The 56,434-nt window shown below is 31.7% G+C and carries 65 protein-coding genes and 2 other RNA genes; 43 read left to right on the forward strand and 24 right to left on the reverse strand.

Annotation, left to right across the window (positions count from 1 at the left end):
* Positions 1-220: 220 nt before the first annotated feature.
* A complete protein-coding gene (locus tag Q0J35_RS06295; RefSeq protein ID WP_297194241.1) occupies positions 221-598 on the forward strand; it encodes a hypothetical protein in 378 nt (125 codons plus the stop codon).
* 1 nt (position 599) lies between these two features.
* Here Q0J35_RS06295 and Q0J35_RS06300 read toward each other — a convergent pair whose 3' ends face one another.
* The 10 genes from Q0J35_RS06300 to ruvB all read right to left on the reverse strand — a co-directional run bounded on the left by Q0J35_RS06300 (position 600) and on the right by ruvB (position 11,694).
* The gene (locus Q0J35_RS06300; protein ID WP_297194243.1) at positions 600-1,157 is read right to left on the reverse strand and encodes a YigZ family protein; all 558 of its coding nucleotides are present in this window, start codon (positions 1,155-1,157) and stop codon (positions 600-602) included.
* Between the two features lie 18 nt (positions 1,158-1,175).
* Entirely contained in the window at positions 1,176-1,646 is a 471-nt protein-coding gene (locus tag Q0J35_RS06305) for an ankyrin repeat domain-containing protein (RefSeq protein WP_297194246.1), read from the reverse strand.
* A gap of 77 nt (positions 1,647-1,723) precedes the next feature.
* Complete coding sequence (locus Q0J35_RS06310; RefSeq protein WP_297194248.1) at positions 1,724-3,145, reverse strand: catalase; 1,422 nt, start codon at positions 3,143-3,145, stop codon at positions 1,724-1,726.
* A gap of 171 nt (positions 3,146-3,316) precedes the next feature.
* Positions 3,317-5,692: an endopeptidase La gene (gene lon / locus Q0J35_RS06315; RefSeq protein ID WP_297194250.1), complete on the reverse strand. Its 2,376-nt coding sequence runs from the start codon at positions 5,690-5,692 to the stop codon at positions 3,317-3,319.
* A gap of 9 nt (positions 5,693-5,701) precedes the next feature.
* Positions 5,702-6,337 (reverse strand): outer membrane protein assembly factor BamD, encoded by a 636-nt coding sequence (gene bamD, locus Q0J35_RS06320; protein WP_297194252.1) that lies wholly within the window; start codon positions 6,335-6,337, stop codon positions 5,702-5,704.
* A gap of 88 nt (positions 6,338-6,425) precedes the next feature.
* Complete coding sequence (locus Q0J35_RS06325; protein ID WP_297194254.1) at positions 6,426-7,625, reverse strand: serine/threonine protein phosphatase; 1,200 nt, start codon at positions 7,623-7,625, stop codon at positions 6,426-6,428.
* 51 nt (positions 7,626-7,676) lie between these two features.
* Positions 7,677-8,906 (reverse strand): glucose-6-phosphate isomerase, encoded by a 1,230-nt coding sequence (locus Q0J35_RS06330; RefSeq protein WP_297194255.1) that lies wholly within the window; start codon positions 8,904-8,906, stop codon positions 7,677-7,679.
* Positions 8,900-9,724, reverse strand: coding sequence for a UTP--glucose-1-phosphate uridylyltransferase GalU (galU, locus tag Q0J35_RS06335; RefSeq protein WP_297194257.1), 825 nt, complete (start codon positions 9,722-9,724; stop codon positions 8,900-8,902). The genes Q0J35_RS06330 and galU overlap by 7 nt, the downstream gene beginning before the upstream one ends.
* A gap of 45 nt (positions 9,725-9,769) precedes the next feature.
* Positions 9,770-10,672 (reverse strand): DMT family transporter, encoded by a 903-nt coding sequence (locus Q0J35_RS06340; RefSeq protein ID WP_297194260.1) that lies wholly within the window; start codon positions 10,670-10,672, stop codon positions 9,770-9,772.
* Positions 10,673-10,689: 17 nt separating this feature from the next.
* A complete protein-coding gene (gene ruvB / locus Q0J35_RS06345; protein ID WP_297194261.1) occupies positions 10,690-11,694 on the reverse strand; it encodes a Holliday junction branch migration DNA helicase RuvB in 1,005 nt (334 codons plus the stop codon).
* Positions 11,695-11,830: 136 nt separating this feature from the next.
* Here ruvB and Q0J35_RS06350 point away from each other — a divergent pair, with 136 nt between their 5' ends.
* Positions 11,831-12,235 (forward strand): histidine phosphotransferase, encoded by a 405-nt coding sequence (locus Q0J35_RS06350; RefSeq protein WP_297194262.1) that lies wholly within the window; start codon positions 11,831-11,833, stop codon positions 12,233-12,235.
* Positions 12,236-12,238: 3 nt separating this feature from the next.
* Positions 12,239-12,597, forward strand: a transfer-messenger RNA (tmRNA) gene (gene ssrA, locus Q0J35_RS06355).
* Here ssrA and Q0J35_RS06360 read toward each other — a convergent pair.
* On the reverse strand, positions 12,558-13,226 hold the full coding sequence (locus tag Q0J35_RS06360; protein ID WP_297194265.1) for a DNA methyltransferase: 669 nt from the start codon (positions 13,224-13,226) through the stop codon (positions 12,558-12,560). The genes ssrA and Q0J35_RS06360 overlap by 40 nt on opposite strands.
* Before the next feature lie 174 nt (positions 13,227-13,400).
* Between Q0J35_RS06360 and Q0J35_RS06365 the strand changes: the two genes are divergently transcribed.
* The gene (locus tag Q0J35_RS06365) at positions 13,401-13,676 is read left to right on the forward strand and encodes a hypothetical protein (protein ID WP_297194266.1); all 276 of its coding nucleotides are present in this window, start codon (positions 13,401-13,403) and stop codon (positions 13,674-13,676) included.
* Positions 13,677-13,782: 106 nt separating this feature from the next.
* Here Q0J35_RS06365 and msrP read toward each other — a convergent pair whose 3' ends face one another.
* Positions 13,783-14,676, reverse strand: coding sequence for a protein-methionine-sulfoxide reductase catalytic subunit MsrP (gene msrP, locus Q0J35_RS06370; RefSeq protein WP_297194268.1), 894 nt, complete (start codon positions 14,674-14,676; stop codon positions 13,783-13,785).
* Positions 14,677-14,779: 103 nt separating this feature from the next.
* On the opposite strand from msrP, the gene topA reads away from it, so the two are divergent.
* From topA to Q0J35_RS06435, 13 genes are all read left to right on the forward strand, one after another.
* Positions 14,780-16,867: a type I DNA topoisomerase gene (gene topA, locus Q0J35_RS06375; RefSeq protein WP_297194270.1), complete on the forward strand. Its 2,088-nt coding sequence runs from the start codon at positions 14,780-14,782 to the stop codon at positions 16,865-16,867.
* Between the two features lie 3 nt (positions 16,868-16,870).
* The gene (locus Q0J35_RS06380; protein WP_297194273.1) at positions 16,871-17,785 is read left to right on the forward strand and encodes a DMT family transporter; all 915 of its coding nucleotides are present in this window, start codon (positions 16,871-16,873) and stop codon (positions 17,783-17,785) included.
* Positions 17,782-18,588: a 3-deoxy-8-phosphooctulonate synthase gene (gene kdsA / locus Q0J35_RS06385; RefSeq protein WP_297194274.1), complete on the forward strand. Its 807-nt coding sequence runs from the start codon at positions 17,782-17,784 to the stop codon at positions 18,586-18,588. Before Q0J35_RS06380 ends, kdsA begins: the two co-directional genes overlap by 4 nt.
* Positions 18,589-18,599: 11 nt before the next feature.
* Positions 18,600-19,064, forward strand: a complete 465-nt coding sequence (gene ribE / locus Q0J35_RS06390) for a 6,7-dimethyl-8-ribityllumazine synthase (RefSeq protein ID WP_273404843.1) — start codon at positions 18,600-18,602, stop codon at positions 19,062-19,064.
* Positions 19,064-19,465 (forward strand): transcription antitermination factor NusB, encoded by a 402-nt coding sequence (gene nusB / locus Q0J35_RS06395; protein WP_297194277.1) that lies wholly within the window; start codon positions 19,064-19,066, stop codon positions 19,463-19,465. The genes ribE and nusB overlap by 1 nt, the downstream gene beginning before the upstream one ends.
* Positions 19,466-19,541: 76 nt before the next feature.
* Complete coding sequence (locus Q0J35_RS06400) at positions 19,542-19,760, forward strand: hypothetical protein (RefSeq protein ID WP_297194279.1); 219 nt, start codon at positions 19,542-19,544, stop codon at positions 19,758-19,760.
* A 2-nt stretch (positions 19,761-19,762) separates the two neighbouring features.
* On the forward strand, positions 19,763-20,914 hold the full coding sequence (locus Q0J35_RS06405; RefSeq protein WP_297194281.1) for a hypothetical protein: 1,152 nt from the start codon (positions 19,763-19,765) through the stop codon (positions 20,912-20,914).
* Position 20,915: 1 nt separating this feature from the next.
* Positions 20,916-22,058, forward strand: coding sequence for a hypothetical protein (locus Q0J35_RS06410; protein WP_297194283.1), 1,143 nt, complete (start codon positions 20,916-20,918; stop codon positions 22,056-22,058).
* 8 nt (positions 22,059-22,066) lie between these two features.
* Positions 22,067-22,747, forward strand: coding sequence for an orotidine-5'-phosphate decarboxylase (gene pyrF / locus Q0J35_RS06415; protein ID WP_363315710.1), 681 nt, complete (start codon positions 22,067-22,069; stop codon positions 22,745-22,747).
* A 298-nt stretch (positions 22,748-23,045) separates the two neighbouring features.
* Positions 23,046-24,719, forward strand: a complete 1,674-nt coding sequence (gene ilvB / locus Q0J35_RS06420; protein ID WP_297194285.1) for a biosynthetic-type acetolactate synthase large subunit — start codon at positions 23,046-23,048, stop codon at positions 24,717-24,719.
* Between the two features lie 9 nt (positions 24,720-24,728).
* The gene (gene ilvN / locus Q0J35_RS06425) at positions 24,729-25,229 is read left to right on the forward strand and encodes an acetolactate synthase small subunit (RefSeq protein ID WP_297194288.1); all 501 of its coding nucleotides are present in this window, start codon (positions 24,729-24,731) and stop codon (positions 25,227-25,229) included.
* A 47-nt stretch (positions 25,230-25,276) separates the two neighbouring features.
* Positions 25,277-26,275 carry a ketol-acid reductoisomerase gene (gene ilvC / locus Q0J35_RS06430; protein ID WP_297194371.1) on the forward strand — a complete coding sequence of 333 codons (999 nt, stop codon included), beginning with the start codon at positions 25,277-25,279 and terminating at the stop codon, positions 26,273-26,275.
* A gap of 61 nt (positions 26,276-26,336) precedes the next feature.
* Positions 26,337-27,479, forward strand: a complete 1,143-nt coding sequence (locus tag Q0J35_RS06435) for a Cj0814 family flagellar-dependent secreted protein (protein ID WP_297194290.1) — start codon at positions 26,337-26,339, stop codon at positions 27,477-27,479.
* Between the two features lie 11 nt (positions 27,480-27,490).
* Here the strand turns inward: Q0J35_RS06435 and Q0J35_RS06440 are convergent, their stop codons facing one another.
* On the reverse strand, positions 27,491-28,120 hold the full coding sequence (locus Q0J35_RS06440; protein WP_297194292.1) for a hypothetical protein: 630 nt from the start codon (positions 28,118-28,120) through the stop codon (positions 27,491-27,493).
* Between the two features lie 99 nt (positions 28,121-28,219).
* Here Q0J35_RS06440 and Q0J35_RS06445 point away from each other — a divergent pair, with 99 nt between their 5' ends.
* The 4 genes from Q0J35_RS06445 to rplT all read left to right on the forward strand — a co-directional run bounded on the left by Q0J35_RS06445 (position 28,220) and on the right by rplT (position 30,982).
* The gene (locus Q0J35_RS06445) at positions 28,220-28,831 is read left to right on the forward strand and encodes a DUF305 domain-containing protein (protein ID WP_297194295.1); all 612 of its coding nucleotides are present in this window, start codon (positions 28,220-28,222) and stop codon (positions 28,829-28,831) included.
* A gap of 11 nt (positions 28,832-28,842) precedes the next feature.
* The gene (locus tag Q0J35_RS06450) at positions 28,843-30,291 is read left to right on the forward strand and encodes a glutamate synthase subunit beta (RefSeq protein ID WP_297194297.1); all 1,449 of its coding nucleotides are present in this window, start codon (positions 28,843-28,845) and stop codon (positions 30,289-30,291) included.
* A gap of 53 nt (positions 30,292-30,344) precedes the next feature.
* Entirely contained in the window at positions 30,345-30,536 is a 192-nt protein-coding gene (rpmI, locus tag Q0J35_RS06455) for a 50S ribosomal protein L35 (RefSeq protein ID WP_297194299.1), read from the forward strand.
* A gap of 92 nt (positions 30,537-30,628) precedes the next feature.
* A complete protein-coding gene (gene rplT, locus Q0J35_RS06460) occupies positions 30,629-30,982 on the forward strand; it encodes a 50S ribosomal protein L20 (RefSeq protein WP_297194301.1) in 354 nt (117 codons plus the stop codon).
* Positions 30,983-31,231: 249 nt separating this feature from the next.
* On the opposite strand, the gene Q0J35_RS06465 is transcribed toward rplT, so the two are convergent.
* The gene (locus Q0J35_RS06465) at positions 31,232-31,669 is read right to left on the reverse strand and encodes a Dps family protein (protein WP_297194303.1); all 438 of its coding nucleotides are present in this window, start codon (positions 31,667-31,669) and stop codon (positions 31,232-31,234) included.
* A gap of 170 nt (positions 31,670-31,839) precedes the next feature.
* Here Q0J35_RS06465 and rpmE point away from each other — a divergent pair, with 170 nt between their 5' ends.
* From rpmE to Q0J35_RS06520, 11 genes are all read left to right on the forward strand, one after another.
* Positions 31,840-32,040 carry a 50S ribosomal protein L31 gene (gene rpmE, locus Q0J35_RS06470; protein WP_297194305.1) on the forward strand — a complete coding sequence of 67 codons (201 nt, stop codon included), beginning with the start codon at positions 31,840-31,842 and terminating at the stop codon, positions 32,038-32,040.
* Positions 32,041-32,043: 3 nt separating this feature from the next.
* Entirely contained in the window at positions 32,044-32,865 is an 822-nt protein-coding gene (rsmI, locus tag Q0J35_RS06475) for a 16S rRNA (cytidine(1402)-2'-O)-methyltransferase (protein WP_297194310.1), read from the forward strand.
* A gap of 9 nt (positions 32,866-32,874) precedes the next feature.
* Positions 32,875-33,552 carry an RNA methyltransferase gene (locus tag Q0J35_RS06480; RefSeq protein ID WP_297194312.1) on the forward strand — a complete coding sequence of 226 codons (678 nt, stop codon included), beginning with the start codon at positions 32,875-32,877 and terminating at the stop codon, positions 33,550-33,552.
* Positions 33,545-34,483 (forward strand): hypothetical protein, encoded by a 939-nt coding sequence (locus Q0J35_RS06485; RefSeq protein WP_297194314.1) that lies wholly within the window; start codon positions 33,545-33,547, stop codon positions 34,481-34,483. Before Q0J35_RS06480 ends, Q0J35_RS06485 begins: the two co-directional genes overlap by 8 nt.
* Positions 34,477-35,283, forward strand: a complete 807-nt coding sequence (locus Q0J35_RS06490) for a hypothetical protein (RefSeq protein ID WP_297194316.1) — start codon at positions 34,477-34,479, stop codon at positions 35,281-35,283. Before Q0J35_RS06485 ends, Q0J35_RS06490 begins: the two co-directional genes overlap by 7 nt.
* 3 nt (positions 35,284-35,286) lie before the next feature.
* Positions 35,287-36,489, forward strand: coding sequence for an LL-diaminopimelate aminotransferase (locus tag Q0J35_RS06495; protein ID WP_297194318.1), 1,203 nt, complete (start codon positions 35,287-35,289; stop codon positions 36,487-36,489).
* A gap of 2 nt (positions 36,490-36,491) precedes the next feature.
* Positions 36,492-37,742: a homoserine dehydrogenase gene (locus Q0J35_RS06500; RefSeq protein ID WP_297194320.1), complete on the forward strand. Its 1,251-nt coding sequence runs from the start codon at positions 36,492-36,494 to the stop codon at positions 37,740-37,742.
* Positions 37,743-38,081, forward strand: a complete 339-nt coding sequence (locus tag Q0J35_RS06505) for a YraN family protein (RefSeq protein ID WP_297194322.1) — start codon at positions 37,743-37,745, stop codon at positions 38,079-38,081.
* Between the two features lie 64 nt (positions 38,082-38,145).
* The gene (gene trxA / locus Q0J35_RS06510) at positions 38,146-38,460 is read left to right on the forward strand and encodes a thioredoxin (RefSeq protein ID WP_297194324.1); all 315 of its coding nucleotides are present in this window, start codon (positions 38,146-38,148) and stop codon (positions 38,458-38,460) included.
* A 136-nt stretch (positions 38,461-38,596) separates the two neighbouring features.
* Positions 38,597-39,535, forward strand: a complete 939-nt coding sequence (gene trxB / locus Q0J35_RS06515; RefSeq protein WP_297194326.1) for a thioredoxin-disulfide reductase — start codon at positions 38,597-38,599, stop codon at positions 39,533-39,535.
* A 135-nt stretch (positions 39,536-39,670) separates the two neighbouring features.
* Complete coding sequence (locus Q0J35_RS06520; protein ID WP_297194329.1) at positions 39,671-39,880, forward strand: hypothetical protein; 210 nt, start codon at positions 39,671-39,673, stop codon at positions 39,878-39,880.
* A 128-nt stretch (positions 39,881-40,008) separates the two neighbouring features.
* Here Q0J35_RS06520 and ffs read toward each other — a convergent pair.
* An RNA gene (ffs, locus tag Q0J35_RS06525) (signal recognition particle sRNA small type) lies at positions 40,009-40,105 on the reverse strand.
* 60 nt (positions 40,106-40,165) lie between these two features.
* Here ffs and Q0J35_RS06530 point away from each other — a divergent pair.
* Complete coding sequence (locus tag Q0J35_RS06530) at positions 40,166-41,923, forward strand: Na/Pi symporter (RefSeq protein WP_297194331.1); 1,758 nt, start codon at positions 40,166-40,168, stop codon at positions 41,921-41,923.
* Here the strand turns inward: Q0J35_RS06530 and Q0J35_RS06535 are convergent.
* Genes Q0J35_RS06535 through Q0J35_RS06545 form a run of 3 tightly spaced genes read right to left on the reverse strand, consistent with a single transcriptional unit; the run spans position 41,920 to position 43,862 of the window.
* Positions 41,920-42,696 carry a UDP-N-acetylmuramate dehydrogenase gene (locus Q0J35_RS06535; protein WP_297194333.1) on the reverse strand — a complete coding sequence of 259 codons (777 nt, stop codon included), beginning with the start codon at positions 42,694-42,696 and terminating at the stop codon, positions 41,920-41,922. The two genes, Q0J35_RS06530 and Q0J35_RS06535, sit on opposite strands and share 4 nt — an antisense overlap.
* Positions 42,693-42,962 (reverse strand): flagellar biosynthesis protein FliQ, encoded by a 270-nt coding sequence (gene fliQ, locus Q0J35_RS06540; RefSeq protein WP_297194373.1) that lies wholly within the window; start codon positions 42,960-42,962, stop codon positions 42,693-42,695. Before fliQ ends, Q0J35_RS06535 begins: the two co-directional genes overlap by 4 nt.
* A 36-nt stretch (positions 42,963-42,998) precedes the next feature.
* Complete coding sequence (locus tag Q0J35_RS06545) at positions 42,999-43,862, reverse strand: MqnA/MqnD/SBP family protein (RefSeq protein WP_297194335.1); 864 nt, start codon at positions 43,860-43,862, stop codon at positions 42,999-43,001.
* A gap of 108 nt (positions 43,863-43,970) precedes the next feature.
* On the opposite strand from Q0J35_RS06545, the gene recA reads away from it, so the two are divergent.
* From recA to Q0J35_RS06590, 9 genes are all read left to right on the forward strand, one after another.
* The gene (recA, locus tag Q0J35_RS06550) at positions 43,971-44,999 is read left to right on the forward strand and encodes a recombinase RecA (RefSeq protein ID WP_297194337.1); all 1,029 of its coding nucleotides are present in this window, start codon (positions 43,971-43,973) and stop codon (positions 44,997-44,999) included.
* A 1-nt stretch (position 45,000) separates the two neighbouring features.
* Positions 45,001-46,245: a phosphopyruvate hydratase gene (eno, locus tag Q0J35_RS06555; RefSeq protein ID WP_297194339.1), complete on the forward strand. Its 1,245-nt coding sequence runs from the start codon at positions 45,001-45,003 to the stop codon at positions 46,243-46,245.
* 116 nt (positions 46,246-46,361) lie between these two features.
* Complete coding sequence (locus Q0J35_RS06560; protein ID WP_297194341.1) at positions 46,362-46,517, forward strand: hypothetical protein; 156 nt, start codon at positions 46,362-46,364, stop codon at positions 46,515-46,517.
* Entirely contained in the window at positions 46,504-47,181 is a 678-nt protein-coding gene (locus Q0J35_RS06565; RefSeq protein WP_297194343.1) for an AMIN domain-containing protein, read from the forward strand. Before Q0J35_RS06560 ends, Q0J35_RS06565 begins: the two co-directional genes overlap by 14 nt.
* A gap of 56 nt (positions 47,182-47,237) precedes the next feature.
* Positions 47,238-48,155: a branched-chain-amino-acid transaminase gene (gene ilvE / locus Q0J35_RS06570; protein WP_297194345.1), complete on the forward strand. Its 918-nt coding sequence runs from the start codon at positions 47,238-47,240 to the stop codon at positions 48,153-48,155.
* 9 nt (positions 48,156-48,164) lie between these two features.
* Positions 48,165-49,220, forward strand: coding sequence for a prohibitin family protein (locus Q0J35_RS06575; protein ID WP_297194347.1), 1,056 nt, complete (start codon positions 48,165-48,167; stop codon positions 49,218-49,220).
* A 16-nt stretch (positions 49,221-49,236) separates the two neighbouring features.
* Positions 49,237-49,767, forward strand: coding sequence for a DUF2393 family protein (locus tag Q0J35_RS06580; protein WP_297194349.1), 531 nt, complete (start codon positions 49,237-49,239; stop codon positions 49,765-49,767).
* Complete coding sequence (locus tag Q0J35_RS06585; RefSeq protein WP_297194351.1) at positions 49,768-50,280, forward strand: DUF2393 family protein; 513 nt, start codon at positions 49,768-49,770, stop codon at positions 50,278-50,280.
* Between the two features lie 24 nt (positions 50,281-50,304).
* Positions 50,305-50,847: a ribonuclease HII gene (locus Q0J35_RS06590; protein ID WP_297194353.1), complete on the forward strand. Its 543-nt coding sequence runs from the start codon at positions 50,305-50,307 to the stop codon at positions 50,845-50,847.
* 4 nt (positions 50,848-50,851) lie between these two features.
* Here Q0J35_RS06590 and murI read toward each other — a convergent pair whose 3' ends face one another.
* From murI to Q0J35_RS06615, 5 genes are all read right to left on the reverse strand, one after another.
* Positions 50,852-51,595: a glutamate racemase gene (gene murI / locus Q0J35_RS06595; protein WP_297194355.1), complete on the reverse strand. Its 744-nt coding sequence runs from the start codon at positions 51,593-51,595 to the stop codon at positions 50,852-50,854.
* Positions 51,592-52,062 carry a C40 family peptidase gene (locus tag Q0J35_RS06600; RefSeq protein ID WP_297194358.1) on the reverse strand — a complete coding sequence of 157 codons (471 nt, stop codon included), beginning with the start codon at positions 52,060-52,062 and terminating at the stop codon, positions 51,592-51,594. Before Q0J35_RS06600 ends, murI begins: the two co-directional genes overlap by 4 nt.
* Positions 52,059-53,213 carry a Na+/H+ antiporter NhaA gene (gene nhaA, locus Q0J35_RS06605; protein WP_297194360.1) on the reverse strand — a complete coding sequence of 385 codons (1,155 nt, stop codon included), beginning with the start codon at positions 53,211-53,213 and terminating at the stop codon, positions 52,059-52,061. The genes Q0J35_RS06600 and nhaA (Q0J35_RS06605) overlap by 4 nt, the downstream gene beginning before the upstream one ends.
* Positions 53,210-54,382: a Na+/H+ antiporter NhaA gene (nhaA, locus tag Q0J35_RS06610; protein ID WP_297194362.1), complete on the reverse strand. Its 1,173-nt coding sequence runs from the start codon at positions 54,380-54,382 to the stop codon at positions 53,210-53,212. The genes nhaA (Q0J35_RS06605) and nhaA (Q0J35_RS06610) overlap by 4 nt, the downstream gene beginning before the upstream one ends.
* A gap of 89 nt (positions 54,383-54,471) precedes the next feature.
* Entirely contained in the window at positions 54,472-54,651 is a 180-nt protein-coding gene (locus tag Q0J35_RS06615; RefSeq protein WP_297194365.1) for a hypothetical protein, read from the reverse strand.
* A 136-nt stretch (positions 54,652-54,787) separates the two neighbouring features.
* On the opposite strand from Q0J35_RS06615, the gene Q0J35_RS06620 reads away from it, so the two are divergent.
* Positions 54,788-55,978 (forward strand): MFS transporter, encoded by a 1,191-nt coding sequence (locus Q0J35_RS06620; protein WP_297194367.1) that lies wholly within the window; start codon positions 54,788-54,790, stop codon positions 55,976-55,978.
* 52 nt (positions 55,979-56,030) lie between these two features.
* Here Q0J35_RS06620 and Q0J35_RS06625 read toward each other — a convergent pair whose 3' ends face one another.
* Positions 56,031-56,270 carry a ComEA family DNA-binding protein gene (locus tag Q0J35_RS06625; RefSeq protein WP_297194369.1) on the reverse strand — a complete coding sequence of 80 codons (240 nt, stop codon included), beginning with the start codon at positions 56,268-56,270 and terminating at the stop codon, positions 56,031-56,033.
* Positions 56,271-56,434 lie beyond the last annotated feature (164 nt).

Here is a 56,434-nt window from a genome sequence, read left to right on the forward strand (position 1 = left end):
ATAATTTAAATTATTTATATTATTTTACAACTAGCTTTTATTTTTAGTTTTATTGTGAGGGTTTAAGGTTGTTTTATTTTTGGTGGATATGAAACATAAATTTTTAAAATGTAATTTTTGATTTGTAAAAACTTATTGCTTAATAAACTTACATTTATTGCTCTTATTTAGGAATACTTTTTGCTTGTTTTATTTGCATATATTTTGAAAGGAGATAAGTATGCAGGTTAATTACAAAACCATAAGTTCTCTTGAATTTGATGTTTTGAGTGGAACTTATAAAAATGTAGAAAAACAAGTTGAGGACAGTTCTGGCTCTTTTTCCGGTCTGTTAGAGCTTGGCTCATCTAACAATACAGATGATCCTTCCTCTTTATCAGGCAAGAATTATGTAAGTGAGCTTAGCAGCAGTATGGCTTCTCTTGGATTTGGTGGAAGTAATTCTTCTCAAGTATCTTTTTCAAATGACTTTAGCACATCTTTACAAGCTTATAAATTTAGACAAGATGAGCAAAATATTTTGAACAAAAAAGAGCAAGAAAACCTTTCTAATTCACAAAAAAGTGCTTTAGATGAGATTTTATCTCAAGTTTCCTAAGCTAAAAGCTTAGGAATTCTTTTAAAAGGCTTTTTTCTTTATCGTTTATACTTAATCTTATAAAAACATCATCATTATTAAATTTAGAATCAAAACTTATGTTATTTTTTACGCACTTGTGTTTAAATTTATTAAAGAATTTTATATTTAATTTAAAAGAAAACTCATCTTTAAGCTCAAAATCTACGGTTTTAGCATTTTGTATAGCCAAATTTGTAGCTGCAAAATACGCCCTAATTAGCCCACCAACACCCAATTTTATGCCTCCAAAATACCTTACTACTATAACAGCACTATCTATGAGATCAGCCCCTCTTAATGCATTAAGACAAGGGAGTCCGGCAGAATTTTTAGGTTCAAAATCGTCGCTTTTGTCTTCAACGATTTGTTTATGCTCGTTTAAAAACCTATATGCATAAACAAAATGCACAGCCTTTGTGTGCTTTTCTTTTAGTTTGTTTAACAGTTCTTTGTATTCTTTAAAATTGCAAATATAAGCTATGAAGGTTGATTTTTTTATATCTAGTTTTGCTTGTGAGATGTTTTCTATTTTTTTCATAAAGAAATGATAGCAAAATTATCCCTTTTTAAAGATATTTAATATAAAAAAACTAAGTTTTTTTAGTATGCTCTTTTTTGAATTAAGTATCAAATATCTAGCCACATCTTTACGACCAAACATTACGGCAAAAGAAAAGGGTGTCATTCCTAAGCCATTATTTTCATCGATATTTGCACCATTTTGCACCAAAAGCTTACACATAGGTAAATACCCTTTAAAACAAACACCAGCTAAAGGGGTTTGCCCTCTATCGTTTTTTTCGTCTATTCTAGCACCCTTTGAAATAAGCATTTGTGCAGTTTCTAAAGAATTGTTATAAGCTGCTAACATAAGCAAGGTATCACCTTTATGAGTTTTTAAATTTACATTTAATCCAGCTTCTATCATAATCTTTAGGTTTTCGCTTTCATTATTTCTGGCGAAATTAAAAGCCATATTGCAAAGTCTGGCAAATTGTTTTTCTTCTTCTAGGCTTAATTCTTGCATTATATTTCCTTATATTCAATTCTTTCTGCCAACAAGGAGGGAGTATTGTTAGCAGAAAGAATTGAAGTAGGATACACCTACTTCAAAGCATTTTTTACCCCATCAGCATACTCTTTGCTTATTTTTTCAAAATGCACTAAGGCTTTATCTATGATGTTTTGATTAACTCCTTGCATAGATGCTGCTATATTTTTGAAAAGCTGCTCTTTTTGCGAGTTATTCATTATGTTAAAAAGGGCTCTTGGTTGAGTGTAAAAATCATTATCTAGCGGAGCGTATCTATTAGCACCACCGTCTATTTTTAATTCAGGTTCATTAAAATTTGTGCTTTCTTTAGCAGAATAATCATAGCTATTTGGTTCATAATAGGCTGCTTGATTTTTGTATTCATCAAAATTCATAGCACCAGCGACATTATAGGTATTTACCTCACTTCTTGCCTTATTTACAGGTAAAAGATGATAATTAGTGCCTATTCTATATCTTTGTGCGTCAGGATAGCTAAAAATTCTACCTTGTAGCATTTTATCAGGGCTAAAGCCAATACCTGGCACTATATTGCTAGGACTAAAGGCAGCTTGTTCTACTTCGTTAAAATAATTTTGTGGATTCTTGTTTAAAACCATTTCTCCAACCTCTATTAAAGGCACTATACTATGAGGCCAAACTTTTGTTAAATCAAAAGGATTGAAACCTAATTTATCTACCTCATTTTCTGCAAGGATTTGCACTTGAAATGTCCATTTAGGAAAATCCCCATTTTCTATGCTATTATATAGATCTCTTTGATGAGATTCTCTATCTTTAGCTATAAGAGCTTCAGCTTCTTCATTTGTTAAATTTTTAATGCCTTGCTTAGTTTTAAAGTGAAATTTAACCCAAAATCTTTCATTTTTATTATTTATAAGACTATAAGTATGAGAGCCAAAACCGTGCATATGTCTGTAAGTTGCTGGAATCCCCCTATCGCTCATCAGTATGGTAATCTGATGCAAAGCTTCAGGACAAAGCGTCCAAAAATCCCAAGCGGCATTAGCATTTCTTAAATGCGTTCTAGGGTCTCTTTTTTGAGTGTGTATGAAGTCAGGGAATTTATAAGGATCTCTTATAAAAAATGTCGGTGTATTGTTTCCAACTAGGTCCCAATTTCCTTCCTTTGTATAAAATTTGATAGCAAAGCCTCTTACATCTCTTTCAGCATCAGCAGCCCCAGCCTCACCAGCAACTGTTGAAAATCTTAAAAATAAAGGTGTAACTTCGCCTTTTTGCAAAACTTTAGCCTTGGTAAATTTTGAAATATCTGCAGTGATTTTAAGCTCCCCGTAAGCAGCACTACCTTTTGCATGAACCGTTCTTTCAGGGATTCTTTCTCTATTTTGATGAGCTAGTTTTTCAAGCAAGATATAATCTTGCAACAATAAAGGTCCCTTAGCACCAGCTGATAGCGAGTTTTGATTATCCGCTACTATATTTCCAAAATCGTTTGTAAGCTTTTTCATAATCTAGCCTTTCTAAACAATAAGATTTATTATTTAGAAAATTATATTATATAAAAAATAAAAATAATATTAAATGATAAAAATTATTATAAGAATTTAATTTTTTTTAATGAAATATTTTTTAAAGGATAATAATTAGGAGTAGTTTAAAGCTGTAAAGCTTTAAACTTTTTATATCAAGGCTTCTTTTAAGACATCATCAAAGGTGCTTACTGGTATTATTTTCATATTGTTTTTTACTTCATCTGGTATATCTTTTAAATCTCTTTCGTAATTCTTTTTAGGTATCAAAGCTGTTTTTATATTAGCCTTATACGCAGCTATTAATTTTTCTTTAAGCCCACCAATTGGCAAAACCTTGCCATGCAAATCTATTTCACCGGTCATAGCCACACAAGCTTTTACCTTCTTTCCGCTAAATATGGAAGCTAGAGCTGTGCTCATTGTTATACCTGCACTTGGACCGTCTTTTGGGGTAGCTCCATCTGGTACGTGAATGTGTATGTTGTATTGATCGTAAATGTTTTCTTTGTCTTTATAAAAGAATTTTTGAGGGATATGTATCTTTTTTTCATCTATAAGATTTTTTATCATGCTAAAGGCTATATGTGCTGATTCTTTCATAACATCCCCTAGACTACCAGTTAGCATAAGCTCTCCTTTGCCCTTTATCTTTATAGCTTCTATTTTAAGCACATCTCCACCAACTGCAGTCCAAGCAAGCCCATTTACTTCGCCTATCTTATCTTCTTTATCGCTCTTTTCTATTTCATAAACCTTTTTATCTATAAATTTAGACAGGTTTTTTGAGTTTATGCTCACTTTTTTATCGTTGCTTAGTAAAATTTGTTTAACTGCTTTTCTGCAAAGTGAGGCTATTTTTCGTCTTAAATTTCTAACCCCAGATTCTCTTGTGTATTCACTTATTAGCAGTTCTATAGCTTCTTTACTTATGGATAATTCGCTACTTTTTAAACCGTGTTTTTTTAGTTCATCTGGTATTAAATAACTCTTTGCTATATGAAATTTTTCATTTGGAGTGTAAGAGCTTAGTTCTATAAATTCCATCCTATCTCTAAGCGGTGTTGGTATATTTTCAATATCATTTGCTGTTGCTATAAAAATTACCTTGCTTAAATCTACATTGAAATTCAGATAGTAATCCCTAAATTTAGAGTTTTGTTCAGGGTCTAAAATTTCTAAAAGCACAGCAGAAGGGTCTCCTCTAAAGCTTCTGTTTAATTTATCTATCTCATCTAGCACTACAACTGGATTTATCTGTTTTGCTTCGATTAATCCCTGTATAATGCGTCCGGGCATTGCTCCTATGTATGTGCGACGATGTCCTCTTAGCTCATTTACATCTTCAAGCCCACCAAGAGCTATCCTTATAAGCTCTCTTTTTAATGCTTTAGCAACAGAATTTGCCAAAGAGGTTTTTCCAACGCCAGGAGGTCCATAAAGACAAAGTATAACCTTGGCACCGTCTTTATCTGCTATCTGTCTTTTTTCTAGCAATTCTCTTACAGCAAAATACTCTTCTATCCTTTCTTTAGGTTTTTCTAAGGCATAGTGATCCTTGTTTAGTTGCTTTGAGACCTCTTTTATATCAAGCTTTTTTTTAGATACCTTTTCAAAAGGCACATCTATGGCTGTTTCTATATAAGTTTGTATCATCGAGGCTTCTGAATTGTCTTGATGAATTCTTTCAAATTTCTCAATCTGCTTTTTTATCTCTTTGTAACTTTCCTCATACATAAATTTCTTTTTTGCTTCTAGCTTTGCATAATATTCTTTTGTTTCATCTTCTTTTTGGGTGTCGCTACCTAATTCTTTTTGAATTTGTCTTAGCTGTTCTTTTAAAAAATATTCTTTATTAACCTGGTCTATTCTTGAATGCACCCTGCTTTTTATCTCTTTTCTAAGCTTGTTTGTTTCTATTTCCTCGCTTACTAATTCTATGAGTTTTAATACCTTTTTTTCAAGCTTTGTTTCTATAAAAAATTCATAAGCTTTTTGTTTTTGAATTCTTATGGTATTTAGTATTAAATCACAAATTCTAGAGCTATCCTGCCCTTCCTCTATAGTTCTTAGCAAATCTGGTGAAAAATAATGGCTTATACTAGCAAGTGCTCTTACTTTTTCTTTGAGAACGGTTAATAAAGCGTCATTTTTTTGAGCAGGTATATTTGTTTGCTGTATCAGATCCACCATAGCTTGCAACGGTCTGCTAGAAATCTTTTCTATTATCCTAGCTTTTGCATAGCCTTGAAATAAAATTTTAACTCTTCCATCTGGCAAAGGCACTTTTCTCATAATCATACCCACAACACCACAGTCATATATGTCATCAAAGCTTCTAGCTCCTTCTATCTTTGATGGAGCTACAAAAATCATACTTTCATTTTTTATGGCAAGTTCCATAGCATTTATATTTTGCATATCGCTTAAAAATATAGGAGTTATCATAAAGGGATATAAAAATAGTTCATCTTCCACTATCACAGGCATTTTTGCTGGGTAGTTTTTGACATTTTCAAGTTCCATATTTTTTCCTTACTCAAACATTCTTCTATACCAAGCTAATTTAGCCTTTATCATAGGCACATCTTTTAGCTCGGAATTTTCTAATCTTTCTTTATAAATTTCATAGCTTTCATACTTATCAGTTCTTTCATAAAGTGCTGCTATCTCTTGTTCTAAAGCGTAAAAAGCCAACCTAAATTTAGTGAGCATAGTCCCAACCAAAACGCTATACTGTGTATTTGGGTAAGAAGCTGAAAAGTTATCTATTTGATTCATAGTTTCTATTAATAATCCCTGCTCTCTATTTGGTAAGGCAAAGGATTCAAATTTAGACCTAATCTGCATATATCTTATAAAGTCTATATTTTTTGATGTTCCAAATTTTTTAGCATTTTCATCTAGATAAAAATTTGCTAATTGGTATTCTTCCTCGTCTATGTGTGCTTGTGCTAATATAAGTCCAACAGGCTCTAATAAAGGATCTGATATATGTTCGCTAGCCATAGAGGTGTAATGTTCATCAGCCTTTTCTAAATCTCTATCTTGTAAGTCTTTAATTATTTGTTCATACCACTGTGATGCACTAAGATTGTAGAGTTCATCTTGTGTGCTACAAGCTACAAAAAATAATGATAACAAGGCAAAAGTAAAAATATTTTTAAACATAAAACACTCGTATAATCAAAATAAAGCAAAATGATAGCAAATTTTTTAAAATAAAGCATTAATTTTAAGGTTTTAAAGTGATTAAAGTCTATTTTTTATAAACCTCGTTTTTAAATTCCTTGCATTCAAAGCCATTTTTATTTAAGCTGACTACCCTTAAGTATCCGCCATCATCTACTTTACCCTCGCATAAAAATACTCTAGGACTTATATGTATGGGAAATTTATGCTTGTTTCTGTGTCCAAAAAGCTGATAAGTGTTATTTTTTGTGTTTTTGCAAAACAAATCCGCTACTATCTTACTATCATCGTAGCCACCAACACCCATTATAAGCTCATTTGTAGGAATGAAACTAAGTTCGTAATCCTCATTTGGTAGATAAGAAAGTCCGCCGTGTGAGCAAAATATAAGCTTTTCTCCAAATTCATACAAAAAACATTCTTTAAAGCTGGGATATAATTCCTTTGCATCTTTTTGGCTTATCTTTTCTTTTCTAAAATCTTTGATAGTATTTTCATTAAATTCTTTAGAGCTTGAAATTTCTCTATTTGCCCATTTTACTAAATGTCTTTCGTGGTTTCCTTCAAGCAAGACAACATTTTTTAAATCTTTTATTTTTAAGAGCCATTTTATGACCTTGCCGTTTTCTATGCCTCTGTCTATGTAATCCCCTAAAAATATATAAAATTCATCATCTTTTATTTTGTTTATAGCTTTTTTTAATACTGTAAAGCAACCTTGAATATCCCCTATGTGGTGAATTTTTTTGTAAGAATTTAAATTTTTTCTTTCGAATAAGACTTTTTTGTATTCGTCTGGTTTTAAAATTTTGTATTTTTTAGATATTTTTTCTTTATTTAGCCCATAATCTATAGCTTCTAATATATGTTCTGGTATAAAAACACCGCTTTTTTGTGCCTCTTGGAGATTTTTTTCTTTACATTGCTCTAAGCTAAGCTCGTTAAATTCTAGCACATAAAAAGCATATCTGTATTTTTGTGCTAGATCTTTGTATTCTTTTAGCAAAGAATTGTTTGCATTTGGTGCATTTACTATGCAAAAATTTCCTTTTTGCATACGCAACTCTAAAAAATTCATCAAAGTCTTTAAGATTTCACTAGCATTACCGTATTCTAAGCTTTTATATCCATTTGTTAGGCTTTTTAAGCCTCCAGCTAAAAACCTAAATTCTTCTAAATCTAAGCAGTATTCTAACAAACCATTCTTAGCTAACCACTCTTTTTGTCCGTTAAAATAATTACCTCTTAAGATAAATAAAATTCTCAACTCAAAGCCCTTATAAAAATTTATCTAGTTTATAATTTTATATTAAAGAATTTAATGAGAAAGTAAATTTTTAAGCATTAGTTTTCCAACTTCAACGCCCGGTTGATCATAAGTATTTATTCCAAGCATTATTCCACAAGCTGAAGTAAGTAGTTCGTAATAATACATCAAATATCCGCAGTGCCAGGCGTCAAGCTCATCTATCTCTATCAAATCAACGCTCAAATTTTCAGCTATTAAAGCGTGCATTGTTGCTTCGCACTGTGTGTTTAAAAGCTTTTGTAAGCTTATGTTATTTGCAAAATCACAGTCCTCTAATCCCTTAAAGCTTAAATTCGGTATTGTGGGTGAATTTTTTACATTTAAAACTTTCAAAAAGGTTACTGTTTTATCTTTTGGTCCGTCCATTATCAGCTGTAAAAAGCTGTGCTGATCTCTTGCACCTATTAGAGCTATTGGAGTTATTCCAAACCTTTTGTATCCTCGTTTTTTGCCTAAGCTTTCGGCTATTAGCTGTATATACCATTCATTAAAGGTTGTAAATTCGTTTGCATAAGAAAAGAGTATGTTTATATTAGCGTTTTTGTGGGTGCAATAATGATAAGCCTTTTGTAAAATTTCATCTTTTTTGTGAGTGAAAAAATCCTCATAACAAGCCTTAGCACCTTCTAATAAAGCCTTTGTATCGTATCCACAAAAAGAAAGTGGCACTATACCAACAGCTGAAAGCACAGAAAATCTTCCCCCAACATTTGAAGGTATAAAAAATCTTTTTATATCCAAATCTTTTCCAAGCTCATCAAGCTTTGATTTTTCATCTGTTATAAAGACAAAATACTTTTTTAGTTCTTCGTTTTTTAGCTTAAAGTGCGATATTACAAGCTTAAAAAGCGATATAACTTCTATCGTTGTGCCGCTTTTGGAGCTTATTATAAAAAAACTGTTTTCTAGTTTTATTTTATTAAGAACCGAATTTAACGCGTATGATGAAGTATTGTCGATTATAAACAGTTTTTTGTTTTCATCTTTTTTTTCTTCTTTTAAAAAATCTTTTAACGCCTTTACTCCACAGCTTGAGCCACCCATTCCAATCAAAATTATATTTTTTATATGCTCTTTATCTTTAAAAAAATCTTTGCTTTCATCTATTATCTTAAATGAGCTATCTACTAAATGATAATATCCAACTTCCTTGCTTTGTTTTTCATCATTTATGCGGTGTGCGTATGCTGCTATCTTAGCGAAGTCCGTTTGTTTAAAAAAAAGTGTATTTTTTAGCATAAATTTTTCTTGTAAAAGTAGTTAGTAGCCTCTACAAATCCATCTACATTTCCGCAGTCAAACCTCCTGCCCTTAAATTTGTATGCTAAGACCATGTTATTAGTAGCTTGTGAAAGTAAGGCGTCTGTTAATTGAATTTCGCCGTTTTTGCCGCTTTTTGTATTTTCTAAAATGCCAAATATGTCAGGCGTTAGTATGTAACGTCCTATTATAGCTAGATTGCTAGGTGCTTCACTTGGATCAGGTTTTTCTATCATAGAATGCACCATTATCAAATCATCTTCTACCGCATTTCCAGCTATTACTCCATAATTGCTTACTTGCTCTTTTTCAACTTCCATAACAGCCACAACAGTGCAACGGTATTTTTCATATATCTTTATCATCTGTGCCATAATGCCTATGCCATCTTCATTTACACATAAATCATCAGCCAATATTACCGCAAAGGATTCATCTCCTACTAAGGGTTTAGCTTTTAAGACCGCATCGCCTAAGCCCTTCATTTCGTTTTGTCTGGTATATGTAAAAATACATTTTTGCATAAGATTTCTTATATCATTTAGGAGATATTCTTTTTTTGTGCCAGAAATTTGGTGTTCTAATTCATAGGATATATCAAAATAATCCTCCAAGGCTCTTTTTCCTCTACCTGTTATAAAACCCATATTTTGCATACCAGCCTCTAGAGCTTCATCTACGGCATAGTGTATCAAAGGCTTTGTCAATATCGGAAGCATTTCTTTTGGTAAAGCCTTGGTTGCAGGTAAGAATCTAGTCCCATAACCAGCAGCAGGAAATATACAAGTTTGAATCATTAAAAATCCTCGAAATAATTTCGCAAAATTATAGCAAAATATATATTATTTTTCTTTTTTCTTGTAGATATTTATAAAATAAATAGCAAAAAGTGCTAAAACAGTGCCAAAAACAGTAGAAATGGAAGGAATTTCATTTAGCATAAAAAAGCTCATTATTAAAGCACTCGGCGGAACTAAAAGGTTAAAGGCATTTGTTTTTACAACGCCTAAAATTTTAATACCGTAGTAATAAATACCAGTTCCTATAGCAGTTGATAAAAAGGCTACCAAAAACATTGCCATAAAAAATCTAAAATCTGCTTCAAATATAAAAAACACTCCATCAAAAAATAAAATAGGAGAAAAAAATAAAAAACTAAACAAGCTTACATAAAAATTTAGCAAAAGTGGGTGGGATTTTACATTTTTACTAAACATTGAAAGTATCACCCAAGTAATCGCAGCTAATAAAAAGAATATATTCGCCCTACTAAAAAGCTCTGTAAAATTTGTTAAATTTAGCAAAAAGGCTCCAGATAAAACACCAAGACAAAGTCCAAAAATTTGATTCATAGGCGGTTTTTTTATAATAATACCTCTTCTTTTTGCTTCTTTGTATCTTAAAAACTGCATAAGTATAAAAGATAGTATCGGAATGCTAGTGGTTACTAACACTCCCCCCAAACCAGCAAATCCAAATTCAAGTCCTGCAAAGTGAAATAATGAATAAATGGCATTACAAAGCCCGGTAAGCATAGCAAAGAAAATGGATTTTTTGTCGATTTTAAAACTAAGTCTTAGCACAAGCACTATAAATAAGGCACTTATCGATACAAAAAATAATCTCCAAAAAGAAATTATATAAGGCGGTGCGTATTCTACTAAAATTTTAGCACAAGGCCAAGAGGTGCCCCATAAAAACATAGCCAAAAACATTAGCGGAAATAAAATTTTAGTTTTATTCACAAATTTTTTCCTTAACTCTAGTCAAAAAGCCCTTTATCATAGGTTTTTTTCATAAGCTCATAGCTTTTAAAACTCGCTACACGCCCTTTTGCTGTGCGTTCTATATATCCATTAGCTAACAAATAAGGCTCTATAACATCTTCAACGGTATTTTCATCTTCACTCAAAGCAGCTGCAATGCTAGCAAGTCCTAAAGGTCTCCTATTTGCTGATAATAAAAGCTCTAAATACCTTAAATCCATACTATCAAAACCAAGTTCATTTACGCCTAGCGAATTTAGAGCCCCGTTCGCTCTTTCTTTGCTTATGTTTTTTTCGTCATTAACGTCGGCAAAATCTCTTACTCTTCTAAGCAATCTTAATGCTATACGAGGAGTGCTTCTGCTTCTTTTTGCTATTTCTAGTGCAGCTTCTTCTTCGCAGTTTTTTGAAAGCTTTTCAGCAGCTTTTTTGACTATTAAAGCAAGTTCATTATCTTTGTAAAATTCGAGGCGAAATTGCATACCAAATCTATCTCTTAAGGGATTGCTAAGCATTCCTGAACGAGTAGTAGCACCTATGAGAGTAAATTTTGGCAAATCTATCTTTACTGTTTGTGCTCCTGCTCCACTTCCTATTATAATGTCTAGCCTAAAATCCTCCATAGCAGGATAAAGCACTTCTTCAATCGCCGGAGAAAGCCTGTGAATCTCATCTATAAAAAGCACATCTCCCTCATTTAAATTTGTTAAAATGGCTGCTAAATCACCACTTTTTTCTATCATAGGAGCTGCTGTTGTTTTTATATTAGCTCCCATTTCATAAGCTATAATGTTTGCTAACGTTGTCTTGCCAAGTCCAGCAGGTCCGCTAAAAAGTATATGATCCAAACACTCTTCTCTTTTTTTTGCAGCCTGTATAAAAATTTTTAAATTTTGTTTTATATTATCTTGACCTATGTATCCATCAAAATTTGAAGGTCTTAAAGAAAGTTCATATTTTTCATCAAAGGAAAATTTTTCTATTTCTACTACTCTATCCATATCTTTGTTTGCCCTAAAATAAAATCAATTTTACCAAGTTTAGCAAAAACTAAATTTAAAGCTTTTAACTTTTTGTAATAAATTTTTAGTAAAACTTTGTTAGAATCTAATCTTTGCAAAAATATAAAGATGAGAAATGGGAATTTTAAAGAAATTAGAAATAGATTTTGAAGCAGATGATGTGGAAAAATTTTTACATTTTTTTAGGACAATGGCTGATTCTTTTGAGCCTTTGATTATAAAGCTTGAGGGCGATAAATACAAAGAGGCTTTAAAAGAAATTCAGACCCTAGCACATAATACAGCTTGGGCTGCTAGACGTCTTGAGCTTGATGAGGTAACTGATTTTTGCGTTTTTTGTGAAGAGGTTATGGAGCAAGCTGGTAGATTTGATGGTCCTGCAAGCGATGAATTTATAGACTGGCTTTTGCTTTTAAGCGAACAGTGCGAAAAATACTGTAAATGCTATGAGCAAGATGCCGATGTTTTAGCTTTTTTTAATCCTTTGCTTGTTAAACTGCCAAGCAAACTTTCACAGTAAAACGGGAGCGACTTGGCTTCGACAGGAGTAGAGTGCTTTAGGTTGCATACCGCTTTGGACATAGCGTTAAAAGTCTATTTAAAATTAAACGCAAATAATACTAAATTTGCTCCTGCTTACGCTAAAGCTGCGTAAGTTCAGTTGAGCCTCGCCTTAAGTCATACTATCTAGCTTGAGAAGTGAGTTGTTTAGGTAGTGTAGCCCTGAAATTTGACTGCTTTCTAGGTGAATTTTAAGTCTTAGCCACGATAAAAGTTTTGGAAGATGAGCTTATCTTGGTGAAATTTTCATCTTTGCTAAGTATGTAGATGCCTTTATTGCTTTATTTTTGGACAGGGGTTCGATTCCCCTCGCTTCCACCATAGTTTGTCCCTATAAATTCTCGCTGTAATTCCTTGCAGCATTCAAAAACGCTAAAACTTCCTGCGGCTGGATCGCACACTAAATCGCCAATATTCGTGCAAGATTCTATCAAAAGCTTTTGTAAGCCTTTAGGTTTGATATGCGGGTGAAGTTTTAACTCCTTGCTTGATAATTTTTCAAAATGCACATCGCGTATAGTGCGTGATTTCCAAGTATCTTTTGCTTTAATGGGCTTTTTTTGTATAACAAGTAGATATTCGCTTTGTTTTCTAGTGCGATAGCCCATACCCATTTTACCTTTATCCCAAGTGATTAAATCAACGATTTGTAAAAGTGTGGAATCTAGCCAAGTTTTTACACCTTCACAAAGATGAAATTTATCAACCCATAGCATAAGATAGCAACTATGCTTTAGCACACGATCAATCTCTTTTATAAAGCTTTTTATAGTATCCTCGCTCATTTGCACTAAATTATTACGTCCTTTTTGTCGCTGACCCTCATTACCGTAACGCATTTTATCTAGCACGCCTCGATACTGTGGATCAAAAAAACACAAATCTATACTTTGAGATTCTATGCTTTTCAGTAGCCTTAATCCGTCTATTGTTAGTTTGGTATTTTTCATTTGTTGCCTTGCTTATAAATTTTATTTATTAAATCATTTTTATATCTTAAGTATAATAGAAAAATAGATAAGAAAAGAATGCTAATATGCCATAAATTTGGAATTTTGGCTGATAAAAAATAATGAATACAAATAAGCACAAATAAAACATAGCCCATTTTTAGCACTATTTTAATGCTCTTAAATAAAGAAAATGAAGCCAAAAACATCAAAGACATAAGCATAAAGCTTATAAAACCGCTAAATTCTATATTGTATGTAAATATTGAGTTAAATAGTTTTGAAAAACTTAGTTGTTTGGAAAATATGAAATATGATGAGAGGTGCAAAAAAGCCCACATAAAGGCAAAAATTCCAAAAAGTCTTGGTAATTTTTTACAACCTTTGAATTTAAAAAGCGACAAAAGCAGAGAAAAAGCAGTAAATATCATTGCGAAAATGCCCGTGTAAAAGTAAAGTTCTGCTAAAATATCTGATTTGTAGTTTTTATAAAGCATAAAGCTTGTATAAAACAAGCTTGTAAAAAACACCATATAAGCAAAGAAAATTTTTTTATTCAAAAATATTTCCTCAAGTCCATACCCTCATAAAGATGAGCCACTTCTTTTTCATAGCCATTAAAAAGCTCAGTTTTGCGGGTGAAAAACTCTCCTATCACTCTTTCTTCTGCTTGAGACCATCTAGGATGGCTTACTTGAGGATTGACATTTGAGTAAAATCCGTATTCTTTAGGATTATAAAGCTCCCACGTAGTTTTTGGTTGTTCTTTTGTAAATTCTATGCTAACTATGGATTTTATGCTTTTAAATCCATATTTCCACGGCACTACTAATCTTATAGGAGCACCGTTTTGCGCACTTAAAGGCTTTTTATACATACCAACTGCAAGTATTGTAAGTGGATGCAAGGCTTCATCAAGTCTTAAAGCTTCAATATATGGATAGTCAAGCACAGGAAAATGTGAGGCTTGATCTGCAAATCTATTTTTATCAAACAAGGTAGTAAATTTTATAAATTTTGCTTCAGAGCTAGGTTCTAGCTTTTCTATAAGTTCTCTTAGCTCAAAACCTATCCAAGGTATTACCATAGACCAAGCTTCAACACATCTAAGTCTATAAATTCTTTCCTCTAGTTTAAAGCTCAACAAATCATCCATACTTAGAATCTTTTCTTCCTTTACAAGCCCTTTTACTTCTATCTTCCAATCCCTAGTATGAAACTGTTTTGCAAGTTCAACAGCAATGCTTTTATTTGTAGAAAATTCGTAAAAATTTACGTAAGACGTGGCTGCTTCTTCTGGACTTATCTTAAGCTTATATTTGTTTTCATCTGCTATGAAATTTAGTGCTTCTAGCTTTGTATTTACAAGGCTTGTTGCGAGTAAAGATCCAGCTCCAAGCTTTATAAATTCTCTCCTTTTTTCAAAAAGCTTTTCTGGTGTTATTTTCATTGTATTCCTTGTATTTTATTAAAATTTGCATAATTATAGCAATTTATTAATGTTATATTAATGTTATATATATAAGAATTCATTTTTAAATTACAAAGAGGCAATGATGAAAAATTTAATAATAGTAGAATCTCCAGCAAAGGCAAGAACTATAGCCGCTTTTTTGGGTAAAGATTATGAGGTAATAGCCTCAAAAGGACATATTAGAGATTTACCAAAGTCTAGTTTCGGCATAAAGATAGAAGATGATAATTTTGTCCCCCAATACACAGTCTCAAAAGAACATAAAGATATAGTAAAAACCATAAAAGAAAAGGCAAAAAAAGCAGATAAAATTTATCTAGCAACAGATGAAGATAGAGAGGGAGAAGCCATAGCTTATCACATAGCAAAAGCTATAGATAAAGATGAAAAAACATTGCCTAGGATAGTATTTCACGAGATTACAAAAGAGGCTATTTTAAACGCTCTTAACAATCCTAGAAAGCTAGACATAAATTCAGTAAATGCTCAACAAACTAGAAGGCTTTTAGATAGGATAGTGGGCTATAAATTAAGCCCTTTGTTGTCTTTAAAAATTCGTAAAGGGCTTAGTGCAGGTAGGGTGCAAAGTGCTGCTTTAAAGATAATCGTTGATAGAGAAAGAGAAATAAAAGCTTTTGTTCCTTTTGAATATTTTAGTATAGATATGGTTTTTAAGAAAGATTTAGAAGCTGAACTTGTTGAGTATGAGGGCAAAAAGATAGAAAAAATGAGTATTACAAATAAAGATAGAGCAAAAGTAATAGAAAAAAATTGTAAGAATTCCTCGTATAAAGTTGATAAAATAGAAGAAAAAGAAAAAAATAACCCTCCTCCTCCGCCTTTTATGACTTCTACCTTACAACAAAGTGCAAGCACAAATTTTGGCTTTTCACCTAAAAAAACTATGATGATAGCACAAAGGCTTTATGAGGGCGTGAAAACTGATAAGGGCGTTATGGGCGTGATAACTTATATGAGAACAGATAGCTTAAATTTAGCAAAAGAAGCCGTTTCAAAGGCTAGAAGCTTTATAGAAAAGGAATTTGGTAAAGACTATCTACCAAGCAAAGCAAATGTATATACCAGCAAATCAAAAGGAGCACAAGAGGCACACGAGGCTATAAGAGTTAGTGATTTGTCCTTTACTCCTGAATTAGCACAAAAATTTTTAGATAAAGATGAATTAAAACTTTACACACTTATATACAACCGTTTTCTAGCTTGTCAGATGAACCCTGCAAAAACTTCTATACAGAATGTTTTTGTAAAGGGCGATGGGGCAGTTTTTAAATTAAGTGGCAAGAGAGTAGTTTTTGATGGGTATTATAAGGTTTATGGCGATAAAGATAAGGATAAAATTTTACCAAAATTAGAAAAGAATCAAAGTTTAGAAATTCAAAAGCTAGAGCTAAATTCTCATTTTACAGAGCCACCGCCTAGATATTCAGAGGCAGCTCTTGTTAAAAAGCTTGAAAGCTTAGGCATAGGAAGACCAAGCACATACGCACCTACTATATCTATACTCACAGCAAGAGATTATGTAAAGCTTGAAAAAAAGCAACTCGTGCCTACGGAGATAGCTTTTACAGTAACTCAAATGCTAGAGCAAAATTTTAGCGACATAGTAGATAGTGATTTTACCTCAAAGCTTGAAAATACCCTTGATGAGATAGCTGAAGACAAGGCTTCTTGGCAAGATGTTTTAAAGGACTTTTACTATCCTTTCACAAGAAAGATAGATGAGGGTAAGCAAAAGATAAAAAGCTTAAAAACCTTTACAAAGCTAGATGAAAAATGCCCTCAGTGTGGAGGCGAACTTGCTATAAGAACTGGTAGATACGGAGAATTTATAGCTTGTCTTTCCTTTCCAAAATGCAGATACATAAGAAATATAGAAAAAAAAGATGAAAACAAAGAAAGCAAAAAGACAAATGGCATAGGGATTGCTTGTCCTAAATGCAAAAAAGGCGAAGTGGTGGAGAGATTTTCAAAAAGGGGTAAATTTTATGCTTGCTCTACTTATCCTAACTGCGATTTCATAAGCTCTTATAAACCAAGCGATGAAAACTGCCCAGAATGCGGACATTTTTTGCACATAAAAGAGCTTAAAAAAGGCACTTTTTTAGAGTGTGCTTCTTGCAAATTTAAAAAAGAGCTTGATACTTAGCTTATGTTAAAGCTTATAAAACATAATCTTGGCATTTATTTTATGCTAATAGCTTGTGTTTATTTTGCATTAACTGGTGCTTGTGCTAAGCTTTTAAGTCAGGATTTGCCATCTATAGAGATTGTTTTTTTTAGAAATTTAGTTGGAACGGTATTTGTCTTATATCTTATATCAAAACTCAAGGTAAAAAAAGAAGGCGGACACTTAGGTTTGCTTATTTTTAGAGGTGTTGCAGGGACTATCTCTCTTTATGCTTTTTTTTACAATGTTTCTAATATAGAATTAGGCACAGCTTTTGCCTTTCAAAAAACAGCTCCTATTTTTGTAGCTATGATAGCCTTTTTTTTATTTAAAGAAAGTATAGGCTTTTTTGGGTTTATTGGAATTTTTCTTGCTTTTTTTGGTGTGCTTTTAATATCTCATCCTTGGGTTGATGATGATTTTCATACCGGTGTAGATATGACAAATACAGTAGTAGGTGTTTTATCAGGACTAACAGCAGCTATGGCTTTAACCTCTGTTAGACAGCTTAGAAAATATTATGCAACGGAGATAATAGCCTCTTCTTTCATAATCATAGGAGCTATTTTGCCTTTGTTTTCTATGCTGATAGGCTCTTTTTATTCTGTAAAATATCTTGATTTTATGATAGCCCCATTTGTTATGCCAAGTGGTTTAAAAACTTGGTTTTTGATACTTTTAATGGGACTTTTTGGAATTTTGTATCAAATTTATGTTACAAAGGCTTATGGTATAGCCAAAAAGGCAGGGATAGTGGCTGGGATAAGTTATTTTGATGTTTTATTTTCCTTAGCTTTGGGTATATTACTAGGAGATGATTTACCAAGTGCTATGGTTTTTATAGGTATAATAGGGGTTATATTTGGAGGACTTATTTTGATAAAGGCTAAAAAATGAAAAAGATGATTTTGATTGCTGGACCTTGCGTTATAGAAAGCAAAGAATTAGTGTTTAAAGTTGCAAATGAGCTTAAAGAATTTAATGAAGATGAGAGGATAGATTTTTATTTTAAGTCTAGTTTTGATAAAGCAAATCGCACCAGCATAGACAGTTTTAGGGGCCCTGGACTTGAAAAGGGTCTTGAAATTTTAGAAACCGTAAAAAAAGAATTTTCTATGAAAATTTTAACAGATATACACGAAAGCTATCAAGCTGATCCTGTAGCAAAAGTGGCTGATGTCTTACAAATTCCAGCTTTTTTGTGTAGGCAAACTGATTTACTTGTAGCGGCTGCAAAAACTAAAGCTAAGGTAAATATCAAAAAAGGGCAGTTTTTAAATCCATCAGATATAAAATACTCTGTAAAAAAAGTTTTACAAAGTAGAGGAGAAAAAGAGGAGGGTTTTGAAGCAGCACAAAGAAATGGAGTTTTTGTGGCAGAAAGAGGTTCTAGTTTTGGATACGGAAATTTAGTCGTTGATATGAGGTCTTTGCTTATAATGCGTGAATTTGCCCCTGTTATATTTGATGCTACTCATAGTGTGCAAATGCCCGGAGCTATGGGGGGCAAAAGTGGAGGCAAAAGCGAATTTATAGAGCCTTTGGCAAGGGCAGCAGCAGCAGTTGGCGTAGATGGTTTTTTCTTTGAAACGCATACAAATCCTTGTGAAGCTCTTTGCGATGGTGCTAATATGCTTGATGTTAATAGACTTAAAAAATGTGTTCAAACCTTGTTAAAACTTAGCGAATTTTCAAAATAAAGGAAAAAAAGATGAATATAATAGAAGCGAAATTACAGTTAAAAGGTGATGAAAAGATAGCCATAATAAATGCAAGATTTAACCACTTTATAACACAAAATTTAGTAGAAGGTGCAAAAGATGCTTTTATAAGGCACGGAGGAAACGATAATAACTTAAGTCTTATTATGGTGCCGGGTGCTTTTGAGATACCTTTTGCTTTAAAAAAAGCTGTTTTAAGTAAAAAATTTGACGCTATTTGTTGTCTTGGTGCTGTTATTAGAGGAGCTACTCCTCATTTTGACTTTGTGAGCGCTGAAACAACAAAGGGCATAGCTTCCGTAAGCCTAAACAGCGAAATTCCAGTTAGCTTTGGTATATTAACCACAGATAATATAGAACAAGCCATAGAAAGAGCTGGTTCTAAAGTAGGAAATAAAGGTTTTGAAGCTATGGTAACTGTTATAGAGATGTTAAATTTATCAAAAGAATTTTAATGGCTACTAGACATCAAGTTAGACAAGCCATCGTATCTTTGCTGTATGCTAATGATTTGAATGAAAAAGATGATGGCTTTGTGCTTGAATTTCTTAAGGAAAAAAAGATAAAAAACGAGCAAAAAGCTTTCACTTTAAAACTTTATGAGGGTATTTTCAAGCATTTAAGCAATATAGATGAGATTATCAACTCTCTTTTAAATGAAGGAGAAATCAACAACATAGCCACTGTAGATAGAGCCATACTTAGACTTGGTGCTTATGAGCTTTTATATACTGATACACAAGAAGCAATCATCATAAATGAGGCTGTGGAATTAGCAAAAGAACTTTCATCAGAAAATTCCCCAAAGCTAGTAAATGCCATACTTGATAGTATCAGTAAAAATAAAATGGCTTAAATTTCTATTTATACTATAAAATCTTTTTCTTTTTTGCCGATTTAAAGTTAGTATTAGTATTTTTAAGGAGGAGAAAATGAGAAAGCTTTTACTCTCTTTAGTTGCGTTAGCTTTTTTAAGCTCAAATCTTTTTGCTTGGGGATTTCCTATATTAACAAATCCTACACAGGTTCAGCAAATAATCTTTAATTGTAAAAATACACAAAAAAATGGCACTACAAAACAAAGATTATACGCTCAAACTTTATGTGCACAGTATGGTGTAGATACTATGCTGTATGAAGAACTTAATTAAAAATGAATACCAAACTAGATTTCTCATCTGTAGTTTGGAATTTTTCCCTTGTAGAAAATAACCCTATCTACAAGGCTTTTGACTCTAAGCTTGAGTATAAAAGTAAAGACGACTTAGAAGAACTAAGTAAAAATTTAGAGGCACAAAATATAAGCAATGAAGCAAAAAAAGCAAATTCTAATTTAAAAGAAGTATTTTTTAGAGATCCTATAACAAATAAGATAGTTAAATCTGCTCTAAGTGAAAATACACTTTCTATACTAAGAGAAAATTTTGCTGGAGTTCATAAAACAAGTTCAAATTCTTATATACTAAGTGATAAAGCTGAAAGCTTTGTATCTGCTTGGTATGCTGATATAGCTTATCAAAGAGGATATATAAAGGCTGATGCTGATTCAAATGGCTTTTTGACTAAGAGTGAGCTTGATGAGACTAGATCTGGATATATGACTCACGGATATTTTGGCTATACAGGAAATGGGGTTGTAACTGCTGTTATAAACTTATCTACTGAATCTTACATAAAACTTGGAGGATATTCTACACCATACGCTTCAAATGAAGCAAATCAAGTTTTTAAGGAAGATCAAAAAACCTTCTATAATAATGGCAAATTTGCAAAAGAAACTATAGCCTTAGAACTAGAAAGAACCATACAAAGCGATAAAGACTTAAATGGAGTTTTAGAGTATAAAGAGCTTATGAGTTTTGCGGAAATGAAACAACAGGCTATGGATAATACGGAATATGAGGCAAAAGATTTTGGAAGCTTCAAAGAATTTATGAGCTACAAAGACTTTATAGACTTTTTACTAAAAGAAGGATTAGAAAAACTACAAGTCCTTGAAAAACTAAAAGAAAAAGGTTATGAAAGTCTAAATAAAGATGAAAAAGAATACCTACTTAAAACATATCCTAATCTTTTTAATGAAAATAAAGAATTTAAAAAAGAAGACTTTGATTCTTTTTATGAAGATTTTAAAACAGACTTTGTAGAAAAGAGCAAAGACTTTTTAGGCTTAAAAGATGATGAAAATCTTGATTTAAACTTTGATGAGCTTTCTTTGGTTATGAAAGAAATATTTTCTAATATAGCTTCAGTAAATATTTCTAATCCTTTCTATGAAAAAAGATTTGTAGATTTAGAGGTTTAAAATGAAACTAGATTTCTCATCTGTAGCTTGGAATTTCTCCCTTGTAGAAAATAATCCCATCTACAAGGCTTTTGATTCTAAGCTAGAGTATAAGAGTAAGGATGAGTTAAAAGAACTAAGTAAAAATTTAGAGACACAAAATATAAGCAATGAAGCAAAAAAAGCAAATTCTAATTTAAAAGAAGTATTTTTTAGAGATCCTATAACAAATAAGATAGTTAAATCTGCTCTAAGTGAAAATACACTTTCTATACTAAGAGAAAATTTTGCTGGAGTTCATAAAACAAGTTCAAATTCTTATATACTAAGTGATAAAGCTGAAAGCTTTGTATCTGCTTGGTATGCTGATATAGCTTATCAAAGAGGATATATAAAGGCTGATGCTGATTCAAATGGCTTTTTGACTAAGAGTGAGCTTGATGAGACTAGATCTGGATATACGACTAATGGATATTTTGGCTATGCAGGAAATGGGGTTGTAACTGCTGATTTAAGCTTATCTACTAAATCTTACATAAAGCTTGGAGGGAATACAACATCTTATAGCGGAGCTTATTCTAGTGCTTTTAAGGAGGTGCAAAAAACCTTCTACAATAATGGCAAATTTGCAAAAGAAACTATAGCCTTAGAACTAGAAAGAACCATACAAAGTGATAAAGACTTAAATGGAGTTTTAGAGTATAAAGAGCTTATGAGTTTTGAGGAGATGAAGCAGCAAAGTATGGATAGTATAGAGTATACGGCAAAAGATTTTGGAAGCTTCAAAGAATTTATGAGCTACAAAGACTTTATAGACTTTTTACTAAAAGAAGGATTAGAAAAACTACAAGTCCTTGAAAAACTAAAAGAAAAAGGTTATGAAAGTCTAAATAAAGATGAAAAAGAATACCTACTTAAAACATATCCTAATCTTTTTAATGAAAATAAAGAATTTAAAAAAGAAGACTTTGATTCTTTTTATGAAGATTTTAAAACGGACTTTGTAGAAAAGAGTAAAAACTTTTTAGGCTTAAAAGATGATGAAAATCTTGATTTAAGCTTTGATGAGCTTTCTTTGATAACAAAGGAAATTTTTGCTAATATTTCTTTTGTAAATGAAAGCAATCCTTTTCATAAAGAAAGATTTGTTGATTTAAAGGCTTAAGGATATAAATGAAGCTTTGCGTAGCTTTTGATTTAGCGTCTAAAGATGAGTGTTTGGCTTTAGCTAGGGATTTAAAAGGACTTGATATTTGGTTAAAGATAGGGCTTAGATCTTATCTTAGAGATGGCTTTAAGCTTATAGATGAGATAAAAAAAATAGATAAGTTTAAAATATTTTTAGACTTAAAGCTTTATGATATACCAAATACCATGGCTGATGCCTGTGAAGAGCTAGCAAAGCTTGATGTAGATATGATAAATTTACACGCAAGTGCGGGAAAAAAGGCTATGCAAGCCTCTGTGTCTAGGCTAGAAAAATTTAGACAAAAACCACTTCTTATAGCCGTTTCAGCCTTAACTAGCTTTGATGAAAACGAATTTTACGAGCTGTATAAGCAAAATTTAAAAGATGCAGTTTTGTCTTTTTCAAAATTTAGTTTTGAAAGCGGACTTGACGGTATGGTTTGTTCTGCTTTTGAAAGTAAAGCTATAAAAGAACATACCAGTGAAAAATTTTTGACAGTTTGCCCGGGCATCAGAGCCTTTAATGAGGAAAAAAATGACCAAGCTAGAGTGGCTACTTTAGACGATGCTAAAAATAACAAAGTCGATTTTATAGTGCTTGGACGTCCTGTGTATAAAAATGAAGAACCAAGAAAAGTTTGTGAAAAAATTTTAAATCTTATATAAGATAGGCTTTTTATGAACTAAGCTAGATTAAAAGCTTATAAAATACAGTTTTATCACATAAAAAGTGTAACTTTTGGTAAAAAAAGCTTTGTTTTTATTAGAAATTTAGTATAGCTTTGTTAATATTAGCTTTCATAGAGAATTAAAGGAGGAAAAAATGCAAACTTTTAATAAGTCGGCACCTAATTATAATACAAATTTCAAGTCCCATTCTCTCATTACCCTGCCCCTGCTAGTCTTCGTCGTCTAAAAAAATTCATTTTTTATCATTTTACAAAATATTTTTTAAGGATTTTATATGCAATTAAATGGCTCTGATATACTTATGGAAGTTTTGATAGAACAAGAAGTTGATACTATTTTTGGTTATCCAGGTGGTGCGGTTTTGCACATATATGACGCTTTGTATAAATATAAAGACAAGATTAGGCACATAATGCCTGTAGATGAGTGCGGTGCAGGACACGCAGCTGATGGCTATGCAAGAGCTAGTGGAAAAACAGGAGTTGTTTTGGCTACAAGTGGTCCAGGAGCCACAAATTTAGTTACAGCTCTTGCTACTGCTTATATGGATAGCATACCAGTTGTTGCTATAACGGGAAATGTGCCTACAAATTTAATAGGCAAAGATAGCTTTCAAGAAGTCTATATAACGGGTATTACTATGCCAATTACCAAACATAATTTTGTAGTAAGAGATGTAAAAGAGTTAGCAGATACTGTTAGACAAGCTTTTTTGATAGCAAATCAAGGTAGAAAAGGACCTGTTTTGGTCGATATACCAAAAGATATATCGGGTGCTTTTTGTGATTTTGAAAGAAAGGCTAAAAAACAACCTAAAAAATACCGCATAGACAGTAGTTTGCAAAAAAATATACAAGATGTAGCCGAGCTTATAAATAATTCAAAAAGACCTCTTGTTTATTTTGGTGGTGGCACTAGGGATTACACAGGCATATTAAGAGAATTTTTGCAAAATACTAATATACCTTGCGTTCATACTATAATGGCTACTGGAAATATCTCTTATGACGAGCCTTTTTATGTCGGCTTGATAGGAATGCATGGCACTGTTACATCAAATACCATTATAAACGAAGCTGATTTGATCTTAGCTATAGGGACTAGATTTAGCGATAGGGTTGCTTTAAATACATCTAAATTTGGCGGTGAAGCAAAAAAAGTGCATATAGATATAGATCAAAGCGAGGTAAATAAAAATGTCAAGGTTGATTATGAGCTTATAGGAGATTTGGAGGAAATTTTAAAAGCTTTTTTAACATTAAAATGCAAAGCTAATAGCAAAGAATGGCTATCTTATATAAAAGATATGAAAGAAAAAGAAGAAGAAAGGCTAAAAAATAAATTTGCTCCTAAAGAATTTAGTCCTAAAAATATAATGGATACCATAAATGAAGTTACAAAGTCAGAGGCGATATGCGTTACAGATGTTGGTCAGCACCAGATGTGGGCTGTGCAATACACAAAGCATAGATTTCCAAGAAGTTTTTTAACTAGTGGAGGTTTAGGAACTATGGGCTTTGCTTATGGCGCTGCTTTGGGTGCTAAGATAGCTAAGCCTGAAAAAACTGTCATTCAGATTACAGGGGACGGGTCTTTTTATATGAATTTAAATGAAGTCGCAACTGCGGTTGAATATTCTTTGCCTATAATCTCTATAATACTAAATAACAATACTTTAGGTATGGTAAGACAGTGGCAGAGTTCTTTTTATGAAAATAGATACTCAAGCACGGATATGAATAAAAAAATGGATTATGTAAAAGTGGCACAAGGATTTTATGCTAAAGGCTTTTCTTGCAAAAATTTAAACGAGTTTAAAGAGGCTTTTAGCGAGGCTTTAAAAGAAAAAAATACGCCTGTTTGGATAGAGTGTATTATAGATAAGGACGAGAAAGTTTTACCTATGATACCAGCTGGTGGAAATGTAGAAAATATAATCGTTGATTAAGGATTTGCTATGAAAAAGAAAGTTATAGTTTTATTTGTTGATAACAATCCGGGAGTTTTAGCAAGAATCACGCTTTTATTTGCTCAAAGGGGTTTTAATATAGCAAGTCTAACAGTAAGCGAAACTTGTATAGAAAAGGTTTCGCGTATAAGCATAGTAGTAGATGCAGATGAGGCTACTGTGATGCAAGTTATAAAACAAAGCTCAAAACTTGTTGAGGTGCATTGTATCCATTTGCCAGATGAAGATAATATGATTTTAAAAGATTTATTGCTTTTGAAAATTTATGCAAGGGATAGCGATAAAAAGAAAATTTGCACTTTAGCAGATCTTTATAATGCTAAAATTATAGATATATCAGATGGAAGTATCATTTTAGAACTGGTTGCTTCGCCAGAGATTATAGATGAATACCTAAATCAAATGCAAGGTTTTGAAATTTTAGAGCAAACAAGGACGGGTATTACTGTTATGGAAAGAGGTGTGGTAAATTTTTATTGCAATTTGTAAAAATTTAGCATTTTATTGTGTTAGAATCACAGAAGTGTAGGAGGAATATTATGATTAGAAAATATTATGACAAGGATTGCGATTTATCTTTGTTAAAGGATAAGACAGTTGCTATTATAGGATATGGTTCTCAAGGACACGCTCACGCTTTGAATTTAAAAGATAGCGGAATAAAAGTAATAGTTGGTTTAAGAGCTGATAGTGCCAGTGTTGCTAAGGCAAAAGAAGCGGGGCTTGAAGTGCTAAGTGTTGAAGAGGCTAGTAAAAAAGCTGACCTTATAATGATACTCGTGCCTGATGAATTAGCAGCTGATATTTATAATTCTCAAATAGCTCCAAATTTAAAAGACGGTGCAGTTTTAGCCTTTGCACACGGCTTTAACATACATTTTGGTTTAATAAAAGCTAACAAAAATACAGATGTTGTTATGATAGCTCCAAAAGGACCAGGACACACAGTTAGAAGTGAATATTTGGCTTCAAAAGGTGTGCCAAGCCTTATAGCTATACATCAAAATTATAGCGGAAAGGCAAAAGATATAGCTTTAGCTTATGCTAGTGCGATTGGTGCAGGAAGAGCTGGCATACTAGAAACATCATTTAGAGATGAAACAGAAACAGATTTATTTGGAGAACAAGCTGTTTTGTGTGGCGGAGTTACAGAGCTTATGAAGGTTGGTTTTGAAACTTTGGTTGAGGCAGGTTATGAGCCTGAAATGGCTTATTTTGAGTGCATACACGAAATGAAATTAATAGTAGATTTGATTTATGCTGGTGGCTTTGCTGCTATGAGATCTTCTATATCAAATACCGCTGAATATGGTGATTATAGAACCGGCAAAAAAATCATTACAGAAGAAACCAGAAAAGCTATGAGAGAAGTCTTAAAAGATATACAAGATGGAACCTTTGCCGGAGAATTTACCAGTGAATTTGGTGCTGGAAAAAGAGTTAAATTTGATACTAGAAAGAGGGTTGAAAGCGAACATCAGCTTGAAAAAGTAGGAGCCCAGCTTAGAGATATGATGAGTTGGATTAAGAAGTAAGTTAAAATTTGGAATGATACTTGCTTAAACCTTCCTAGCAATATATTAGGAAGGTTTTTTTATGAATATTAGTAATTCTTATATAAGTAATACTAGTAGCAATAGCATTTTAGGTGCTGCCTTATCTCACATAAGAAATAAAATAGACACACAAGAAGAAGATATCGAACCTAGCGTAAATAGAACACAGTATATTTTTAACACTTCTTATAGTAGCGAATTTGGCTTTAGGACAGATGAAAACGGTTTTTTTGAACAAGATTTTAATATGAAAGCCTCTCTTCCTTTTGACTATAAAATAAATATAAAAAGCGTGCAAAGCATAGCAAAAGAGCTTTTAAAACAAGATGAGGATTTAAGCCTTTCAAAGCTTGATATAACGGGCATAATCAACAAATATTATAATAGTTTAAAATCTGTTGAAAAAGAATTTAGCACAAATAGCAATGATTATCTTTCAAGAGCCGAAATATCAAAGCTAAATCAAGGATTTAGCACACAAGATGGAAGTATTTCAGGAGAACTTATAAAAATTTATGAAAACATAAGCGATATGAACGAGATAAAAAGACAAAATAAGATTTTAAATCCGCTAAATTTAGGTATGAAGCTTGTTGATTTTTCTTTTGAAGAAGCTGTTTATAATAATTCAAACAACGAGCTTTTAAAACCCTATATGAATAAAGACGGAGATATTTCTAAAGCCGGACTTTTGATTAATTTTATACATAGAGATTTGCAAACACAAAATGAAAATGAATTTTTTATAGAACCTATAAAACTAAATTTAAATGCTCATAAAAATTTGCAAAATATGCTTGAAAAAGAAGGTTTGTTTGAAGATTATGTGATAGAGCAAAATTCTAATACTATGAGTTTTGACTTATATCTTTATGTAAATGGCGTAAATAAGCAAAATACAAACAAAGACAAACTAGAAAATCTTTATAATCAGTATATAAGCTATCAAAGAGGAGTTAATATAAAAGAATTTGTAAATTCAAGCTCCATATTTTCTTTATATACTGAGGCTTTAAGCAAAGAATTTTCATCTTTGAAAAGCTCTTTTTCAAATTTAGATGAGGAAAACTTACAGAGTGTAAGCAATGATATAAAAAATCTAAATGAAAATTACATAAAACAAAGAGAGAAACAGGCTAATTTTTCAAAGCTTATAAAATCATACATATCTGTTATGCAGTGATTTTTACTAGCTTAGTGAGAACCTATAAAGTATTTTTCCACATCATCGAGCAATTTATCGCAGTATTTAGAGTCTAGACTTTTTTCTACTATAAGGTTTATGTAGGTTTTTGTGTCTCTAAAACTTCCTGCCGATTTTACATTATCCCTGCCTAGTGTTTGCCCTTCTTTTGTGTATTTTATATTTATATTAAATTTTAAAGCAGCTGAAGCCTCTCCTAAATTTGTTTCTATCAATACGTTCATATTAGAAGCTTTTGACAAAGTAGCTTGTGTTTTTGATATAATCTCTCTAAATCTTTGATACAGTCTTATTAAATCTTTTATAAATTTGTCATCAAAACTTTCATAGGCTATTTTTAACCTATTTTTAATATCCTCAGTAGTTCCCTTTTCAGCAGCCACAAAGACCATATAAAAGCCATTTTTTATATCTACTTGTTGGGTTTTTACATCTCTTCCGCTTGACATAACTTTTACATATATTGCATTGTCAAGATAAATTCTATCTATCATAGGTCCGTAAATTTCATATTCTTTTCTTCTTGTTATTACTTCTCTTGCTATTACATTTAATTTTACTGAAGCTTCATGAACTATAGGCTCCATTTCTTTTTTTATATCAAGTAATTCTTTCAGCATAAAAAGCTCCTTAAAAACAAGTTTAGATTTTATCTAATTTTTTCTTAACAATAATTTAGTAAAATTCTAGCATAAAAATTTTACTAAGGATGAAAAAATATGAAAAATATACTTATTTTGCTTATTTTAAGTATAGCTTTTGTTTTTGCTAAACAACATTCTCAAATCAAAGATAGCATTTCAGATCAAATTTTATCTTCTATGCATAAGCCTATGATGGATACTAGCTTTGTTGAAAGTAAAAACATAGAAAAAGACTTTTTGGCAAATATGATACCTCATCATCAAGGTGCTATAAATTCATCAAAACTACTTTTAGAATACAGCAGCGATAAAAAACTAAAAGAAATAGCACAAAATATTATAAAAGCACAAGAAAAAGAGATAATAGAATTTAAAGAAATTTTAGACAAAAAAGCTTATAAAGAAACAAAAATTTCTAAAAAAGACTATGAAAATTTTGTTAAAGATGAAAAAGATATTATGAAAAAGATGATGCATAGTATGCATATGGTTAAGGCTAGTAAAAATATAGAGAAAGATTTTATGCAAGCTATGATACACCATCATCAAGGTGCGGTTGATTTATCTAAGCAAATTTTATCGCTTAGCAAAGATGATAAGATAAGACAAATAGCACAAAACATTATAGAAACACAAGAAAAAGAAATACAAGATTTTAAAACACTTTTAGAAAAGCAAGCTAAATAAAAGGAGTTATTATGGGTAATCCGCGAGGTTTTTTGGACTTTAAAAGAAAAGAATTTAAAAAAATTCCAGCAAAAGATAGGATAAAAAATTATAATGAATTTGTTCTTTTAAACGATAAAAAGGAGCAAGAAATTCAAGCTGCACGTTGTATGGACTGTGGCGTTGCTTTTTGTCACGCGGGTTTAAAAAGCTCTAAAAAAGATATAGGTTGCCCTTTAAATAATCTTATACCAGAATTTAACGATGCTATTTATAAAGGCTTATGGGAAGAAGCTTATAAAAGGCTTAGTATAACTAATCCTTTTCCGGAATTTACGGGCAGAGTTTGTCCTGCACCTTGTGAAGATTCTTGCGTGTGTGCCATAAATACAGATAGCGTAACTATAAAAAATAACGAATTAGCTATCATTGAAAATGCTTTTAAAGAAAATTTGGTAAAAGCTACAAAAAAACATAAGTCAAATTCTATTAAAATAGCCATAGTAGGTAGTGGTCCAGCAGCCTTAGCCTGTGCTAATGAGCTTAATCATTTGGGATATTCTGTAACAATTTTTGAAAGAAGCGATAGGTTAGGCGGACTTTTGATGTATGGAATCCCTGATATGAAGCTTGATAAATCTGTGATAGATAGGAGAATAAAGCTTTTAGAGGAAAGCGGTATAGAATTTAAGACAAAGCAAGATATAAATTCAAAACAAAAGGTGCAAAAGCTTAAAAAAGATTTTGATTATATAGTGCTTTGCACAGGAGCGTCAAAGCCTTTAAATTTAGACATTAAGGGTAGAAATTTAGAAGGCGTGATGTATGCACTTGATTTTTTAACTCATAACACAAAATCACTTCTTGACACAGGAAAGCCATCAAATTTAGCTAAAGGAAAAGACGTGCTTATCATAGGAAGCGGGGATACAAGCGTTGATTGTGTCGCTGTTGCTACAAGAGCTGGAGCAAAAAGCATAACTCGCTTTGAAAGGAGTCCAAAAAGACCTCTTAAAAGAAGTAAAGATAATCCTTGGCCATTAAAAGCTGATATTTTTACTACAGATTACGGTCTTGAAGAGGCTATAGAAAAATACGGGCAAGACCCAAGATTGTATCAAAAAATGACTAAAGAATTTGTAGGTGCGAATGGATTTGTAAGAGCTGTTTTAGCGAGTGATTTAAAACAAGAGCTAAAAGACGGCAAAAAGATAAATGTAGAAATTCCAAATTCTATAAAGGAATATAAAGCCGATTTAGTTTTACTTGCTATGGGTTTTGAGGGTAGCGAGGATGATATAAAGACAAATTTTGAACTTGATTTTGATAAAAATCATAATATTTTGGCTACAAACTACCAAAGTAGCGATGATAAAATTTTTGTGTGTGGAGATGCTAGAATGGGGCAGTCTTTAGTAGTTTGGGCTATCAAAGACGGGATACTTTGTGCTAGGGCTATGCATGAAAAAATTAAGAATTAAACAAGAAAACATTTGCTAGAATATAAGCTTTACTAAAAATTTAAAGGAACGATATGCCTAAAATGAAAAGCGTGAAAAGTGCAGTGAAACGTTTTAAAGTAGGTAAAAATAAGATAAAAAGAGGTCAAGCATTCAGATCTCACATATTAACGAAAAAACCTGCTAAGAGAATGAGAAAACTTCGCCAAGTAGCCTATGTGCATAGCACTAATGTAAAAGCAGTTGAAAAAATGCTTGTAATGTAAAGGTTTTGACTAGGTCATTTAAACTCCCCTTAATCGTATAGAAAAAAGGGAAAGCTCCTTTTATTAGGACGCCATTTTTAGAAAGGAAAAGTATGGCAAGAGTAAAAACAGGTGTTGTAAGAAGAAGAAGACACAAAAAAATTCTAAAATTAGCAAGAGGATTTTATAGCGGTCGTAGAAAGCATTTTAGAAAGGCTAAAGAACAGCTAGAAAGAAGTTTGGTTTATGCCTACCGCGATAGAAGACGAAAGAAAAGAGATTTTAGAAGATTATGGATAGTTAGAATAAACGCTGCTTGTAGGCTAAATGATATAAGCTACTCTAAATTTATAAATGGACTCAAAAAAGCTGGTATAGAACTAGATAGAAAGGTTTTAGCTAGCATAGCTATGGACGATAGTAAAGCTTTTTCTAAGCTGGTTGATGAGGCTAAAAAGGCTTTATAATACTTACCAAAAGACTCTTTGTCTTTTGGTATTCTTAACTTTTGTTTTATGTTAGCTATATATTTATCTTTTTTACACATCTCTATGTTTTTTGACATTACTAAAGCTTATGTTATCATATCTTTGAAGAACGGTTTTTTTAAAACCATACCTTTATGTAATGTTTTGACATATATAAAATTTTGAAAATCTGTTTTTTAAATAAGTGTTATAAGCTTATAGATGAAGCCTACGTTAATGTAGGCTTTATTAGGCAAGAGTAGAATCAAGCATCCATATAGCTTTTTCAAGCTCTGCTATCTTATCTTGTGCTAAAGTTTGGCTTGTTGTATCGCCTTCTTTTTCAGATTCTTCATCTAGTTTTTTAAATTCTTTCAAAAGATATTTATAATCTTCTCTTATAAGCTCTAATACTTCGCTTGTGCTAAAATTGTCCTTTTCTACTTTTGGAGCCTTAGATGCTTCTACCAAAGCTTTAGGACAAACCAAAGCCTTTCCTTTAAGTTGCAAAATTCTTTCAGCAACATCATCAAAAAGCTCTGCCATATCTTCATATGCGTCCTCTGTGTATTTATGCACTGCTTGAAATTGCAAACCTTTCACATTCCAGTGATAGTTGTGAAATTTTATCCACAAACTATGAGCATCTGCTTGAAGTTGGCTTAATTGTTGTATAACTTTTGACATATTGTCTCCTTTGTATATTTTATATTTTTGTCATTATAGCATAAAAATATTAATATATATTTTTATTTAATAAAAATTATTATTTATGTATTAATACTCAAATTTTTATTTTTATTTAACCTTGCAAATTGTAGAATTCAGGCTATTTATTAGCTAAGTAAGGATTAAAAATGAAAAAAGATATACACCCAGAATTTGTAGAATGCAAAGTAAGTTGTGCTTGTGGAAATACTTTTGTAACAAGATCAAATAAAAGTGAATTAAGAGTTGATATATGTTCTTCTTGTCATCCTTTTTTCACAGGTAGTGAAAAGATAGTAGATTCTGCTGGTAGGGTTGAGAAATTTAAGAAAAAGTATGCGATGCAGTAATTTATGCTTTATTTTATACCAAGCCCTATAGGAAATTTAGAGGATATATCTTATAGAGCTATTAGCTTATTAAAAGAATGCGATGTAATCATTTGTGAGGATACTAGAGTTTGCAAATCCTTAATACAAGCTTTAAATTTCAAATTCGATTTAAGCATAAAAATAAGCAAATTTATGTCCTTGCACTCTCATAATGAAAAAGATTTTTTATCTAAAATAGACAAGGACTTTTTTAAAAAAAATGTAATTTATATGAGCGATGCTGGTATGCCTTGCATAAGTGATCCTGGGGCAGTTTTGGTTGATTTTGCTATAAAAAATAAAATAGATTATGAGGTTATACCAGGAGCAAATGCTCTTATCTGTGCTTTTGCTTCTAGTGGCTTTACTCAAAAGGAATTTAGCTTTTTTGCTTTTTTGTCAAATAAGGGAAAAGATAGGCAAAACGAAATAAAAAATTTAATGCAAAATCCCTATATAAGCGTGGTATATGAAGCACCTACTAGAATTTTATCCTTGATAGAAAGTATAGCTTCTATAGATGAAGATAGAGTTTTATTTGCTATAAAAGAGATAAGTAAAAAATTTGAAAAAAAATTTAAAGCAAGTGCAAAGGAGCTTTTAAAAATTCTTAAAAATGAAAATTTAAACGGTGAATGGGTGCTTGTGGTGGATTCTAATAAAAATGAAAAAAGAAATTTTATAAATGAAAATGATATATTGAATTTAAATATACCATTAAAGGAAAAAAGTAAGCTTTTGGCAAAAATTAATTCAAAAAATCCAAAAGAAATTTACAAAAAACTACTTTTAAGTCAAAATTAGGTAAAATCTATGATAGTTTATGGAAAACAAGTGTTCTTTTACATTTTACAAAAGCATAAGCATTTGATAAATGAGATTTATTTAGCTAAAGAGTGCGATAAGGCTACATTTAATAATATAATAAAAGAGGGCTTTAAAATAAATAAGCTAGATTTTAAAAAAGCTCAATCTATGTCTAAAAATGGCAATCATCAAGGTTTTTTGATGGATATAAAAGAATACGATTTTGCTGATTTTGCTGTGCTTAAAAAGCAAAATTTCTTAGTTTTGCTTTACGGACTTTGCGATATAGGAAATGTAGGAGCTATTGCTAGAAGTGCTTATGCTTTCGGTGTTGATGGTTTATTGCTTTCAAATGAGCTGCCTATGAGTGGCGTGATACGTGCTAGTTGTGGTGCAGCTTTAGATATAAAAATAGCTCTTAAAAAAGATGTTTTATCGCTTTTAAATGAGCTTAAATTAGAAGGATTTAGCATATATTCAAGTGCTAAAGAAGGTAAAGATGTGAGAGGTTTTAAATTTTCTGATAAAAAAATTTTGATTATGGGTAGTGAGGGTTTTGGTTTGCCAAATAAAATACTTAAAAAAAGTGATGAAATTTTAAGTATAAATATGAAGAATGACTTTGACAGTTTAAATGTCAATGCTGCATTTTCAATACTTTGTGATAGGATTGTGAATGGATAAGAGATTGCAAGATTTAAATTTAAAAGAGGTTGCTAAAAAGACTCAGTTAGAGCTTGAATTTTTAAATGCTTTGGTGGAAAAGGATTTCAAGTCGCTTTCTAAATTTAATGTAAAAGGCTTTTGTAAAATACTTACAAGAGAGTATGAAATAGATTTTACAAGTTTCTTAGAAGAGTATTACGCCTTTTTAGATGAGAGCAGTGAGCAAAAAAGTATCAAAAAAGATGATGCATCACCGCAAATAACTACACAAGTGGATTCTTATTCGCAAAAATCGTCAGCTTTTTGGATATATTTGCTTGTGATTTTAATTTTACTTGTGGGCGGTGTTTTTGCTGCATATAAATATGGTTTTTTTGATAAATTCTTAGCTACAAATGATGATCCTATAAATTCTTCTGTTATAGATATAGTAGGTGAGGCTAAAGACAATTTAAATTCTACTCTCATTACAAATGATAGTTCAAATTCACAAGAAGATACTAATGAAGACACTCAAAATGAAAATACTCAAAAGGCAGAAGAAAGCACACAAGAAGATACAAAAACTGATGAAAACAACAAATCCATAGAGCAAAACGTAAGCACACCAGCCCCGGTTCAATCAGCTACAGTTATGCAAGATGCCATATCAAGGATAAACAATAAACAAGAAGCAGTATTTAGCACTAGCGGCAAGGTTTGGGTTGGATTTATCACTTTAAGCGATTATAAAAAAACTGCTATAGTTACAGACCAGAATTTTTCTGTAGATTTATCTGTAAATCAGTTGATATTAGTAGGAGCTACGGCACTTACTGTGGTAGATAATGAAGGAAATATTCAAGAATTTCCAGCCGGCTCTTCTAAGAGATTTTTAGTAAAAGATGGCAAAATAAGAAGTGTGAGTTTAAATGAATTTATGAGTAATAATAAAGGTAGAGAATGGTAAGAATTTTATCATTTTGTGTAATTTTATTTGCAAATTGTTTTGCTATTAGCTCTCTTGATTTGGCTAGAAATATAGTTGCAAATCCATCTCTTGACGCTGATTTAAAGCTTTTATTTGAGGGCAAGAATTATACAGATCATTTAGGTTATCCAAAATGGGATACTATAAGTTCTATACTTAAGACAAATTCTTTAGTGAATTTTACATTAAAATCTCCTACAGCTTTGAATTTAAGCTTTTCATCGCAAGCTGATTCTGTATTGTTTATAAAAATCCTTAATGATTCCTTGAGTGAAGCCGGATTCGTGCATTTTATGCCTGTGAAATTTACAAAAAATGAAGCATTAAACATATATACAGTAAGAGTGGAATCTAGGTATCTTTTAGACCCTGGTCTGTTTAGTAGAATTTTGTCAAAAAATTTGGTATATATAAAGAATATTAAAAAAATTGCATATAATTCCTACGAATATGAATTAGACTTTTCAAACGCTCATTTTAATCCGAGCATTCTCATTCCTATTAATAGTGCAAAAGAGCTTAGAAGACCTCATAGAGATTATCTAATATCCCTACAAGGTGCTACTGTTATAAGCATAGAAGCAAATCCAAGCGATAATTGGTTTCCAAAACTTTTGTTTTTAGATGGAAATTTAGATTTACTTGAAAGTATTAAAAGCCCTGATAAGAAAAATTCATTATCTAGAAGCATACCTAGTAAAGCAGAATATTTAATAATAGGCGATAATTTTAATTTAGATAATATAAGACGAGGTCTTAAGATAGAGCTTAGGAGGTGATTTGTGTTTGATGAAATTCGCTTTAATACCATAGAAAGACTACCAAACTATGTTTTTGCAGAAGTTAATGCTATAAAATTAGCTGCTAGAAGGGCTGGAGAAGATATAATCGACTTTTCTATGGGTAATCCAAGCGGAAAAACACCTCAACATATTATCGATAAGCTTTGTGATAGTGCAAATAAAGAAAAAACTTCTGGCTATTCCGCTTCTGCTGGAATTTATAAATTAAGATTAGCTATTTGTTCTTGGTATAAAAGAAAATATCAAGTCGAGCTTGACCCTGAAACAGAAGCCGTTGCAACTATGGGTAGCAAGGAAGGTTTTGTTAATTTAGCAAGAGCTATAATAAATCCCGGCGATGTAGCCATAGTCCCTACTCCAGCATACCCTATACATACGCACGGTTTTATTTTAGCCGGTGGTTCGGTTAGCAAAATGCCTATGTATTATAACGATAAATTTGAGCTTGATGAAAATAAATTTTTTGAAAGCTTGGAATACACTTTAAGGGAAAGCGAACCACGTGCTAGATATTTAGTCGTAAATTTTCCTCATAATCCAACCACAGTAACGGTTCAAAAAAGCTTTTATGAAAGACTTGTAAAGATAGCTAAAAAAGAGAGATTTTACATCATATCAGATATAGCCTATGCAGAACTTACTTTTAAAGGATATAAAACCCCTTCTATACTCGAGGTAGATGGTGCAAAAGATGTAGCAGTGGAATGCTATACACTTTCAAAGTCTTATAATATGGCTGGTTGGCGTGTAGGTTTTTTAGTAGGCAATAAAAGACTTATTTCAGCTCTTAAAAAGATAAAATCTTGGCTTGATTATGGTATGTATACACCTATACAAGTTGCTGCTACTATAGCTCTTGATAGCGATCAAAGCTGTGTTGAAGAGATAAGAAAAATATACGAGAAAAGACTAGAAATAACAGTTGATGCCTTTGGTAATGCTGGTTGGAATCTTTTAGAGCCTAGTGCTAGTATGTTTATATGGGCTAAACTGCCTCCACAAAAAGCACATTTAAAGAGTCTTGAGTTTTCAAAACAGCTTTTACAGAAAGCACAAGTTGCGGTGAGTCCGGGTGTTGGATTTGGTGAAGCTGGAGATGAATATGTGCGCATAGCCTTGATAGAAAATGAAAATAGAATTCGCCAAGCTGCAAGAAATATTAAAAAATATCTAAAAGAGTGATTATGAAAATAGCTATACTAGGCTATGGAACTGTAGGTTCTGCAGTAGCTAAGGTGCTGATAGAAAACAAAGACATTATAAGTGCTAGGTGCGGTCAGGTCATAGAGCCTGTTATTGCTCTTGCAAGAAGCAAGAAAGAAAATTCTTTGATACCAGTCATAAGCGATGTAAATGAAATTTTAAATAGAGATGATATTGATGTTTTTGTAGAGCTTATGGGAGGTATAGATACCCCGTTTAACATAGTTAGCGAAATTTTAAAAAGAAAAAAAGCGGTTGTAAGTGCTAATAAAGCTATGTTAGCATACCACAGATATGAGCTTGAATCTTTGGCAAAAGACACATTTTTTGGATATGAAGCAAGCGTTGCTGGCGGCATACCTATAATAAGAATTTTAAAAGAAGGCTTAAGTGCAAATAATATAATCGGCATAAAGGCTATATTAAACGGCACTAGCAATTTCATACTAAGCAGTATGAAGCAAAAAAATACAAGCTTTAATGAAGCCTTAAAACAGGCTCAAGATTTGGGTTATGCTGAGGCAAATCCTAGTTTTGATGTGAATGGTGATGACGCAGCACACAAACTTTTAATACTTTCTAGTATAGCTTATGGCTTGAAAGCAAAACCAGAAGATATTTTAATAGAGGGCATAAGCAAGATAAGTGCTGATGATATGTATTTTGCTGATGAATTTGATTTGAATATAAAATTGTTAGGCATAGCAAAAGCGAAAAAAGATAAGGTAGAATTGCGAGTGCATCCTACAATGCTGCCTAAGGATACGATGCTGGCAAAAGTAGATGGCGTTATGAATGCTATAAGTATAAGCGGAGATATGCTTGGAGAGAGTCTTTATTATGGAGCTGGAGCAGGAGGAAACGCAACTGCTAGTGCGGTAATTTCTGACTTGATGGATTATGCTAAAAATTCTAATTCCGCTAAAATACCAATGCTAGGCTTTAGTTCAAAAACAAAATTTACCTTAGTAAAAAAAGATGAAATTTATTCAAAGTATTATTTAAGACTTGTTGTTGAAGATAAGCTTGGTGTGCTTTCAAAGATAACAAAACTAATGTGCGATAATGGAATTTCAGTAGATATATTTTTACAAAAACCAAAAGGTGGTGAAAGCACCTTATTTTTCACTACCCACGAGAGTTATGAAAAAAGTATAAATTTGTTACTCCAGAATTTAAAAGAAGAAAATTTTATAAAGGCTGAGCCTTTTATGATGAGAATGGAAAATTAAATGGGGCTTAGCTCCTATGTAAGTGGAATTTTAGGAGAAGATAGGGCTTGTGTTTTTTTAAAAAAGCAAGGTTTTGATATACTAGCTAGGAATTTTAGATCCAAGTTTGGCGAGATAGATATAATAGCCCTAAAAGATGAAATTTTACATTTTATAGAGGTAAAATTTACTCAAAATGATTACGAAGTGGCTTATAGATTAGATAGTAAAAAATACAAAAAGCTAATAAAAACAATTGATTATTATCTTATGAAACAAGCTTTTAAAAGGGATTTTCAGCTGGATTTGCTTTGTGTAAAAGGCAAGGAAATTGATTTTATTCAAAATATTACTTTTTAATTTTATTTAACCTCAAAATTATCTTTTTAGGTTATAATTAAGAAAAAATATTTGAGGAGAAAAAATGGGAAAATATTTAGAGCTTACTTCAAAGAATTTTGATGATGCAAAGAGTGGTGTAGCCTTGGTTGATTTTTGGGCGCCTTGGTGCGGACCTTGTAGAATGTTGGCTCCTGTTATAGATGAGCTTGCAAATGACTTTGATGGCAAGGCTAAAATTTGCAAGGTAAATACCGATGAAGAAGGCGATTTAGCAGCACAGTATGGTGTTCGTTCTATACCTACTATAATATTCTTTAAAAATGGAGAGGTTGTAGATCAGTTAGTTGGTGCACAGTCAAAACAAGCACTTACTGATAAACTAAATTCTTTACTTTAAAATTTAGCCACTTATGTGGCTAAATTTAACTTCAAATGCATCTTTTATATTTTTTTTCATAATATTTTTTATCATTAACTATTTCTTATTTTAAAAATTCTAAAATTATTTAAAAATATAAATTCAAGGAAAAATTATGTTAGATTTAGCGATAATAGGTGGAGGACCTGCAGGGCTTAGTGCAGGGCTTTATGCCACTCGTGGGGGTCTTAAAAATGTTGTAATGTTTGAGAAAGGTATGCCAGGAGGTCAGATAACATCTAGTTCAGAAATAGAAAACTATCCCGGCGTTGCTACTGTTATGGACGGAATTTCTTTTATGGCACCTTGGAGTGAGCAATGTATGCGTTTTGGTTTAAAACACGAAATGATTACTGTAAATAAAATAAGTAAAAATGACGATGAAAGCTTTGATATTAAACTAGAAGATGGCAACGTGCAAAAAGCTAAAGCTGTGATAGTTTGCACTGGTTCAAGACCAAGAAGAGCTGGTTTTAAGGGCGAGGATGAATTTTTTGGTAAAGGTGTCAGCACATGTGCAACTTGCGACGGATTTTTTTATAAAAACAAAGAAGTAGCAGTTTTAGGTGGTGGAGATACCGCACTTGAAGAGGCTTTATATCTTGCAAATATTTGTTCTAAGGTTTATTTGATACACAGAAGAGACGAATTTAGAGCCGCCCCTAGCACAGTAGAAAAAGTTAAGAAAAACGGTAAAATAGAACTAATAACAAATGCTATTGTTGATGAGGTTTATGGTGATAATAGCGGAGTTTGTGGAGTAAAAGTTAAGCTTAAAGACGGCTCTATAAGAGATTTATCTGTTCCCGGAATTTTTACATTTGTAGGTTTAGATGTTCAAAATGAAATCTTAAAGCAAGATGATGGTTCTTTTTTATGCAATGTCGAAGAAACAGGACAAGTAATAGTAAATTTAAAAATGCAAACAAATGTTAAAGGATTATTTGTGGCAGGAGATTTAAGAATAGATGCTCCAAAACAAGTTATTTCAGCTGCTGGAGACGGTGCAGTAGCAGCACTTTCAGCACTTTCTTATGTGGAAAGCCTACATTAAAATTTTTTTGGCTTTGTAGAAGTTTTAATTTACAAAGCCTTTTAATAATACAAAAAAAAATACAAAAAAAATGACTTTTGTTAATCAAAGTTTGCAATAATTCAAATTGCAAATTAAATTTTAAAGGATGTTATCATGAAAAAAGTTTTAAGTGCTGTTGCTGTATTAGCTCTAACTTCATCTTTTGTTCTAGCTAATGATGCTGCTAAAAGTATAGGTGCAAATGCTGCTGCTGGTGCATTATCTGGCAAAAGCGGTAAAGAAATAGCTAAAGATGCTAAAAATCAAGCTAAAGACGCTGCTAAACAAGAAGCTCAAAACAAGCTTAATAAACTTCTAAACTAAGAAGCTAGGCTAGAGAAATCTAGCCTAAATTTACTTTTATTCTCTTATAAAGTTATTGTGATTTTAAACTATGCTTAATTTTTAAAAATAATATAAAATTAATTTAGATATAATTTTATTTCGTAACCCTCTTTCAGATTTGCTGTGGCACACGGTAAAATAAAATGCTCTGCTGTGTTCCCACCCTGAAGCGATGTTTTAAAAAACCATTGCACAGGTCTAAAAAAGGGCAAGTAAAATCATAGCAAATTTTTTTAACATTTTGTTAAATTAAGAAGGAAAAATATGCAAAAAAACAAGCTTGTTTATATAAGTCGTTTTATTGTTTCATCGATTAGCTTTATTTTTTTATTTGTCATTTTGCTAAGCTATCATAGCTTCCTTACTCTTTGTGCTGGAATTTGCGTGTTTTTATTTGCGATGATACTACTTCAAGATGCTTTTAAGGTGCTTTCTGGGGGAATTTTAGATAGGATATTAGATAAGGTAGCAGATAAAAATTATAAAGCTTTTATATTCGGTTTTACTTTAAGCACCATAGTTCAATCAAGCGGACTCGTATCGGTTATAGCTATATCTTTTTTAAGTGCTTCTTTGATAAGCCTACAAGCCGGTGTTGCTATGATATATGGAGTAAATTTATCTACTGCTTTTTCTGCTTGGATAGTGGGTTATTTTGGTTTAAAAAGTGAAATTTCACTTTATGCTATGCCTCTTATTATATTTGGGGTTATACTTTATTTCAATAAAGATAAGACTAAAAAACATATAGGTCTTTTCGTGCTTTCTCTTGGTTTTTTGTTTCTTGGAATTTCTTATATGAAAGAAGGGTTTGAGAATTTCAAAGATAGCGTAGATATTAGTAAATATCAAATGCAAGGTTTTTTAGGGCTTATAGTGTATGTTTTTATAGGTATAATTATAACTTCCCTTACACAGTCTTCACACGCCACTTTAACCTTAGCAATTACCGCTTTAAGTGTATCTCAAGTATCTTATGAAAACGCAGTTGCTTTAGCAATAGGAGCAAATATTGGTAGCACTATAATGACTGTTATAGGTTCTATAGGCTCAAATGCACAAGGTAAAAAAATCACTGCCACACACGTTCTTTTCAATGTTATAGCAGCTTTTATATCCATTATTTTTATAAAATACTATCTTCTTGCAACTGATTATCTTGCTACTATTCTTGATATAAAAAGCGATGATTATGTTTTAAAACTAGCTCTTTTTACCACTCTTTTCAATGTTATAGCTGTTATTTTACTATACCCTTTTATAAAGCAAATGTGTTTTGTATTAGACAAATTTATCAAAGAAAAAAGAAGTGTTAATAATATAGAAAAATCCATATATTTAAACGACAGTGCTTTAGAATTTGCAGATAGTGCCAAAGAGGTTTTGCTAAGGGAAAATAAAAATCTTTTTGAGAAGGCATCTTTTTTAATAGCCACTAGCATAAATGTGAAAGAAGAAGATATAGTTTCTACTTTAGATGTGAATCAACTCATAAAAGAAAGAAATAAAGATTTGGATTTAGATTTTGATGAGTTATACAGGCTTAAGTTTAAAAACCTTTATTCTGAAATCATAGATTTTATAGTCCGTTCAAACACCGCACATGGATATAATGAACAAGCAAATATTTTTGTGGATTTGAAAAGAGCTTCTTTGTTTATGGCTGCTTCAGTAAAAGAGGCTAAAGAATTACATATAAATGTAAAAAAATACGCATTTTCAAACAACCAGGCTTTAAGCGAAGAATACTCTCATCTAAGACGAAATATACTTAGATTATTAAGATTAAGCAAGCAGCTTTTGCAAACTGAAAGCAAAGAAGATGCGATACAACTAAGAGAGCAACTTGATTTTAATGTAAAAAAATACGATGCTATTTCATCAAATTCTTTAGATTCTTTGATAAGATATAAAAGAATTACTGACACTATGGCTACATCGATAATGAACGATACAGCTATTGCAAGAAGCATAGCAAAAGATTTGATACATGCTTGTGATATTTTGTGTTCTATTGATTAAATTATAACTACTTCTCTTTGAAGTTTTATGCCAAAATTTTCAAATACTCTTTTTTCAGCAAGTTCTATCAAAAATATCGCATCTTCAAAGGTGGCATTTTTTTTGTTGATTAAGAAATTTGCGTGTTTATCGCTAAAGCAGGCGTCATTCTTACAAAATCCCTTTAAGCCAACAGCTTCTATAAGTCTTCCTGCATAATCATTTGGTGGATTTTTAAAGATAGAGCCAAAAGAAGCTCCGCTTGGTTGATTATCTCTCATATTTTTTAAAATTTCATCTCTCTCTTTGTCAAATCCGTATTCTAATCTAAATTTTGCACTAAACATCACATCTTTTTCATTGCAATATCTATAAGAAAAACAAAGCTCATCTTTTTGTTTTTCCTTTTTCGCACTTCTTACAGAAAGTAAATATTTGCTTATATTTTCATCTTTTAAACCAGCATTCATCTTTATAAGTCCGCCAAGAAGTCCCGGAATTTTACGCAAAAACTCAAAGCCTTTTAGATTATTTTCTTTTGCGAATTTGTATATTTTCGAGGATTTTGTGGCACAACCTATGTTTATAAGCATATATTTTTCATTCTTTTCAAGAATATCTATGAAATCAAATTTTTTAGATAAAATACCAAGTTTCTTTTTATCATTTGATACTAAAAGATTGTTAGCTCCACCAACTATAAATCCATCAAAAACATCTATATCATCTAAAACTTCAACTTCAAATTTCCCGCCTATACGAACTGAAGAGTATTTTTTAAAATCTATTATCATTTTATAAAGCTTGGAATTTGCTCAAAAATCCCCACGGTAAAATCAATCATCACGTTCATCATCCAAGGCATTAAAAATATTAGCACTACAACAACAAGTAAAATTTTAGGCACAAAAGATAGGGTCATTTCGTTTATTTGAGTTGTAGCTTGAAATATACTTATTATAAGCCCAGCTATAAGCCCAGCTAAAAGCATAGGCAAAGAAAGCATAAGTGTAATTTTAAAGGTTTGAACGCCAATGGCAACTAAAGCACTTTCCATAATAGCCCTTATAATTTTTTAAAATAATAGCAAATTTTTTTAAGAATTCCTAATTTCTTCATATTCAAGTGGTATTAAATAATCCTTTACATCTATATTTTTTTCATAAAAACCGTAGTTAAAACCAAGCTCAAAAAGCTTATTTACAGCTTTTAATTGAAGCTCATTCATAGATATGGAATTTTTGTTTGCATATAAATTTAAGTATGTATTTAATTTTTCTTCATCTACTCTTATTAATTTTCTTTGCATTAGCATTTTGCTAAGTATAGCTTTGTTGCTATCGGCTAAAGATACAGCCTTTGTTAAAATTTTTTCTATCTTTATAGCGTCGCTTAATGACAAAGATCTTCTAAGTGCCATACCTCCAAGAGGAAGCGGTAAGTTTTCTTTTGCAAAATCAAGCCATATATCCCAAAGTTCAGCTTCAACGCAAAGGCTTTTATCAAAGTCTAAAATACTTTCGTGTATCAAAACACCAGCATCAACCTCATCTTCAAGCACCGCTTTTTCTATATCTAAGAAATTTTTATAAATTATTTTAGCCTCTTTGTATTTCATTTTGAAAATCAAAGCATTTGTTGTGTGTGCCCCGCTTAAAGCCACCTTGAAATTCTTTTTTAAAATTTTATCTTTTTTCTTTACTAGCTTTGGTCCATAACCCTCACCAAAAGAAACTGCCGTGCGTAATAATGCGTATTCATCGGCTATTAAAGGATACAAAGCAAATGAAATCGCACTTACATCATAAAAATTTTCCAAAGCCTTATCATTTAAACTTTGTATATCTAATGCTACATTTTCAAAGTCAAAATCTTGTCCTAACCAGCCAAATTTTACAGCCATATACATAAAAATATCATCGGCATCTGGCGAGTGTGCTACTGTTATTTTTTTTCTCATTTTAAACCTCTAAAAATAAAATTAAATTCTAGCAAAATAAAAACATAAAATAAAGTTTATGTTAAAATTCTTTTTGTAAAATTTAGTTTCAATTCAAAAAGGAAAGTTATGGACGATAACAAGAAAAAATCCCTAGAAGCAGCATTAAAAAGTCTTGATAAAACTTTTGGAAAAGGGACTATACTAAGACTTGGAGATAAAGAAGTAGAACATATAGATTCCATTAGCACGGGTTCAGTTGGACTTGATTTAGCACTTGGAATTGGTGGTGTGCCAAAAGGAAGGATAATAGAAATTTATGGACCTGAAAGCTCTGGAAAAACAACATTAACACTTCATATAATAGCAGAATGTCAAAAAGCCGGCGGGGTTTGTGCTTTTATAGACGCCGAACACGCACTTGATACTAGATATGCGAAAAATTTAGGAGTAGATACTGACAATCTTTATATATCCCAACCAGATTTTGGAGAACAAGCTTTAGAAATCGTAGAAACCATAGCTAGAAGCGGTGCTATAGATTTAATAGTGGTAGATAGCGTCGCTGCACTTACTCCAAAGGCTGAAATTGACGGCGATATGGGAGATCAGCATGTCGGACTTCAAGCTAGGCTTATGTCTCAAGCCTTGAGAAAACTAACAGGTATAGTGCATAAGATGAATACAACAGTGATTTTTATAAATCAAATTCGTATGAAAATAGGTGCTATGGGTTATGGAACTCCAGAAACAACTACCGGTGGAAATGCACTTAAATTTTATTCTTCTGTAAGACTTGATGTAAGAAGAGTTGCAACCTTGAAGCAAAATGAAGAATCTATAGGAAATAGAGTAAAAGTAAAAGTAGCTAAAAATAAAGTAGCACCACCATTTAAACAGGCTGAATTTGACGTGATGTTTGGAGAAGGCATCAGTAAAGAAGGCGAGATAGTTGATTATGGTGTTAAACTCGATATAATTGACAAAAGCGGTGCTTGGTTTTCTTATAAGGCTAAAAAATTGGGACAAGGAAGAGAAAATGCCAAGGCATTTTTAAAGGAAAATAAAGACATAGCAGACGAGATAGTAGCTTCTATAAAAAATTCAATAGGTATAGAAGGTGCTTTAAACGCTGATGATAATGATGAGGAGGAGTAAAATGCTTTATATAGAAGATGTAATGGCTTATGAAGTGCTTGATAGTAGAGGCAATCCTACCGTTAAAACACAGATAACATTAAGTGATGGAAGTATAGGAAAGGCTATAGTGCCAAGTGGAGCTAGCACAGGCTCAAAAGAAGCACTTGAGCTAAGGGATAAGGATAGTAGATTTGGCGGAAAAGGTGTTTTAAAGGCTATATCAAATGTAAATGAAAGCATAGCAGAAAATATTATAGGGCTTGATGCTTTTAATCAAACCCAGCTAGATGAAACTTTAAGAGAGCTTGACGGCACTAAGAATTATTCAAATTTAGGTGCTAATGCAACACTTGGAGTATCTATGGCAAATGCAAGAGCTGTTGCAAATGCTTTAAATATACCTTTGTATCGTTATTTAGGGGGAGCTAATGCAAGTATTTTGCCAGTTCCTATGTGTAATATTATAAATGGTGGAGCACACGCAAACAATAGCGTAGATTTTCAAGAATTTATGATAATGCCTTATGGTTTTACAAGCTTTAAAGAAGCATTGCGTTCTGTTTGCGAAATTTATGTTATCTTAAAAAATGAATTGGCGAATTTAGGACATTCAACTGCACTTGGAGATGAAGGTGGTTTTGCTCCGAATTTGGCAAATAATACAGAACCTATAGATCTTTTAATGACTTGCATAAAGAAAGCTGGTTATGAAAACCGTATAAAACTAGCTCTTGATGTTGCAAGCACTGAACTTTTTAAGAATGGTAAATATCATTTGGAAGGCAAAAGTTTTAGTAGTGATGAGCTTATAGAGCGTTACATAGAGCTTTGCAACAAATACCCTATAGTAAGCATAGAGGACGGTTTGGCTGAAGATGATTATGATGGTTGGGTAAAATTAACTCAAAAGCTTGGATCTAAAGTTCAGCTTGTTGGAGATGATTTGTTTGTAACTAATGAAGCAATTTTAAAAGATGGCATAAACAAGAAAATGGCTAATGCTGTTTTGATAAAACCAAATCAAATAGGCACTATTACCCAGACTATGAGAACAGTGCGTCTTGCACAAAGAAATAATTATAACTGCATTATGAGTCATAGATCAGGAGAGAGTGAGGATGATTTTATAGCTGATTTTGCAGTAGCCTTAAATACAGGACAAATAAAAACAGGTGCTTTAGCAAGAGGAGAAAGGACTGCTAAGTATAACCGTTTGCTTGAAATAGAGCTTGAAAATGATGAGTATTTAGGAGAATCAATATAAGCGATTTATTAAAAGATTATGACGAGAGGGTAAAAAAAAGACATTTTTATATAGACCTACTCAAAAGCACATTTTATGGAGTTGTAGCTGTAGTAGCTGCGATATATTTTGGGAATATGCTTTTTGGGCAGTCCTCTTTAGATACCTTGCTTTCTTTGCAAAGCACTAAAGAAGATATTCAAAAGAGGATAGTTTGGTTAAAAAAGCAAAATTCGCAAGCACAAAAGGATTATTTTGAATTGAAAGGGCTTTACCCAAATGAAAGTAAATAGTCTTATTTTTGTTCTTATTCTACCGGTTTTTATGTTTTCTAATGACAATCCTTTTATCGCCCCAAAGGATGTAGAAAAAGCACGTTTGCAAGAACTTGAAAAAGAGGATATTAAATTTAGTTCTGATGCTAGAGCCATAAAGGATATTAGCATAACTTATATAAGTTTTGATGGCACTGAAAAGACTATGAAACTAAATATAAATAAAAGTATAGACTGGCACGAAACTTATTCTCTCATAAAAAATAAAACTCAAAGCCCAGATTCAACACAGATAATGGACGTTTCAGTAACTATACCAGAAAATAAAAAGATAAATGCAACAAGTAGCGAGATAAATTCTTCTGTAAATATACAGTCTCCAAATGAAAACGGTAAAATAGAGGAATTCTTGAGCTTTGCAACCTATGATAAAAGTATCAAACTTGTAAGTTCTGATGAAATCGTGGGAAATTTTGCTTTGGGAAATCCTAGCAAGATAGTTATAGACTTTAAAAGAAATGCTGCTTTTAATACAAAAAGCATAAATTTGAAAAAAGCACCTTTTAAGAGGATTAGTATAGGTTCGCATAATACATATTACAGGCTAGTCATATATTTAGATGGCAAGTATAATTATAAAATAGAAAAAAATGCCGACGGATACACTGTTTTAATAATTTAAATTTTAAGCATTAGTTTATTTTTGTTAGAATATCTTAATTTTTTGAAAGGTTTATTATGAGCATTAAAGCAGATAAAATTTGGCTTGATGGAAAACTTGTAAATTTTGAAGATGCTAATTTACACTTTTTAACACATTCTTTACATTATGGAAATGCTGTTTTTGAAGGAACAAGGGCTTATAAAACAGATAAAGGTATGGCTATATTTAGATTAAAAGAACATACTAAACGTTTAATTGAATCGGCAAAAATTTGCCTACTTAAAAGCCCTTATACTCAAGAAGAATTAGAACAAGCACAGATAGAACTTTTAAGAGCTAATAATTTCAAAGCAAATACATATATAAGACCTTTGATTTTTTTAGGTGACGGTATAATGGGGCTTTACCACGCAAAAGCTAAGGTAAGAGTTGGAATAGCTGCTTGGGAGTGGGGAGCTTATCTTGGAGACGAGGGTATTAATAAAGGCATAAGAGTAAAAATTTCATCTTTTGCTAGAAATAGCGTAAAATCGTCTATGGGCAAGGCAAAATCGAGTGCAAACTACTTAAATTCACAAATGGCAAAATACGAAGCGATAGAAGCTGGATATGAAGAAGCATTAATGTTGGATGAGGAAGGTTTTATAGCAGAAGGCACAGGAGAATGTTTTTTTATAGTTAAAAATGGTTGTTTGATTACCCCTCCAAATGATTTTTCTCTAAAAAGCATAACTCAAGATACTGTTTTAAAACTAGCTAATGATTTGAGCATACCAGTTCTAAGACAAAGGATAAGCAGAGATGAGGTTTATGTCGCTGATGAGGCTTTTTTCACTGGGACAGCAGCAGAGCTTACGCCTATAAATGAAGTAGATGCTAGGATTATAGGAAGTGGAAAAAGAGGAGATATAACCCACAGCTTGCAAAATGCTTTTTTTGACGTAGTTTATGGAAGAAATGATAAATATAAAGATATGCTAACTTATATATAAAGGAAAAATATGCCAGCAGATTTAAATGATTATTTTAAAAAGAAGTCTAATTCTAATAGCGATAACAAATCTAATTTTAATTTTAAAGCACCGAATATAAATTTCAAAGGCTTTGGAAAGGCGAGTGGTTTTATATATGGCATTATTATATTAATACTTGCCTTGGTTTTGATAAGACCGTTTGCTATAGTAAATGAGGGAGAAATGGGCATAAAGGTAACTACAGGTAGCTATGACCCAGAGCCTTTAAAATCAGGCTTACACTTTTTTGTTCCTATTTTTCAAAAAATTCTCATAGTTGATACTAGACAAAGACAAATGACTTACACATCTTCAGATGGTGCTAGTTCTAGTTTTCAGACAAATTCAGGTATAGTTGATAAAGGTAGCATTTCTGTTCTTGATTCAAGAGGTTTGACCGTGCTTGTAAATATAACTGTAAAATATAGTCTAAATCCTACAGAAGTTCCAAGAACTATAGCTATGTGGAATTTAAACTGGGAAAATAAAATAATAGACCCAACTGTAAGAGATGTGGTGCAAAGTGTTATAGGTAAATATACAGCTGAGGAATTACCGGCAAATAGAAATGCTATAGCCTCTCAAATTAACGAAGGTATAACAAAAACTATCTCATCTTTGCAGAATAATCCTGTCCATTTGCAAGATGTGCATTTAAGAGAGATTATTTTGCCACCTAGCGTTAAAGAGCAAATAGAAAGAGTTCAAATAGCTAGACAAGAAGCAGAAAGAGCAACTCAAGAGGCTATAAGAAGGGCTACTTTAGCAGAGGGTGAAGCAAATGCAACAATAATTAGTGCAAAAGGTAAGGCTGATGCAGCTAGGATAGAAGCTGATGCACAAGCTTATGCTAACAAAGAGGTCGCAAATAGTCTTAATAATCCTTTGTTAAATTTAAGACAAATAGAGGTGCAGGGTAAATTTAATGAGGCTTTAAAGGCGAATACAGATGCGAAAATCTTTTTAACTCCTGGTGGAGCAGTGCCTAATATATGGGTTGATACAAAAGATAACAAGGTGCAAAGTTCTGTAAATCCACAATAATATATGAGGAAAGTCTATGCTTGAGTTAAAAGAAGGCATACTATTTTACATAAAACACCTTTACACTATAGACCTTGTATTTATACTTTTGGTGCTTTTTGTGTTTGTATGTTTTCTACTCTTTGTCGTAATGCTTCACGAAAAGCCTATATGGGCATCTTTTGTGCTTTTTCTATCGCTCATAATATGCCCTGTTTTTGCTTATTTTGGCTATAAATTTATAGACGATAAGGTAAGGCATAGAATTCTAACAGTTATAGACAATAATTTTTATGATAGCTCTAATTTAGCTATAGATTTAAGCATAGAAAATAAGTCAAAATATGATTTTTCTTACTGTAAGATTATAGCCAAGCTTTATAAAACAGATGATTCAAATCTTAGCACCTTAGATAAATACAAACAAAAATACATACCTTTTAGACTTAAAAGTAAAATTTTAGAAAACAATCTTACAAAGAACGAGGTGCAAGAACACAGAATAAATTTTGAAAATGTTTCCACTGATGAAAATTTAACTATTAGACTTGATTCTAGGTGTTTTTAAATGGCTTTTACTATTTTTCATATAATAGTTCTTATAGCATCTATATTGGTATTTACTTCTCTTTGTGTTTTAGTTTTTTTAAAAATAAAAGATATAAAATCAGCTTTGACAGCCTATGCAACTAGTTTTATGGGGGTTGCTATCATTGCTTACTCCTTGTTTATAACCATAGATGGCTATATAGTTCAAGCAGAGGTTTCAAATGTAAATTTTTCAAGGAATTTGAGTTCTGAAACAGTTACAGTAAGAGGCAGAATAACAAATAAAACAAAATTTCCAATAAGAAAATGTTTTTTACAAGTTACCATAGTTAATAAAGTCGGTTCTTCAGGTGATATATTTGCAAATCAGCCCCAAATAAAAACCTCAAAAGGTGTTTCTAATAAAGCTTCTTATAATCTTTTAATAGCTAACTCATTAAATGGTAATAGCTATGAAGATTTTTCTATACAAATTCCATTTCCACCGGGTTTTGGTAGAGCTGAATTTTACCATAATCTAAAATGCATTTAGAATTTATAAGCAAAGTTCTTTAAGATGAGCTTGGTTGGCATAGATGAAGCCGGAAGAGGAGCTTTAGCTGGACCGCTTTGTGTTTGTGCTTGTGTATTAAATAAAGATTTGAAAGGTTTAAAAGATTCAAAACTTTTAAGCCCTAAAGCAAGACAAGAATTATTTGAGCTTATAAGCATAAATTCAAGCTATCTCATTTTATTTTGTTCAAATTCTATGATAGATGAATTAGGTCTTAGCGTATGTTTTAAAAGAGCCTTAAGTGTCATAAAAAGGCATTTTGATTCTTGTGAATTTTTATTTGATGGAAATACAAATTTTGGTGTAAGCGGCATAAAAACTATGATAAAAGCAGATAATAAAATAAGCGAGGTAAGTGCAGCTTCTATCTTAGCTAAGGTGAGTAGAGATAAGTTTATGAGCAGTTTAAATGATAAATATGAATTTAAAAAACACAAGGGATATGCTAGTGCATTGCATATAGAGCTTATTAAAAGATATGGTTTTTCTAGTCTTCATAGAAAAAGTTTTGTTTTAAAATCTCTTGAGCCATCTTTGTTTAACTAAAAACTTATTTAAGCCAAAGTTTTGCAGTTTCTTTTAAAGCTTTTACATCGCTACTTGCGTAAAATTCTATTTTTGGCTTTTTGTTTAGTCTTTTTAGTTTAAATTTATCTTTTAATTCATAGCTTATAGCATCTCCTGAATGAATTAATTTTGTATTTTTGCCAAAATATTCTTTTAAAGCATCTGAAAGAAGTGGAAAATGCGTGCAACCAAGTATTATAGCTTCTGGTTGTTTTGATATGTCTTTAAAATAATACTCAAACAAGCTTTGCACTATTTTACCATTAAAAATTCCCTCCTCAACTACAGGCACAAAAAGTCCAGTAGCTAAAGATTTTACATTTACAAAGCCTTCCTTTTTTAATCTATTTTCATATTGCTTTGAATTTATGGTTGCTTTCGTAGCTAACACTAAAATTTCATCGTTTAAATTACATAGGGCATTTTTTGTAGCATTTACTCCAGCGTCTATTACTCCTAAAACTGGAAAATCAGCTTTTTTTCTAAGCTCTTTTAAAGCATAAGCACTGACAGTGTTGCAGGCTATTATTAGCATATCAAGTTTAAATTGTTTAAAAAAATCCAATGCTTCAAGTGAAAATTTTATTATGGTTTCTTTGTCTTTTACTCCATACGGCACTCTTGCTGTGTCCCCATAATAAAAAATATTCTCAAACAAATTCTCATTTAAAATAGATTTTAAAACGCTTAGCCCACCAGCTCCGCTATCAAAAATTCCTACATTCATCTTAAATACCTTCTAGCACCTATATATTTTGTAGTCCAATATTTTGTGTTAAGTTGCATTTCTTTTACTCCACCTCTTGTTGAAAGATGTATGAATTTACCATTGCTTGTATAAATTCCAACATGAAGTCCATTTGGACCTCTACCTGTTCTAAAAAAAAGCAGATCACCAGCTCTTAAACTAGATCTTGAAACAGACCTACCACTACTCATTTGAGCTCTTGTAGTGCGAGGTAATTTTACACCAAAACTAGAAAAAACAGTTTGCGTAAAACCAGAACAGTCCGAGCCATTTACCTTTGTCCCACCTAATACATAAGGAGTTCTACTCCACTGTCTTTTTACAGAATTTAATTTTGAAACTATGCTGTAATTGCTGTATGATTTATATGAGGACCTGTAAGAAGAGCTAGTTGAACAAGCGGTAAAAAGCATAGAAAAAACTAATACAACAAATAAAAATTTCATTTATTAGCAAAAAACCTTAAAAACAAAAATCCAAATATACCAGAACAAAAAGAGGCAAAAAGTATAGCCATATTATCAGCGTATTTAAATATGTCGCTTACTTCATAAGCTAAACCGTCTATAAAAAGGCTCATTGTAAAGCCTATGCCAGTTAGTATGCAAATTCCGTATAATTGTTTAAAATTAGAATCCTGTGGTAATTTAGCCATTTTTAATTTTATACATATGTAGGAAAACAAAAACACTCCAAGCTGTTTTCCTATAAAAAGCCCAAGAAATATCCCAACGCTAACCCCAGAAAATATATCTTTAATCGACAAATTACCAAAATTTACTCCAGCATTTGCAAAGGCAAATATAGGCAAGATAACTAAATTTATCCACATCTTAAGACCCTCATGGATCTCATCTAAAAAATTCTGTCTATCCCTTGTATGTAGAGGTATGAAAAAGGCAGTTATAAGACCTGCTAAGGTAGCATGAACCCCACTTTGCAAAACAGCTAGCCACAAAAAAGCAGAGCAAATGAAATAAAAAGACTTTCTACTTACATTTAATAAATTTAAAGTAAGTAAAATGCATATTATAAAAAAAGATATTACTAAGGCTATCACAGATAGCTTACTAGTGTAAAAAATAGCTATTATAAGAATGGCACCAACATCATCAAATATAGCAAGACTTAGTAAAAAAATTTTTAGTGAGCTTGGTATTCTTTTTCCTAGTAAAAGCAAGATAGCTAGAGCAAATGCTGTATCAGTAGCAGTAGGTATAGCCCAGCCACGCATAACATATTCATTATTAAAATTTATAGCAGTAAATATCAAGGCAGGAACTACTATGCCTCCTATTGCTGCAAAAAGTGGCAATATGATATTTTTGGGATTTTTAAATTCTCCTTCACAAAATTCTTTTTTTAATTCAAGACCTATGGCAAAGAAAAATATAGCTATCAACCCATCATTTATCCATAGTAGTAATGGTTTTGAAAAAACAAAATCGCTTATATGAAAACCAAGCGGCAAAGATATAAAATCTTTGTAGGCTGTGCTATTTGAGTTATTTGCTATGACTAATGCTATAATCATAGCTATGATAAGCAAAATTCCACCAAAAGCCTCATCTTTTATTATACTTAAAATTTTATTCAAGCATTTGCCTTGTTTATTAATCTTAGATATAAATAAGCGACTATAGCACTCACAAAACTAGCAAGTAAAATAGCTAGTTTATCAGCTTGAGCAAATGCATTCAAGTCATCTACATAAGCTAAACCGTCTATAAACAAACTCATAGTAAAACCTATACCAGTTAGTATGCAAATTCCATAAAATTGCTTGTAGTTTGCATCTTGCGGAAAGGTAGCTAGTTTTAACTTTATGCTTATGTAGGAAAACAAAAACACTCCAAGCTGTTTTCCTATAAAAAGCCCTAAAAATATGCCAAGACTAACAGGAGAAAGTAAGCAATTAATATCTAGTGCTCTTAAATCCACTCCAGCATTCGCAAAAGCAAATACAGGCAAGATAAAATAAACAACCCAAGGATTTAAATTATCATAAATTTTTTTTGAAAAAGAATCGCCATTTTTCTTATCAATAGGTATAAATATAGCGGCTATAACCCCAGAAAGAGTAGCATGAACCCCACTTTCGAGCATAGCTACCCATAATATAGCTCCTATTATGCAGTAAAAGCCTAAATTTGAAATATGTAAATAATTTAGCAAGAAAAACAAGGCTATACAAAGCAAGCAAATAAATATAGCAAAAACTGAAAGTTCGCCCGTATAAAAAAGTGCTATTATGATTATGGCACCTAAATCATCAAATATAGCAAGACTTAGTAAAAAAAGTTTTAAGCTAGTTGGGATTCCTTTTAAAAGCATTAAAATTCCAACCGCAAAAGCTATATCAGTAGCAGTAGGTATAGCCCAGCCACGCATAGCAAAATCATTTGAATGATTTATAAGAGCAAATATTAAAGCAGGAGTTAGCATACCGCCAATAGCTCCAAATATAGGTAGAGATACGGATTTTATATCTCTTAATTGCCCTCTCATAACTTCATATTTTAATTCAAGCCCTATACAAAAGAAGAAAATGGCTATAAGCCCATCGTTTATCCAATGGACAAGGCTTTTAGAAATTTCTTTGGATACACCCTCTCCATTTACTGATATTCCAAGCTCTAAATGCAAAAAATTCTCGTAAATTACGCTAAGAGCACTATTTTGACATATTAACGCTAAGATTGTAAAAAATATTAGCAAAAAACCCGGAAAAGATTCGTTTTTTATAAATTCTTTTATGCCTTGCATTTGAATTTTCCAAAATGTTGATTTGCTAATATTATACAAAGAATAAGATTAAAAAGAGGTTATAAACAAAAAAGGTGTCAAAGACACCTTTAGGCGTATATATCAAGACCCGAAGAGCTTGATGTGCCAGAAACCTCACCAGAACTAAGTGCAGAAACAGACTCTATGAGTTGGGCTACTGCTTCCTCATTGCTTTGTATAGCTTGCTTTAGAGTGTTTGTGCTGATGAGGGACATTAAAGACGCATTTGACATACTTGCATCGATCATAGATAACTCCTTTTATGTCTAATGTCAATAACAATATCGGCATAATGTAAAAAAAATTAATTATAACAAGATTATATTATTTAAATTTTTTATGTATTTTTTAAGCTATAATTAATTTTTTTTTAAAGAGGTTCAAATGAAAACATATAAAAAAACTATTTTTGCTTTGGCTTTAAGTGCTTTTTGCTTAGGGGTTACTGAATTTGTAATGGCTGGAGTTTTAGTAGATGTAGAAAGTTATTTTGAAATAGATGCAAAGACAGCTGGTTGGCTAACAACACTTTATGCTATAGGTGTTTTTATAGGTGCGCCACTTGTAAGCATACCTCTTAGTAAATATGATAGAAGGACCCAGCTTTTAATAAATTTAAGCATATTTGCCCTTGCAAATTTCATAATTTTTTTAAGCACAAATTTTTATCTTACAGCTTTTGCACGTTTTGTGGCAGGCACTCAACACGGGGTATTTTTTGTGATAGCTACCTTAGCAGTTACTGCTGTAGTGCCTTCAAATATTCGTTCTAGAGCCTTAGCTGTTATGGTTACAGGGCTTACTGTGGCTTTGGTTACTGGCGTTCCATTAGGGACATTCATAGGACATTTTTTTGGTTTTAAATTTATATTTTTGCTTATATTTGTTATAACTGTTTTTGCTTTGTTTGGCATATTTCATTTAATGCCAAAAAATATAAGTTCAAAAAAAATGAGTTTTAAAAATTTAATACCGGCTTTTTCTCATAAAAACCTTATAAAAACCTATACCATAACAATCTGCACTTGTGGAGCTCAATTTGTGCTTTACACATACATACAAAAACTTTTAGTCGATATAAGTGGTTTTAAAACAGCAAATACCGCATATATACTTTTAATATATGGCTTTTGTGCCATACTTGGAAATTTATATGGAGGAAGGTTAGCTGATAAAATAGGCTCTATAGCTAGTTTAAGGATAATACTTGTCTTGCAAGTAGCAGCATTTTTACTGGTAACTGTATCTATGCATTATAAAATTTTGATTTTGATAAATATAGCTATTATAGGCTTTTTAGCTTTTTCTACTATACCTGCTCTTAAAATGATAGCCTTACATAAAGCAAAAAGACACACAAATTCTTACGTAGATAGCACTGTAAGCGTAAATGAAGCGGCTTTTAATGTCGGCATAGCTCTTGCCTCTTGGCTAGGTGGCTTGGTCTTGGTGGGTTTAGGAATAGAATTTAACGCAGTTTTTGCGGCATTATTTGTATTGCCAGCATTGTTGTTTTCAATACTTTTCGCTAAAGATAAGGTGGATTACAAAAAATTGAAAAAAAGAAGTAAATAAATTTAGGCTTGTTTTGCGGTTGATATTAGCAAAACAAGTTTTTTGATATAGCTTATTTTACTGTAATATCATTTTTTATACCATCAAATATCTTTGAACCTATACCTTTTACTTTTTTTATGTCTTCTATAGAAGTGAAATTTTGATCTTTTCTGTATTCGACTATAGCTTTAGCCTTAGCATCACCTATACCTTTCAAGCTTTTAAGCTCATCGACTGTAGCTGTATTTATATTAACAGCACCAAATAAAAAACTAGCAAACATTAAAAATGTCAAGATTATCTTTTTCATTTAGAAAAACCTTTGTATTGAAATTAAAATAAAGGTAATTTTCTCTTATTTTTACTTAAAATAATATTTATTTTAATAATTTTTTTAATACCTTTCCTTAAAAAACCACAAACCCTCATTTTAAACTCCTTTTAAGCTTATTATTATATAATTTCATTTCCTTT

The organism is uncultured Campylobacter sp. (assembly GCF_944323605.1).
Taxonomy (GTDB): Bacteria; Campylobacterota; Campylobacteria; order Campylobacterales; family Campylobacteraceae; genus Campylobacter_D.

Coding starts and splice junctions, on each gene's coding strand:
- Q0J35_RS06560 (WP_297194341.1), top strand. CDS start 46,362: ATGCTTTTTGGGCAGTCCTCTTTAGATACCTTGCTTTCTTTGCAAAGC.
- bamD (WP_297194252.1), bottom strand. CDS start 6,337: ATGTTTAAAAATATTTTTACTTTTGCCTTGTTATCATTATTTTTTGTA.
- Q0J35_RS06535 (WP_297194333.1), bottom strand. CDS start 42,696: ATGATAATAGATTTTAAAAAATACTCTTCAGTTCGTATAGGCGGGAAA.
- nusB (WP_297194277.1), top strand. CDS start 19,064: ATGGCTACTAGACATCAAGTTAGACAAGCCATCGTATCTTTGCTGTAT.
- nhaA (WP_297194362.1), bottom strand. CDS start 54,382: ATGCAAGGCATAAAAGAATTTATAAAAAACGAATCTTTTCCGGGTTTT.
- Q0J35_RS06465 (WP_297194303.1), bottom strand. CDS start 31,669: ATGTCAAAAGTTATACAACAATTAAGCCAACTTCAAGCAGATGCTCAT.
- Q0J35_RS06365 (WP_297194266.1), top strand. CDS start 13,401: ATGCTCTTAAATAAAGAAAATGAAGCCAAAAACATCAAAGACATAAGC.
- Q0J35_RS06350 (WP_297194262.1), top strand. CDS start 11,831: ATGGGAATTTTAAAGAAATTAGAAATAGATTTTGAAGCAGATGATGTG.
- ilvB (WP_297194285.1), top strand. CDS start 23,046: ATGCAATTAAATGGCTCTGATATACTTATGGAAGTTTTGATAGAACAA.
- pyrF (WP_363315710.1), top strand. CDS start 22,067: ATGAAGCTTTGCGTAGCTTTTGATTTAGCGTCTAAAGATGAGTGTTTG.
- Q0J35_RS06300 (WP_297194243.1), bottom strand. CDS start 1,157: ATGAAAAAAATAGAAAACATCTCACAAGCAAAACTAGATATAAAAAAA.
- Q0J35_RS06485 (WP_297194314.1), top strand. CDS start 33,545: ATGGATAAGAGATTGCAAGATTTAAATTTAAAAGAGGTTGCTAAAAAG.
- Q0J35_RS06585 (WP_297194351.1), top strand. CDS start 49,768: ATGGCTTTTACTATTTTTCATATAATAGTTCTTATAGCATCTATATTG.
- topA (WP_297194270.1), top strand. CDS start 14,780: ATGATGAAAAATTTAATAATAGTAGAATCTCCAGCAAAGGCAAGAACT.
- recA (WP_297194337.1), top strand. CDS start 43,971: ATGGACGATAACAAGAAAAAATCCCTAGAAGCAGCATTAAAAAGTCTT.
- rsmI (WP_297194310.1), top strand. CDS start 32,044: ATGCTTTATTTTATACCAAGCCCTATAGGAAATTTAGAGGATATATCT.
- murI (WP_297194355.1), bottom strand. CDS start 51,595: ATGAATGTAGGAATTTTTGATAGCGGAGCTGGTGGGCTAAGCGTTTTA.
- Q0J35_RS06620 (WP_297194367.1), top strand. CDS start 54,788: ATGAAAACATATAAAAAAACTATTTTTGCTTTGGCTTTAAGTGCTTTT.
- Q0J35_RS06360 (WP_297194265.1), bottom strand. CDS start 13,226: ATGAAAAATACCAAACTAACAATAGACGGATTAAGGCTACTGAAAAGC.
- Q0J35_RS06500 (WP_297194320.1), top strand. CDS start 36,492: ATGAAAATAGCTATACTAGGCTATGGAACTGTAGGTTCTGCAGTAGCT.
- Q0J35_RS06310 (WP_297194248.1), bottom strand. CDS start 3,145: ATGAAAAAGCTTACAAACGATTTTGGAAATATAGTAGCGGATAATCAA.
- kdsA (WP_297194274.1), top strand. CDS start 17,782: ATGAAAAAGATGATTTTGATTGCTGGACCTTGCGTTATAGAAAGCAAA.
- Q0J35_RS06435 (WP_297194290.1), top strand. CDS start 26,337: ATGAATATTAGTAATTCTTATATAAGTAATACTAGTAGCAATAGCATT.
- rpmE (WP_297194305.1), top strand. CDS start 31,840: ATGAAAAAAGATATACACCCAGAATTTGTAGAATGCAAAGTAAGTTGT.
- Q0J35_RS06600 (WP_297194358.1), bottom strand. CDS start 52,062: ATGAAATTTTTATTTGTTGTATTAGTTTTTTCTATGCTTTTTACCGCT.
- ilvE (WP_297194345.1), top strand. CDS start 47,238: ATGAGCATTAAAGCAGATAAAATTTGGCTTGATGGAAAACTTGTAAAT.
- Q0J35_RS06295 (WP_297194241.1), top strand. CDS start 221: ATGCAGGTTAATTACAAAACCATAAGTTCTCTTGAATTTGATGTTTTG.
- Q0J35_RS06575 (WP_297194347.1), top strand. CDS start 48,165: ATGCCAGCAGATTTAAATGATTATTTTAAAAAGAAGTCTAATTCTAAT.
- Q0J35_RS06625 (WP_297194369.1), bottom strand. CDS start 56,270: ATGAAAAAGATAATCTTGACATTTTTAATGTTTGCTAGTTTTTTATTT.
- ribE (WP_273404843.1), top strand. CDS start 18,600: ATGAATATAATAGAAGCGAAATTACAGTTAAAAGGTGATGAAAAGATA.
- Q0J35_RS06565 (WP_297194343.1), top strand. CDS start 46,504: ATGAAAGTAAATAGTCTTATTTTTGTTCTTATTCTACCGGTTTTTATG.
- Q0J35_RS06545 (WP_297194335.1), bottom strand. CDS start 43,862: ATGAGAAAAAAAATAACAGTAGCACACTCGCCAGATGCCGATGATATT.
- Q0J35_RS06410 (WP_297194283.1), top strand. CDS start 20,916: ATGAAACTAGATTTCTCATCTGTAGCTTGGAATTTCTCCCTTGTAGAA.
- Q0J35_RS06615 (WP_297194365.1), bottom strand. CDS start 54,651: ATGATCGATGCAAGTATGTCAAATGCGTCTTTAATGTCCCTCATCAGC.
- Q0J35_RS06330 (WP_297194255.1), bottom strand. CDS start 8,906: ATGCTAAAAAATACACTTTTTTTTAAACAAACGGACTTCGCTAAGATA.
- rpmI (WP_297194299.1), top strand. CDS start 30,345: ATGCCTAAAATGAAAAGCGTGAAAAGTGCAGTGAAACGTTTTAAAGTA.
- rplT (WP_297194301.1), top strand. CDS start 30,629: ATGGCAAGAGTAAAAACAGGTGTTGTAAGAAGAAGAAGACACAAAAAA.
- Q0J35_RS06490 (WP_297194316.1), top strand. CDS start 34,477: ATGGTAAGAATTTTATCATTTTGTGTAATTTTATTTGCAAATTGTTTT.
- Q0J35_RS06305 (WP_297194246.1), bottom strand. CDS start 1,646: ATGCAAGAATTAAGCCTAGAAGAAGAAAAACAATTTGCCAGACTTTGC.
- Q0J35_RS06380 (WP_297194273.1), top strand. CDS start 16,871: ATGTTAAAGCTTATAAAACATAATCTTGGCATTTATTTTATGCTAATA.
- Q0J35_RS06440 (WP_297194292.1), bottom strand. CDS start 28,120: ATGCTGAAAGAATTACTTGATATAAAAAAAGAAATGGAGCCTATAGTT.
- Q0J35_RS06445 (WP_297194295.1), top strand. CDS start 28,220: ATGAAAAATATACTTATTTTGCTTATTTTAAGTATAGCTTTTGTTTTT.
- Q0J35_RS06505 (WP_297194322.1), top strand. CDS start 37,743: ATGGGGCTTAGCTCCTATGTAAGTGGAATTTTAGGAGAAGATAGGGCT.
- Q0J35_RS06530 (WP_297194331.1), top strand. CDS start 40,166: ATGCAAAAAAACAAGCTTGTTTATATAAGTCGTTTTATTGTTTCATCG.
- ilvN (WP_297194288.1), top strand. CDS start 24,729: ATGAAAAAGAAAGTTATAGTTTTATTTGTTGATAACAATCCGGGAGTT.
- Q0J35_RS06400 (WP_297194279.1), top strand. CDS start 19,542: ATGAGAAAGCTTTTACTCTCTTTAGTTGCGTTAGCTTTTTTAAGCTCA.
- Q0J35_RS06520 (WP_297194329.1), top strand. CDS start 39,671: ATGAAAAAAGTTTTAAGTGCTGTTGCTGTATTAGCTCTAACTTCATCT.
- Q0J35_RS06405 (WP_297194281.1), top strand. CDS start 19,763: ATGAATACCAAACTAGATTTCTCATCTGTAGTTTGGAATTTTTCCCTT.
- msrP (WP_297194268.1), bottom strand. CDS start 14,676: ATGAAAATAACACCAGAAAAGCTTTTTGAAAAAAGGAGAGAATTTATA.
- trxA (WP_297194324.1), top strand. CDS start 38,146: ATGGGAAAATATTTAGAGCTTACTTCAAAGAATTTTGATGATGCAAAG.
- Q0J35_RS06480 (WP_297194312.1), top strand. CDS start 32,875: ATGATAGTTTATGGAAAACAAGTGTTCTTTTACATTTTACAAAAGCAT.
- galU (WP_297194257.1), bottom strand. CDS start 9,724: ATGATTCAAACTTGTATATTTCCTGCTGCTGGTTATGGGACTAGATTC.
- trxB (WP_297194326.1), top strand. CDS start 38,597: ATGTTAGATTTAGCGATAATAGGTGGAGGACCTGCAGGGCTTAGTGCA.
- ruvB (WP_297194261.1), bottom strand. CDS start 11,694: ATGGATAGAGTAGTAGAAATAGAAAAATTTTCCTTTGATGAAAAATAT.
- eno (WP_297194339.1), top strand. CDS start 45,001: ATGCTTTATATAGAAGATGTAATGGCTTATGAAGTGCTTGATAGTAGA.
- Q0J35_RS06590 (WP_297194353.1), top strand. CDS start 50,305: ATGAGCTTGGTTGGCATAGATGAAGCCGGAAGAGGAGCTTTAGCTGGA.
- Q0J35_RS06580 (WP_297194349.1), top strand. CDS start 49,237: ATGCTTGAGTTAAAAGAAGGCATACTATTTTACATAAAACACCTTTAC.
- lon (WP_297194250.1), bottom strand. CDS start 5,692: ATGGAACTTGAAAATGTCAAAAACTACCCAGCAAAAATGCCTGTGATA.
- Q0J35_RS06450 (WP_297194297.1), top strand. CDS start 28,843: ATGGGTAATCCGCGAGGTTTTTTGGACTTTAAAAGAAAAGAATTTAAA.